This is a genomic window from Burkholderia sp. RF4-BP95 (assembly GCF_001521985.1).
GTDB classification, from domain to species: domain Bacteria; phylum Pseudomonadota; class Gammaproteobacteria; order Burkholderiales; family Burkholderiaceae; genus Burkholderia; species Burkholderia diffusa.
The window spans coordinates 56925-112418 of the sequence record NZ_LOSX01000074.1 but is presented as its reverse complement, the minus strand read 5'-3'; the positions used below and the strand labels follow the sequence as shown (position 1 = coordinate 112418).

54 protein-coding genes, 1 other RNA gene and 1 riboswitch (2 of these 56 running past the window's edge) are annotated in these 55494 nt (G+C 68.7%); of the genes, 26 read left to right on the top strand and 29 right to left on the bottom strand.

From position 1 onward, the window contains the following. Positions 1-409, top strand: partial view of a helix-turn-helix transcriptional regulator gene (locus tag WS46_RS26350; RefSeq protein WP_059468225.1) — the 3' portion only. Its footprint begins 401 nt before the window's first position; 409 of the gene's 810 nt are visible here — the last part of the coding sequence; the start codon falls outside the window, past its left edge; the stop codon is at positions 407-409. A 6-nt stretch (positions 410-415) separates the two neighbouring features. Here WS46_RS26350 and WS46_RS26345 read toward each other — a convergent pair whose 3' ends face one another. Continuing rightward, the gene (locus tag WS46_RS26345; RefSeq protein WP_059692254.1) at positions 416-1411 is read right to left on the bottom strand and encodes a spore coat U domain-containing protein; all 996 of its coding nucleotides are present in this window, start codon (positions 1409-1411) and stop codon (positions 416-418) included. 299 nt (positions 1412-1710) lie between these two features. On the opposite strand from WS46_RS26345, the gene WS46_RS26340 reads away from it, so the two are divergent. The 5 genes from WS46_RS26340 to WS46_RS26320 all read left to right on the top strand — a co-directional run bounded on the left by WS46_RS26340 (position 1711) and on the right by WS46_RS26320 (position 7669). Beyond that, positions 1711-2247: a spore coat U domain-containing protein gene (locus tag WS46_RS26340; RefSeq protein WP_059692253.1), complete on the top strand. Its 537-nt coding sequence runs from the start codon at positions 1711-1713 to the stop codon at positions 2245-2247. A 6-nt stretch (positions 2248-2253) separates the two neighbouring features. Next, entirely contained in the window at positions 2254-2967 is a 714-nt protein-coding gene (locus WS46_RS26335) for a molecular chaperone (protein ID WP_059527540.1), read from the top strand. Between the two features lie 24 nt (positions 2968-2991). After that, entirely contained in the window at positions 2992-5370 is a 2379-nt protein-coding gene (locus WS46_RS26330) for a fimbria/pilus outer membrane usher protein (RefSeq protein WP_082725400.1), read from the top strand. 111 nt (positions 5371-5481) lie between these two features. After that, positions 5482-6891, top strand: coding sequence for an argininosuccinate lyase (argH, locus tag WS46_RS26325; protein WP_059527543.1), 1410 nt, complete (start codon positions 5482-5484; stop codon positions 6889-6891). A gap of 94 nt (positions 6892-6985) precedes the next feature. Then, positions 6986-7669: an HAD family phosphatase gene (locus WS46_RS26320; protein ID WP_059692251.1), complete on the top strand. Its 684-nt coding sequence runs from the start codon at positions 6986-6988 to the stop codon at positions 7667-7669. A 90-nt stretch (positions 7670-7759) separates the two neighbouring features. Here the strand turns inward: WS46_RS26320 and WS46_RS26315 are convergent, their stop codons facing one another. The 5 genes from WS46_RS26315 to apbC all read right to left on the bottom strand — a co-directional run bounded on the left by WS46_RS26315 (position 7760) and on the right by apbC (position 13391). Next, positions 7760-8587, bottom strand: coding sequence for a lysozyme inhibitor LprI family protein (locus tag WS46_RS26315; protein ID WP_059527548.1), 828 nt, complete (start codon positions 8585-8587; stop codon positions 7760-7762). Then, positions 8587-10866, bottom strand: a complete 2280-nt coding sequence (locus WS46_RS26310) for an arginine/lysine/ornithine decarboxylase (RefSeq protein WP_059527551.1) — start codon at positions 10864-10866, stop codon at positions 8587-8589. The genes WS46_RS26315 and WS46_RS26310 overlap by 1 nt, the downstream gene beginning before the upstream one ends. Positions 10867-10947: 81 nt before the next feature. Beyond that, positions 10948-11517, bottom strand: coding sequence for a dCTP deaminase (gene dcd / locus WS46_RS26305; protein WP_006398615.1), 570 nt, complete (start codon positions 11515-11517; stop codon positions 10948-10950). A 112-nt stretch (positions 11518-11629) separates the two neighbouring features. Next, complete coding sequence (sodC, locus tag WS46_RS26300; protein ID WP_059527554.1) at positions 11630-12166, bottom strand: superoxide dismutase [Cu-Zn]; 537 nt, start codon at positions 12164-12166, stop codon at positions 11630-11632. 133 nt (positions 12167-12299) lie between these two features. Next, complete coding sequence (gene apbC, locus WS46_RS26295; protein WP_059692250.1) at positions 12300-13391, bottom strand: iron-sulfur cluster carrier protein ApbC; 1092 nt, start codon at positions 13389-13391, stop codon at positions 12300-12302. 350 nt (positions 13392-13741) lie between these two features. On the opposite strand from apbC, the gene WS46_RS26290 reads away from it, so the two are divergent. Both WS46_RS26290 and metG read left to right on the top strand, forming a co-directional pair. Beyond that, on the top strand, positions 13742-14383 hold the full coding sequence (locus tag WS46_RS26290) for an OmpA family protein (RefSeq protein ID WP_059527561.1): 642 nt from the start codon (positions 13742-13744) through the stop codon (positions 14381-14383). A 369-nt stretch (positions 14384-14752) separates the two neighbouring features. After that, positions 14753-16909, top strand: a complete 2157-nt coding sequence (gene metG, locus WS46_RS26285; protein ID WP_059692249.1) for a methionine--tRNA ligase — start codon at positions 14753-14755, stop codon at positions 16907-16909. 112 nt (positions 16910-17021) lie between these two features. On the opposite strand, the gene WS46_RS26280 is transcribed toward metG, so the two are convergent. Continuing rightward, positions 17022-21077 carry a translocation/assembly module TamB domain-containing protein gene (locus WS46_RS26280; RefSeq protein WP_059692248.1) on the bottom strand — a complete coding sequence of 1352 codons (4056 nt, stop codon included), beginning with the start codon at positions 21075-21077 and terminating at the stop codon, positions 17022-17024. 28 nt (positions 21078-21105) lie between these two features. Then, entirely contained in the window at positions 21106-22932 is a 1827-nt protein-coding gene (locus WS46_RS26275; RefSeq protein WP_059527570.1) for an autotransporter assembly complex family protein, read from the bottom strand. Positions 22933-23185: 253 nt separating this feature from the next. Between WS46_RS26275 and WS46_RS26270 the strand changes: the two genes are divergently transcribed. The 4 genes from WS46_RS26270 (at position 23186) to panD (ending at position 25778) form a co-directional block, all read left to right on the top strand. Then, entirely contained in the window at positions 23186-23374 is a 189-nt protein-coding gene (locus WS46_RS26270; protein WP_044849219.1) for a DUF3460 family protein, read from the top strand. 4 nt (positions 23375-23378) lie between these two features. Next, a complete protein-coding gene (locus WS46_RS26265; RefSeq protein ID WP_059527573.1) occupies positions 23379-24251 on the top strand; it encodes a ScpA family protein in 873 nt (290 codons plus the stop codon). 259 nt (positions 24252-24510) lie between these two features. Continuing rightward, entirely contained in the window at positions 24511-25350 is an 840-nt protein-coding gene (gene panC, locus WS46_RS26260; RefSeq protein ID WP_059692247.1) for a pantoate--beta-alanine ligase, read from the top strand. Positions 25351-25391: 41 nt separating this feature from the next. Further along, entirely contained in the window at positions 25392-25778 is a 387-nt protein-coding gene (panD, locus tag WS46_RS26255; protein ID WP_006484038.1) for an aspartate 1-decarboxylase, read from the top strand. Positions 25779-25904: 126 nt separating this feature from the next. Here the strand turns inward: panD and WS46_RS26250 are convergent, their stop codons facing one another. The 4 genes from WS46_RS26250 to WS46_RS26240 form a co-directional block, all read right to left on the bottom strand. Continuing rightward, positions 25905-26564 (bottom strand): ParA family protein, encoded by a 660-nt coding sequence (locus tag WS46_RS26250; RefSeq protein WP_059527575.1) that lies wholly within the window; start codon positions 26562-26564, stop codon positions 25905-25907. Between the two features lie 128 nt (positions 26565-26692). Beyond that, entirely contained in the window at positions 26693-27106 is a 414-nt protein-coding gene (locus WS46_RS26245; RefSeq protein ID WP_059692271.1) for a DoxX family protein, read from the bottom strand. Positions 27107-27270: 164 nt separating this feature from the next. Continuing rightward, positions 27271-27411 (bottom strand): hypothetical protein, encoded by a 141-nt coding sequence (locus WS46_RS36160; RefSeq protein WP_179949187.1) that lies wholly within the window; start codon positions 27409-27411, stop codon positions 27271-27273. A gap of 82 nt (positions 27412-27493) precedes the next feature. After that, on the bottom strand, positions 27494-28996 hold the full coding sequence (locus WS46_RS26240) for a cobyric acid synthase (RefSeq protein ID WP_059692246.1): 1503 nt from the start codon (positions 28994-28996) through the stop codon (positions 27494-27496). Between the two features lie 75 nt (positions 28997-29071). Between WS46_RS26240 and cobU the strand changes: the two genes are divergently transcribed. Genes cobU through WS46_RS26220 form a run of 4 tightly spaced genes read left to right on the top strand, consistent with a single transcriptional unit; the run spans position 29072 to position 32496 of the window. Further along, on the top strand, positions 29072-29632 hold the full coding sequence (gene cobU, locus WS46_RS26235) for a bifunctional adenosylcobinamide kinase/adenosylcobinamide-phosphate guanylyltransferase (protein WP_059692270.1): 561 nt from the start codon (positions 29072-29074) through the stop codon (positions 29630-29632). Beyond that, the gene (gene cbiB, locus WS46_RS26230; protein ID WP_059692245.1) at positions 29626-30570 is read left to right on the top strand and encodes an adenosylcobinamide-phosphate synthase CbiB; all 945 of its coding nucleotides are present in this window, start codon (positions 29626-29628) and stop codon (positions 30568-30570) included. The genes cobU and cbiB overlap by 7 nt, the downstream gene beginning before the upstream one ends. After that, positions 30563-31582: a threonine-phosphate decarboxylase CobD gene (gene cobD, locus WS46_RS26225; RefSeq protein ID WP_059692244.1), complete on the top strand. Its 1020-nt coding sequence runs from the start codon at positions 30563-30565 to the stop codon at positions 31580-31582. Before cbiB ends, cobD begins: the two co-directional genes overlap by 8 nt. Beyond that, complete coding sequence (locus WS46_RS26220) at positions 31579-32496, top strand: cobalamin-binding protein (protein WP_059692243.1); 918 nt, start codon at positions 31579-31581, stop codon at positions 32494-32496. Before cobD ends, WS46_RS26220 begins: the two co-directional genes overlap by 4 nt. Positions 32497-32543: 47 nt before the next feature. Here the strand turns inward: WS46_RS26220 and cobC are convergent, their stop codons facing one another. The 6 genes from cobC to WS46_RS35635 are packed head-to-tail and all read right to left on the bottom strand — an operon-like array spanning position 32544 to position 37480. Then, a complete protein-coding gene (cobC, locus tag WS46_RS26215) occupies positions 32544-33128 on the bottom strand; it encodes an alpha-ribazole phosphatase (RefSeq protein ID WP_059692242.1) in 585 nt (194 codons plus the stop codon). Further along, the gene (locus WS46_RS26210; RefSeq protein ID WP_059692241.1) at positions 33113-33889 is read right to left on the bottom strand and encodes an adenosylcobinamide-GDP ribazoletransferase; all 777 of its coding nucleotides are present in this window, start codon (positions 33887-33889) and stop codon (positions 33113-33115) included. The genes cobC and WS46_RS26210 overlap by 16 nt, the downstream gene beginning before the upstream one ends. Continuing rightward, positions 33879-34934 carry a nicotinate-nucleotide--dimethylbenzimidazole phosphoribosyltransferase gene (gene cobT / locus WS46_RS26205; protein ID WP_059692240.1) on the bottom strand — a complete coding sequence of 352 codons (1056 nt, stop codon included), beginning with the start codon at positions 34932-34934 and terminating at the stop codon, positions 33879-33881. Before cobT ends, WS46_RS26210 begins: the two co-directional genes overlap by 11 nt. A 52-nt stretch (positions 34935-34986) precedes the next feature. Continuing rightward, on the bottom strand, positions 34987-35799 hold the full coding sequence (locus WS46_RS26200) for an ABC transporter ATP-binding protein (protein WP_059692239.1): 813 nt from the start codon (positions 35797-35799) through the stop codon (positions 34987-34989). Then, a complete protein-coding gene (locus WS46_RS26195; protein ID WP_059528307.1) occupies positions 35796-36794 on the bottom strand; it encodes an iron ABC transporter permease in 999 nt (332 codons plus the stop codon). The genes WS46_RS26200 and WS46_RS26195 overlap by 4 nt, the downstream gene beginning before the upstream one ends. Continuing rightward, positions 36791-37480 carry a hypothetical protein gene (locus WS46_RS35635; protein WP_156443188.1) on the bottom strand — a complete coding sequence of 230 codons (690 nt, stop codon included), beginning with the start codon at positions 37478-37480 and terminating at the stop codon, positions 36791-36793. Before WS46_RS35635 ends, WS46_RS26195 begins: the two co-directional genes overlap by 4 nt. 6 nt (positions 37481-37486) lie before the next feature. Further along, positions 37487-37740, bottom strand: a riboswitch (cobalamin riboswitch). Positions 37741-37916: 176 nt separating this feature from the next. Between WS46_RS35635 and WS46_RS26190 the strand changes: the two genes are divergently transcribed. The 5 genes from WS46_RS26190 (at position 37917) to WS46_RS26170 (ending at position 40369) form a co-directional block, all read left to right on the top strand. Beyond that, positions 37917-38267: a hypothetical protein gene (locus tag WS46_RS26190; RefSeq protein WP_059692238.1), complete on the top strand. Its 351-nt coding sequence runs from the start codon at positions 37917-37919 to the stop codon at positions 38265-38267. After that, complete coding sequence (locus WS46_RS26185; RefSeq protein WP_011885730.1) at positions 38264-38578, top strand: cell division protein ZapA; 315 nt, start codon at positions 38264-38266, stop codon at positions 38576-38578. Before WS46_RS26190 ends, WS46_RS26185 begins: the two co-directional genes overlap by 4 nt. A gap of 80 nt (positions 38579-38658) precedes the next feature. Further along, positions 38659-38840, top strand: a non-coding RNA gene (ssrS, locus tag WS46_RS26180) — 6S RNA. Positions 38841-38948: 108 nt separating this feature from the next. After that, the gene (locus WS46_RS26175) at positions 38949-39410 is read left to right on the top strand and encodes an EVE domain-containing protein (protein WP_059527611.1); all 462 of its coding nucleotides are present in this window, start codon (positions 38949-38951) and stop codon (positions 39408-39410) included. 218 nt (positions 39411-39628) lie between these two features. Then, a complete protein-coding gene (locus WS46_RS26170) occupies positions 39629-40369 on the top strand; it encodes an SIMPL domain-containing protein (protein ID WP_059692237.1) in 741 nt (246 codons plus the stop codon). A 168-nt stretch (positions 40370-40537) separates the two neighbouring features. Here the strand turns inward: WS46_RS26170 and lgt are convergent, their stop codons facing one another. Further along, entirely contained in the window at positions 40538-41428 is an 891-nt protein-coding gene (lgt, locus tag WS46_RS26165) for a prolipoprotein diacylglyceryl transferase (protein WP_059527617.1), read from the bottom strand. An 89-nt stretch (positions 41429-41517) separates the two neighbouring features. Continuing rightward, positions 41518-42435 (bottom strand): LysR substrate-binding domain-containing protein, encoded by a 918-nt coding sequence (locus WS46_RS26160; RefSeq protein WP_059692236.1) that lies wholly within the window; start codon positions 42433-42435, stop codon positions 41518-41520. A gap of 135 nt (positions 42436-42570) precedes the next feature. Between WS46_RS26160 and ilvD the strand changes: the two genes are divergently transcribed. Both ilvD and WS46_RS26150 read left to right on the top strand, forming a co-directional pair. Next, the gene (gene ilvD / locus WS46_RS26155) at positions 42571-44244 is read left to right on the top strand and encodes a dihydroxy-acid dehydratase (protein ID WP_059692235.1); all 1674 of its coding nucleotides are present in this window, start codon (positions 42571-42573) and stop codon (positions 44242-44244) included. Positions 44245-44369: 125 nt separating this feature from the next. Continuing rightward, positions 44370-44699, top strand: a complete 330-nt coding sequence (locus WS46_RS26150) for a c-type cytochrome (RefSeq protein WP_059692234.1) — start codon at positions 44370-44372, stop codon at positions 44697-44699. Between the two features lie 115 nt (positions 44700-44814). Here WS46_RS26150 and WS46_RS26145 read toward each other — a convergent pair whose 3' ends face one another. From WS46_RS26145 to WS46_RS26135, 3 genes are read right to left on the bottom strand one after another with little or no spacing between them, the layout of a single operon-like run. Further along, a complete protein-coding gene (locus WS46_RS26145) occupies positions 44815-45504 on the bottom strand; it encodes a DUF2486 family protein (RefSeq protein WP_059692233.1) in 690 nt (229 codons plus the stop codon). 25 nt (positions 45505-45529) lie between these two features. Further along, complete coding sequence (locus WS46_RS26140) at positions 45530-45946, bottom strand: DNA polymerase III subunit chi (RefSeq protein WP_059527631.1); 417 nt, start codon at positions 45944-45946, stop codon at positions 45530-45532. 34 nt (positions 45947-45980) lie between these two features. Next, positions 45981-47492, bottom strand: a complete 1512-nt coding sequence (locus WS46_RS26135; RefSeq protein WP_059527635.1) for a leucyl aminopeptidase — start codon at positions 47490-47492, stop codon at positions 45981-45983. A gap of 122 nt (positions 47493-47614) precedes the next feature. Here WS46_RS26135 and lptF point away from each other — a divergent pair, with 122 nt between their 5' ends. From lptF to WS46_RS26120, 3 genes are read left to right on the top strand one after another with little or no spacing between them, the layout of a single operon-like run. Then, positions 47615-48706, top strand: a complete 1092-nt coding sequence (lptF, locus tag WS46_RS26130; RefSeq protein WP_059527638.1) for an LPS export ABC transporter permease LptF — start codon at positions 47615-47617, stop codon at positions 48704-48706. Between the two features lie 3 nt (positions 48707-48709). After that, the gene (gene lptG, locus WS46_RS26125; protein ID WP_059527640.1) at positions 48710-49858 is read left to right on the top strand and encodes an LPS export ABC transporter permease LptG; all 1149 of its coding nucleotides are present in this window, start codon (positions 48710-48712) and stop codon (positions 49856-49858) included. 25 nt (positions 49859-49883) lie between these two features. Continuing rightward, complete coding sequence (locus tag WS46_RS26120) at positions 49884-50267, top strand: sirohydrochlorin chelatase (protein ID WP_059692232.1); 384 nt, start codon at positions 49884-49886, stop codon at positions 50265-50267. An 80-nt stretch (positions 50268-50347) separates the two neighbouring features. Here WS46_RS26120 and cobA read toward each other — a convergent pair whose 3' ends face one another. From cobA to WS46_RS26090, 6 genes are all read right to left on the bottom strand, one after another. After that, the gene (cobA, locus tag WS46_RS26115; RefSeq protein WP_059527647.1) at positions 50348-51097 is read right to left on the bottom strand and encodes a uroporphyrinogen-III C-methyltransferase; all 750 of its coding nucleotides are present in this window, start codon (positions 51095-51097) and stop codon (positions 50348-50350) included. A 75-nt stretch (positions 51098-51172) separates the two neighbouring features. After that, positions 51173-52489, bottom strand: a complete 1317-nt coding sequence (locus WS46_RS26110; protein WP_059692231.1) for a sulfate adenylyltransferase subunit 1 — start codon at positions 52487-52489, stop codon at positions 51173-51175. A 22-nt stretch (positions 52490-52511) separates the two neighbouring features. Continuing rightward, positions 52512-53474: a sulfate adenylyltransferase subunit CysD gene (gene cysD, locus WS46_RS26105; RefSeq protein WP_059527653.1), complete on the bottom strand. Its 963-nt coding sequence runs from the start codon at positions 53472-53474 to the stop codon at positions 52512-52514. A 75-nt stretch (positions 53475-53549) separates the two neighbouring features. Then, entirely contained in the window at positions 53550-54293 is a 744-nt protein-coding gene (locus WS46_RS26100) for a phosphoadenylyl-sulfate reductase (RefSeq protein WP_059692230.1), read from the bottom strand. Further along, positions 54290-54832 (bottom strand): DUF934 domain-containing protein, encoded by a 543-nt coding sequence (locus WS46_RS26095; RefSeq protein WP_059527659.1) that lies wholly within the window; start codon positions 54830-54832, stop codon positions 54290-54292. Before WS46_RS26095 ends, WS46_RS26100 begins: the two co-directional genes overlap by 4 nt. A gap of 25 nt (positions 54833-54857) precedes the next feature. Next, positions 54858-55494, bottom strand: the final stretch of a protein-coding gene (locus tag WS46_RS26090; RefSeq protein WP_059527662.1) for a nitrite/sulfite reductase. Its footprint extends 1043 nt past the window's final position; only the last 637 of its 1680 coding nucleotides appear in the window; the start codon falls outside the window, past its right edge; its stop codon occupies positions 54858-54860.

Below are 55494 nucleotides of genomic sequence, written 5' to 3'. Positions count from 1 at the left end.
GCTCGACCGGCAATGGAACGCGCTCGCATGGAATGCACCGGCCGCCGCGCTGTTCACGGGCTGGCTCGACGGCGAACACGACCGCAACCTGCTGCGCTTCACGTTCATGGCGCCGGCCGCGCGCACGCTGATCGTCGACTGGGAAACCCGCGCGCGGCGACTCGCGGCCGAATTCCGCGCCGACTCGATCCGCCACCTCGCCGATGCGCCGACCCGCGCGCTGATCGACGCACTGATGGCCGGCAGCGATGCCTTCGCACAGTATTGGGCGTCGCAGGACGTGTTCGAGCGCGAAGGCGGCCTGCGCGAATTCGACCATCCGGCCGACGGCCGCCTCGTGTATCAGCAGATCACGCTGAAGCCCGCGCATCGCGAAGACCTGAAGCTGGTCGTGCTCGTGCGCGATTGACGCGGCTCAGAAGCTGATCGTCGCGGTAATGGTGTCGCTGTAGTTGCCGGGCGCCGGTGTCGTCTGCGCGGGTACGCGGCCGTATATCGTGATCGCCTGCGCGAACCCGCTCCCGGTTCCGGTCGCCATCGTCGTGCCGCCGGTGCCGTCGCCCCACGGTTGCGTGAAGGCGCTGTCCTGGTAGAGCTGATAGCTGACCGAGCCGCCGCCCGTGCGTCGCATCGTGCGTGCAGTGACACTGCCGCTGGCGCCGCCGTTCAACGCAATCTGGAATGCATCGCCGTTCGTGCATCGCGCACTGATCGAGCCGCTCGCGGTCAGCGCCGACGCCAGCACGCCCGACGCCGGAAACGCAACGCCGGTCGCGCTGATGATGCAGTTGTTGATGACGGTGGCGGTGGCGGTAAAACTCATCGTGCCCGCCGTCGCCTGCGATGCGCACGGCGTCGGCAGCACGCCGAGCAGCGAAAAACTGTAGCTGTAGGCGGCCTGGTTGCCGCTGAAGCTCTGCGTATAGACCGTGCTGGCATTGTTCACGGTCGGCACGGTGGGCTGGTTCGCCGCGATGCGGCCGTAGATGGTCACGTTCGTACTCGCGGACGTGCCGAGCCCCGGTTTCGTCAACGAGACGGATATCGGCGTCGTGCCGGTGCTGACGGCGCCCCAAGGCTGCGAATAGCCCGAGTCCTGATACAGGTCGTACTGCATCTGGTTCGCCCCGTTGGTCAGGTAGCGCGGGCTCGTGCCGGCGAGGTTCACGCAAACGAGCACACCAGTGTTCAGGCTCAGTGTGTCCCACGTGCAACTCACGGTCATCGTGCTGTTCGTCGTATAGGCCTGCTGCGTGATCGGACTGACCGAGCCGAAGCTCGGCACCGGCGGCGTCACCGAACACGAATCCGCGCGGGCCGACATCCACGGCAAGCCGAGCAGCACGACCAGCAACAGGCACGATAGCGCGCGCAACCAGCGGCGCGCCGTGCGGAATCCGTGATCCGCCATGCATTCCCCCGAAAATGCCCGTCCGTTCGACCCGGCTCCCGGCCCGGGCAGCGCCCTCATGGTATCCGTCCGCGCACCGATCATTCGCACTGTTACTTGATCCATGTCAAAACCGCCGATGGCCATCGATCTCGAACCCCTGACAATGCGCTCCGAGTCGGCGTTTTCTCGATTGCGCGCGACCGAATCCGTGGAGTAGTCTTCCACCAACGACAGAGCGGTTACGGCGACCGGCAACAGACCACGCGGCAGGCACTCCGCGGCCGGGCGACCCCATTGAACGGCAGGAGATAATCATAATGAACGCTTCCCGACGTCGTATTCTTTCGGCCACGCTCGCGGCCATCTTCGCATTCGCGCCCGCGCTGCAGCCCGTCACCGTTGCCGCAGTCTATTCGAACGGCACGGCCACCGCCCAGTTCAACGTCACGCTCACGATCCAGGCAAACTGCGCGATCGCCGCGAATCCGCTTGCATTCGGCTCGTCCGGCGTGCTCACGGCGGCGATCAACCAGCAGACCACGGTCTCCGTCACCTGCTCGAACTCGACGCCGTACAACATCGGACTCGATGCCGGCTCGGTCAGCGGCTCGACGGTCTCCAGCCGGCTGATGGCCGGGACGACGAGCGGCAATACCGGCACGACGGTCGGCTACCAGCTCTACCAGGACTCGGGCCACACGACGGTCTGGGGCAACACGCAAGGCACCGACACGGTCGGCGGCACCGGCACCGGCTCCGCGCAGGTGCTGAACGTGTACGGCCAGGTGCCGACGCAAGCGACGCCGAAGCCGGACACCTACCAGGCCGCCGTCACCGCCACCGTGTACTTCTGACGCGCCGTGGCATCGATCCCGCGCGCCCTGGCCGCGCTGTGCGTCGCGTCGGCGTCCGCGGCCACGTGCGCCGCCACACTGCAGATCACGCCCGTGACGATCGAGCTGCCGCCGTCGGCGGCCGCGGCGAGCATGACGCTCAGCAATCCGGGCGGGCAGCCGATCTACGGCCAGGTTCGCGCCTATCGCTGGACGCAGGAAAACGGCGACGACGTGATGACGCCGACCGATGCGCTCGCCGCCTCGCCGCCGCTGCTACAGATCGGCGCGAACGCCGAGCAGTTGATCCGGCTCGTACGCACGGGACGCGGCGCGCCGGCCGCCGAGGAAAGCTATCGCGTGCTGATCGACGAACTGCCCGCGCCCGGCACGCCGGCCGAGAACGGCATCACGATCCGGCTGCGCTATTCCGTGCCGATCTTCGTCGAGCCCGCCGGCACACCGCAAACGCCACGCCTCGACTGGCGCGTCGAGCGCGACGGATCCGGCACGCGGCTCGCGGTCGACAACCGCGGCGGACGTCGTGCGCAGATTTCCGCGGTGCGTCTCGTCGACGCGCGCGGCACCGTGCACGACGTCACGCGCGGGCTGCTCGGCTATGCGCTCGCGGGCAGCACGCGACGCTGGCCGCTCAAGCTGGACGCGGGCGCGGCCGGGTTCGTCAGGATCCAGGCGACCGTCAACGCGCAGCCGGTCGAAGCCCGGCTGGCACCGCCCTGATCCACGCCGGAGGATCGCACGACGTTGCCCGTTCCGACAACGAGCACGGCCCTCCGGGCTGCCTGCCCCGCCCGATACGCCCGGCCCGCCGCCGCGGTGCTGGCACTCGCGGCGGCGCTGGCACTGCATGCATGCGCCGTCCGCGCGCAGCCGGCGCCGGTGCCGATGCAGGCGGCAGCCGCAGCCGCGCCTGCACCCGACACACTGTTTCTCGACGTGTCGCTCAACGGTGAACCGACGCACCGCATCGCGCGCTTCCAGCGAATCGACGGCCGGCTGTACGCTGCGTCCGCCGACCTGAACGACCTGGGCATCGCGACCGGCGACCGGGCGACCGTGCCGTCGAACACGCTCGTCGCACTCGATACGCTCGCGGGGCTGCGCTACGACTACGACGCGGGCCGGCAGACGCTCGACCTGCGCGTGTCCGATGCGCTGCGCATCCCGCACACGTTCGATACGCGCGCACTCGCGGCCGCGCCGCCCGCCACCTCCGGCCGCGGCTTCGTGCTGAACTACGACGCCTACGCGCAGACCATCGCCCACGCCCCGCTCGCGGTCTGGAGCGAGGCGCGCTATTTCGATCCGGCCGGCGTGTTCAGCAGCACCGGCATCGCGTACCTGTACGACGACCGCCGGCGCTACGTGCGCTACGACACGTCGTGGAGCCACTCGAATCCCGGCACGCTCACGACGACCCAGATCGGCGACACGATTTCGTCGTCGTTGTCATGGACCCGCTCGCTGCGCCTCGGCGGCGTGCAGTGGCGCAGCAACTTCGGCCTGCGCCCCGACCTCGTCACGTTCCCGGTGCCGGCGCTGTCCGGCAGCGCGGTCGTGCCGACTTCCGTCGACCTGTACGTGAACAACGTGCGCCAGTTCAGCGGCGACGTGCCGAGCGGGCCGTTCGTGATCAACAGCGTGCCCGGAATCACCGGCGCGGGCAACGCGACGGTCGTCACGCGCGACGCGCTCGGCCGCTCGATCGCGACGACCATTCCGCTGTACGTCGACACGCGCCTGCTCGCGCCCGGCCTCGCCAGCTATTCGGCCGAAGCCGGGTTCCTGCGCCGCGCGTATGGCAATGATTCGTTCGACTATGCGCGCACGCCGGCGGCGAGCGGCTCGCTGCGCTACGGCATCAGCGAGCGGCTGACCGTCGAGGCGCATGCGGAAGCGACGGCCGGCGTCTACAACGCGGGCGCCGGCGCGCTCGCGCGCCTCGGCGAGCGTGGCGTGGCGAACGCATCGCTGGCGCTCAGCGCGCCGGGCCGCGCGGGCGTGCAGGCCGGCGTCGGCTACCAGTACGTGACGCCGCGCTTCTCGATCGATGCGCAGACGCTGCGCGCCTTCGGCGACTACGGCGACCTCGGCAGCCGCGAAGGCGTGCCGGTCTCGCGCGCCACCGACCGCGTCACGGTCTCGTTCCCGTTCCTGCGCGCGCAGACGCTGTCGTTCAGCTATCTCGGCCTCAAGTATCCGGGCGTCGCCCCGTCGCGGATCGGCTCGATCGCGTACCTCGTCAATCTCGGCGGGCTGAGCTCGATCACGTTCAGCGGCTTCCAGGATTTCCGGCAGCACGACGCACGCGGCTTCTTCGTGAGCCTGAGCATCGGGCTCGGCGGCAACACGTCCGTCTCGGCGAACGCCGGCCGGCAGAACGGCGACTCGACCTACACGCTGAACGCGACGAAGCCGCCCGATTACGGCGGCGGCGTCGGCTGGAACGTGCAGGCGGGCGCCAACGCGGGTATCCGCTACGCGCAGGGGCAGTTGCAGTATCTCGGCCGCGCCGGCCAGGTCACGCTGCTCGCGCAATCGTTCGACGGGCGCGGCAACGCGTCGGTCGACGTCACGGGTGCGTTCGTGCTGATGGACGGCCGGCTGATGACCGCGCGCCGCGTCGACGACGGTTTCGCGCTCGTCTCGACCGACACCGGGCGCGTCCCCGTGCTGCACCAGAACCGGCTGATCGGCGAGACGGACCGGGCCGGCTACCTGCTCGTGCCCGACCTGAATGCGTACCAGAGCAATCGCGTCGCGATCGACGGCACCGCGCTGCCCGCCGACGCGCGGATCGCCGACACGACGCTCGACGTCGTGCCGCAGGCGCGTTCCGGCGTGCTCGCGCACTTCGCGGTGACGCGCTACAGCGCCGCGTCGATCGCGCTGCGCGCGCCGGACGGCACCCCGCTGCCGCCCGGGCTCGAGGTTCGCCACGTCGAAAGCGGCCAGCGCACGATCGTCGGCTACGAAGGCCTGACCTTCGTCGACGGCCTCGGCGCGAACAATCATCTCGAAATCTCGGGCGGCGGCCGCGACTGCGCCGTCGAATTCGCGTACCGGCGCCCGGACGACGGCACGCTGCCGCGCATCGGGCCGCTGACCTGCGGCCCCCGGTAATCCGCGCCTTTTCGCGGCCGACGCGCACGCCGGCCGCCAGCCCCGCGAATGCTAGAATTGCGGGATTCCCTCGGCGGCGCACGCCGCCCAACTCCCCTTCGAAGAATCGCCATGACGTCCCAACTGCACAAAAAGGGCGAGGCCTGGTCGGCCCGCTTCTCGGAACCGATGTCGGAGCTGGTCAAGCGCTACACGTCGTCGGTGTTTTTCGACAAGCGCCTCGCGCTCGTCGACATCGCCGGCTCGCTCGCGCACGCGAGCATGCTCGCGGCGCAGAAGATCATCAGCGCCGACGACCTCGCCGCCATCGAACGCGGGATGACGCAAATCAAGGGCGAGATCGAGCGCGGCGAATTCGAATGGCAGCTGGATCTCGAGGACGTCCACCTGAACATCGAGGCGCGCCTGACCGCGCTGATCGGCGACGCCGGCAAGCGCCTGCACACGGGCCGCTCGCGCAACGACCAGGTCGCGACCGACATCCGTCTGTGGCTGCGCGGCGAGATCGACCGCATCGGCGGCCTCCTGAACGACCTGCGCGGCGCGCTGGTCGACCTCGCCGAACAGAACGCGGACACGATCATGCCGGGCTTCACGCACCTGCAGGTCGCGCAGCCGGTGACCTTCGGCCACCACCTGCTCGCGTACGTCGAGATGTTCACGCGCGACGCCGAGCGCATGCGCGACTGCCGCACCCGCGTGAACCGCCTGCCGCTCGGTGCGGCCGCGCTCGCCGGCACCAGCTATCCGATCGACCGTCACGCCGTGGCGAAGACGCTCGGCTTCGACGGCATCTGCGCGAACTCGCTCGACGCGGTGTCGGATCGCGACTTCGCGATCGAATTCACGGCGGCCTCCGCGCTCGTGATGACGCACGTGTCGCGTTTCTCCGAAGAACTCGTGCTGTGGATGAGCCCGCGCGTCGGCTTCATCGACATCGCCGACCGCTTCTGCACCGGCAGCTCGATCATGCCGCAGAAGAAGAACCCGGACGTGCCCGAGCTCGCGCGCGGCAAGACGGGCCGCGTGAACGGCCACCTGATGGCGCTCCTCACGCTGATGAAGGGCCAGCCGCTCGCGTACAACAAGGACAACCAGGAAGACAAGGAACCGCTGTTCGACACGGTCGACACCGTCGCCGACACGCTGCGGATCTTCGCCGAAATGGTCGCCGGCATCACGGTGAAGCCGGACGCAATGCGCGCGGCCGCGCTGCAGGGCTTCTCGACCGCGACCGACCTCGCCGACTATCTCGTGAAGCGCGGGCTGCCGTTCCGCGATGCGCACGAAGCCGTCGCGCACGCGGTGCGGATCTGCGACGATCGCGGGATCGACCTCGCCGACCTGACGCTCGACGAAATGAAGCAGGAACTGCCGAACGTCGCGCACCTGATCGGCGACGACGTGTTCGGCTACCTGACGCTCGAAGGTTCGGTCGCAAGCCGCAACCACCCGGGCGGCACCGCGCCCGATCAAGTGCGTGCGGCGGTCAAGGCCGCTCGCGCCGCGCTCGGCAAGTAAGCCGGCCGGCACGGACCGGCGCCTTCGGCGTCGGTCTTTCGCTCGGGCGGCCGCCGCGCCGCCCGACGCCCTTCCCGCTTCCCGGATACCGCCGATGACCTTCTCCGCCGCGCTCTTCGACATGGACGGCCTGCTCGTCGATTCCGAGCGGACCATCATGAACACGTGGATCGACGTGTCGACCGCACACGGCGTCGTGCTGACCGAGATCGACTACCTGCAGATCGTCGGCCGCTCGTTCGCCGAGGGCCAGGTCATTCTCGCGAGGCTGATCGGCGACACCGACACGTTCGACGCCGTGCGCACCCTCGTGCGCGAACGGCTCGCCGCGCCCGAACCTCATCCGAAATTTCCGCTGAAGTCGGGCGCACTGGCGCTGCTCGAGACGCTCGCGCAGGCCGGCATTCCGTGCGCGGTCGCATCGTCGTCCGCGCGCGACGTGATCCGTGCGCGGCTCGATGCGGTCGGCGTGCTGCCGTTCTTCCGCGCGATCGCGGGCGGCGACGAAGTCGCGCGCGGCAAGCCCGACCCCGCCGTGTACCGGCTCGCGGCCGAACGCCTCGGCGTGCCGGCGCACGCGTGCGTCGCGTTCGAGGACAGCGACTTCGGCGCGCAATCGGCCGCCGGCGCGGGCGCATCGGTCGTCACCGTGCCCGACCTGAAGGCGCCGACACCTGAAATCGTCGCGCTGAGCCTGCACGTGCTCGCGTCGCTCGACGATGCGGTCGCGCTCGTGCCGTCGTGGTTCGGCCGTCTGGACACGCAGCAGCCCGCGTAGGCGCCGCGCGCGGCACGCCACATGCAAAACGGGCACCCTCGGGTGCCCGTTTTCCGTTTCCGCGCCGAATGACCGGCGTCGCGGCGATCGTCAGTCGTTGCCGGCCGTCTCCGACAGACGCTTCATCGTCGCGATGCGCGCGCCGATCAGGTCGACGCGTCCGTCCTCGCCGACGAGCGGCGCCGTCGCATCGCTGAACGCGACCCACGCGCGCTGCGCACGCACGAGCGTCGCGGCCGAATGCGCGGGCATCTTGCGACGCAGCTTCTGGTAATAGCGGTTCAAATCGAACAGCGCGTGCTCGCACGCGGCATCCTGCACGCACGGCCGCACGCGGCGTATTGCCGGTTCGCGCGGCGCGTTCGCCGGCTTGCCGGTGGCCGCCGCGGCAGTGCCCGCACCGCCCCGGGTGTCGCCTTGCGCACCGCTCGTGGCCGCCACCGGCACGGCGGCAGGCGGCGCATAGCGGTCGGCCGCCGCGCGCAGCGCCAATGCGCGATCGCGCACCGGCTGCAACTGCATGTCGGCGCTCGACATCGCGTACGCGGTGCCGCGCGTCGTGTCGTACACGGCCTTCAGCAGATGAACTTCATCCTTGCGCCACGTGACCCAGCGGCGCTGGCTGTCCTGCCAGCCGCGCTTCGCGTCGGCCGGCGCGTCGTTCGACAGGCGCTGGTACGCACCGTCCATCACCGCCTGCCACTGCTGCTGCGCTTCGCCCATGCACTGGATCTGGCCGGCCGTCGACGACCGGTCGCGCCGCGCGAGACACTGCCGCATCGCGACGTCGATCGGGTCGGCCGCCGCCACTTCCGCATGCGCGACGCTCAGCCCCGCCGGCCCTGCCGACCAGCCTGCCCAGACGACGAGCGCGGCCAGCGCCGCACGCATCGTCCGGATTCGTCCCTGCGCCGCCATCAGTCGCGCACGCAATCGACGAAGTACTCGACGCGGCCGTTCACCTCTTCCGCGACGAGGCCGTGGATGTCGGTGTGGAAGCCCGGGAAGCGCTCGTTGAAGTCGCGCGCGAACCGCAGGTAGTTCACGATCGTCTTGTTGAAGCGCTCGCCCGGAATCAGCAGCGGGATGCCCGGCGGGTACGGCGTGAGCAGGATGCTCGTCACGCGGCCTTCGAGCTCGTCGAGCGGCACGCGGTCGATCTTGCGGTGCGCGAGCTTCGCGAACGCGTCCGACGGCTTCATCGCCGGTTCCATGTCCGACAGGTACATCTCCGTCGTCAGGCGCGCGATGTCGTTCGCGCGATACACGTCGTGGATCTGCGTGCACAGGTCGCGCAGGCCGACGCGCTCGTAGCGCGGATGCTGCGCGACGAATTCCGGCAGCACGCGCCACAGCGGCTGGTTGTTGTCGTAGTCGTCCTTGAACTGCTGCAGCTCGGTGACCATCGAGTTCCAGCGGCCCTTCGTGATGCCGATCGTGAACATGATGAAGAACGAGTACAGGCCCGTCTTCTCGACGATGATCCCGTGCTCCGCCAGGTACTTCGTGACGATCGCGGCCGGAATGCCCGTCTCGCCGAACTCGCCGTCGACGTCGAGCCCCGGCGTGATGATCGTCGCCTTGATCGGGTCGAGCATGTTGAAGCCTTCCGCCAGCGGGCCGAAGCCGTGCCAGTGGTCGTTCGGCTTCAGCATCCAGTCCTCGCGCGAGCCGATGCCTTCTTCCGACAGGTCGTCCGGACCCCACACGCTGAAGAACCAGTCGTCGCCGTATTCGGCGTCGACCTTGCGCATCGCGCGACGGAAGTCGATCGCCTCGGCGATCGATTCCTCGACGAGCGCGGTGCCGCCCGGCGGCTCCATCATCGCGGCCGCGACGTCGCACGACGCGATGATCGCGTACTGCGGGCTCGTCGACGTGTGCATCAGGTACGCCTCGTTGAAGCGGTGCTTGTCGAACGTGCGGTTCTCCGAATCCTGCACGACGATCTGCGACGCCTGCGAGATGCCCGCGAGCAGCTTGTGCGTCGAGTGCGTCGCGAACACGAGCGCGCCCGTGCGCGGACGGCCGTCGCCGATCGCGTGCATGTCGCGGTAGAAATCGTGGAAGGTCGCATGCGGCAGCCACGCTTCGTCGAAGTGCAGCGTGTCGAGCAGGTCGCCGAGCAGGTCCTTGATCATCTCGACGTTGTAGACGACGCCGTCGTACGTGCTCTGCGTGATCGTCAGGATCCGCGGCTTCATGTCCGGGTTCTCGCGCAGCGCCTCGCGCGCGAACGGGTTCGCCTCGATCTTCTTGCGGATGTTCTCCGGCTTGAATTCGTCGCGCGGGATCGGGCCGATGATGCCGAAGTGATTGCGCGTCGGCGTGAGGAACACCGGAATCGCGCCCGTCATCGTGATCGCGTGCAGGATCGACTTGTGGCAGTTGCGGTCGACCAGCACGATGTCGCCCGGCGCCACCGTCGCATGCCAGACGATCTTGTTCGACGTCGACGTGCCGTTGGTCACGAAGAACAGGTGGTCCGCGCTGAAGATGCGCGCCGCGTTGCGCTCGGACGCCGCGACCGGGCCCGTGTGATCGAGCAGCTGGCCGAGTTCGTCGACCGCGTTGCAGACGTCGGCGCGCAGCATGTTCTCGCCGAAGAACTGGTGGAACATCTGGCCGAGCGGGTTCTTCAGGAACGCGACGCCGCCCGAGTGGCCCGGGCAGTGCCACGAGTACGAGCCTTCGTCCGCGTACTTCACCAGCTCCTTGAAGAACGGCGGCGCGAGCGAGTCGAGATAGACCTTCGCCTCGCGGATGATGTGGCGCGCGACGAACTCCGGCGTGTCCTCGAACATGTGGATGAAGCCGTGCAGTTCGCGCAGGATGTCGTTCGGCAAGTGGCGCGACGTGCGCGTTTCGCCGTACAGGAAGATCGGGATGTCCGCGTTGCGGCGGCGCACTTCGGTGACGAACGCGCGCAGCTCGATGATCGCGGTCGCGAGTTCGGGCAGCTCGCCGTCCGGGCCCGTTTCGCCGAGCATGAGTTCGTCGTCGTCGATCGACAGGATGAAGCACGACGCGCGGCTCGACTGCTGCGCGAACGACGTCAGATCGCCGTAGCTCGTGAGGCCGAGGACTTCGACGCCCTCCTTCTCGATCGCTTCGGCCAACGCCCGGATGCCGGAGCCCGAGATGTTCTCGGAGCGGAAATCTTCGTCGATGATGACGACGGGGAAACGAAACTTCATGGGCGATTCTCCAAAAAGAACGACCGCGGCGCGTCACGCGCAGCGGTCACCCGGAAACTGGTGAGACGTTATGCAACCAGATCAGGTTTTCGGCAGCGTGACACCGCGCTGACCCTGATACTTGCCGCCGCGATCGGCGTACGACACGTCGCACACTTCGTCGCTTTCGAAGAACAACACCTGCGCGACACCTTCGTTCGCGTAGATCTTCGCGGGCAGCGGCGTGGTATTCGAGAATTCCAGCGTGACGTAGCCTTCCCACTCGGGTTCGAACGGCGTCACGTTGACGATGATCCCGCAGCGCGCGTACGTCGACTTGCCGAGGCAGACGGTGAGCACGGTGCGCGGGATGCGGAAATATTCGACGGTGCGGGCCAGCGCGAACGAGTTCGGCGGGATGATGCACACGTCGCCCTTGAAATCGACAAACGAACCCTCGTCGAAGTTCTTCGGATCGACGATCGTCGAGTTGATGTTCGTGAAGATCTTGAATTCGTCCGCGCAGCGGATGTCGTAGCCGTAGCTCGACGTGCCGTAGCTGACGATCCTGCGACCGTCCTCGGACGCGCGAACCTGATCGGGCACGAACGGCTCGATCATCTTGTGTTCTTCGGCCATGCGCCGAATCCACTTGTCGGACTTGATGCTCATAACGGGGCGCCAGGAAACGCTGCGTGACGGTAAACGACGGCCGCCGGTTCAAGGCGGCGGCCGGGGAAGGCGGACATTTTACGCGATCATCGGCGCGCGCACGCGGCGGCCATCAACGGATCACGCCGCAAGCGAGCGCGGGGCCCGCCGCATGCTGCGGAAACGCCGGGTCGCTCGGTTCGCGGTGCACCAGCGCCGCGCGATTCAGCGCGGAGCGCACACCGTCGAGGGCCAGATCGGGCGCGACGATGAAACCGGCCGCGACGCCGTTCGCATCCGCATGGATGTTGCCGAGATCGCCGGCGACGCGCGCGCCCGCGCGCAACCGGTCGGCGGCCGGCGCGAACACCTGGCCGGCGCTCGAGCCGTCGCCCGCGTTGCAGTCGCCGCGCTCGTGCACCTGCAGCGCGTGATCGCTGTTCGGCGGCAGGCCGGCCAGGTTGTACGTGACCTGGACGCCGTCCGGGCGTTCGACGAACGTCACCGCGCCGCGCGTCTGCGAGCCGACGGTCGGCTGCAGTTGCGCGTCGGCGCGCTTCTCGTGCGACGAGGAAAAAGAGGTACAGCCGGCCAGCAGGCCCAGCGCGGCGGCGGCCAGCAGCGCGCGCCGCGCGCGGCCGGCGTACACGCCGTGATGTCGTTGGTTCATTCGATCCTCATGCCGGCTGGCGGCCGTTCGATACGGCGGCCATGCCGGGCGGGTAAAGGGACCCGGGAAAAGTCGCCATGATACCGCGCCTCGCGGCGCCGTAAACAGCGTGAGGCCCCGCCCCGCAAGGGTTTTACGTATTTTGAACAACGATCGACGGGAACTTCGACGTCATGTCGCGCGCGCGCTCGGCGATCGCCAGCGCGACCCCGCGCGCGATGTCGCGATAGCGCCGCGCCAGCGCGCCGTCCGGCTCGGCCGCGACCGTCGGCGTGCCGCTGTCGGCGCGCTCGCGGATCGCGATGTCGAGCGGCAGGCTGCCGAGCACGTTCACGCCGTAATCCTTGGCCATCCGCTCGGCGCCGCCCGCGCCGAAGATGTGCTCTTCGTGGCCGCAGTTCGAGCAGATGTGGATGCTCATGTTCTCGACGATGCCGAGGATCGGAATCCCGACCTTCTCGAACATCTTCAGGCCCTTCTTCGCGTCGAGCAGCGCGATGTCCTGCGGCGTCGTCACGATCACGGCGCCCGTCACCGGCACGCGCTGCGCGAGCGTGAGCTGGATGTCGCCCGTGCCCGGCGGCATGTCGACGATCAGGTAGTCGAGCTCGCGCCAGTTGGTCTGCCGCAGCAGCTGCTCGAGCGCCGACGTCGCCATCGGGCCGCGCCACACCATCGGGTTGTCTTCCTCGATCAGGAAGCCGATCGAGTTCGCCTGCAGTCCATGGCCGACCAGCGGATTCATCGACTGGTTGTCCGGCGACTCGGGGCGCTGGCCGTGAATGCCGAGCATGGTCGGCAGCGACGGACCGTAGATGTCGGCGTCGAGAATGCCGACCGACGCGCCTTCCGCGGCGAGCGCGAGCGCGAGGTTCACGGCCGTCGTGCTCTTGCCGACGCCGCCCTTGCCCGATGCGACCGCGACGATGTTCTTCACGTTCGGCAGCAGCTTCACGCCGCGCTGCACCGTATGCGCGACGATCTCCTGCGACACGGCGACGCGTGTGTCGCGCACGCCCGGCACGGCCTTCAGCGCGTCTTCAATGCGCACGCGCACGTCGTCGTGCTGGCTGCGCGCGGGATAGCCGAGCACCACGTCGACCGCCACGGCGTCGCCGTCGATCGCGACGTTGCGCACGCCCTTGTTCGCCGCGTACGGACGGCCGGTATTGGGGTCGACGACAGCCGCCAATGCGGCGTCGACTTGTGCCCGGTCAATGCTCATCGAAACTCCGTGAAAACGTTTTTCTCTCGCGCGAACGTCAAAAAATATCAAATAACGCTGCGAAAATCGGGAAAAGTGAAAGAATCTGTTGCACGCCATTGCGCGAACGCGCGCGTCGGAGCAATCTTCGCGTGCGGCATGCTATGGGGCCAAATCGGCCGCCCACCGCCTATATTGTAGAGGCTGATGCGTCGCCCTGTCCGGAACAGCCCCGCTGGCGAACAGGGCATGCAGCCGCCTCGGCGGCTGCCGCGAGCACGGGCCTGCCCTTCCTTTTTCGGGCGTCCGTGCAGGGAGCCGTAACTGTTGTTTGTCGTTGTCGACTCGTTCAACCAAGAGAGGAATCCAAGATGAACATGAAAATCGCGACTCGCCTGTCCGTCTTCGCACTCGCCGGCGCGCTGCTGGCAGGCTGCGCCACGCAGCAAGGCAACAATACGGCCGTCGGCACCGGCACGGGTGCGGCGCTGGGCGCGGGCATCGGCGCGCTGGCCGGCGGCGGCAAGGGCGCGGCGATCGGCGCGGGCGTCGGCGCACTGGTCGGCGGCGTGACGGGTTACAACTGGCAAGCGATCAAGAACAAGCTCGCGCCGTCGGCAGCCAAGACGGGCACGCAGGTGACCGAGCAGCCGGACGGCTCGCTGAAGCTGAACGTGCCGAGCTCGGTGACGTTCGCGACGAACCAGTACGCGATCACGCCGGCCTTCACGCCGCTGCTGAACGACCTGGCGACGACGCTGAACCAGAACCCGCAAGTGACGGCATCGATCGTCGGCTACACGGACAGCACGGGCTCGGCACAGCTGAACCAGACGCTGTCGCAGAACCGTGCGCAGAGCGTCGTGAACGCGCTGGTGCAGCGCGGCGTCGCCGGCGGCCGCCTGTCGGCACAAGGCATGGGCCCGTCGAACCCGATCGCGGACAACGCGACCGAAGCCGGCCGTGCGCAAAACCGCCGCGTCGAGATCTACCTGCGCGCAGCACAGCAGTAAGCATCGCCGCGAGAGGAGGAAACGGGGGCGCGCGCCCCCGCCGCACAAGGCTTCCCGCGGGGCCCGTAACAAATCGAAAAAAATTTCGAACTTCTGTCTTGGCCCGCGGTCTGTCTTTACGGTACGCGGCTGGCGCAGCCGGCGCGTCACCATTCTCCTCTTGTCGTTGTTGCTCCGGGGCCGTATCCGCCCCGGTTTTTTTTGCCCGGAATTTTCATGCTGCGCCGCAGCATCGCGCCGCCGGGCACGCCGCCACGGCGGCCCCGCCCTCTCCGGCGCCCGGTCCATGGCGCCCGCGCCGGCTGACCTGCCCGCGCCCCTGCTAGAATCGCAGTTTCCGTCGTTTCCCGCCGTTCTTCTACAGACCCTATGTCCGCATCCGACCTCACTTCCGTGCAGGCCGCGGCGCCGCAAGGCAGCCGCCAGATCCTCGTTACGTCCGCACTGCCCTATGCCAACGGCCAGATTCATATCGGCCATCTGGTCGAGTACATCCAGACCGACATCTGGGTGCGGACGCTGCGAATGCACGGCCATGAGGTCTACTACATCGGCGCCGACGACACGCACGGCACGCCGGTCATGTTGCGCGCGGAGAAGGAAGGCCTCACGCCGAAGCAGCTGATCGACCGCGTGTGGACCGAGCACAAGCGCGATTTCGACAGCTTCGGCGTGTCGTTCGACAACTTCTACTCGACCGACTCGGACGAGAACCGCGTGCTGAGCGAGAAGATCTACCTCGCGCTGAAGGACAACGACCTGATCGCCGAGCGCGAGATCGAGCAGGCGTACGACCCGGTCAAGGAAATGTTCCTGCCGGACCGCTTCATCAAGGGCGAATGCCCGAAGTGCCACGCGAAGGACCAGTACGGCGACAACTGCGAAGTGTGCGGTTCGACCTACCTGCCGACCGAACTGCTGAACCCGTATTCGGTCGTGTCCGGTGCGACGCCGGTGCGCAAGACGTCGACGCACTACTTCTTCCGCCTGTCGGACCCGCGCTGCGAGTCGTTCCTGCGCGAATGGGTCAGCGGCCTCGCGCAGCCCGAAGCCACCAACAAGATGCGCGAATGGCTCGGCGACGCCGGCGAAGCCCGCCTCGCCGACTGGGACATCTCGCGCGACGCGCCGTACTTCGGCTTCGAGATCCCGGGCGCGCCCGGCAAGTACTTCTACGTGTGGCTCGATGCGCCGGTCGGTTATTACGCGAGCTTCAAGAACCTGTGCGACCGCAAGGGCATCGACTTCGACGCGTGGATCCGGTCGGGCTCGACCGCCGAGCAGTACCACTTCATCGGCAAGGACATCCTGTATTTCCACACGCTGTTCTGGCCGGCGATGCTCGAGTTCTCGGGCCATCGCACGCCGACCAACGTGTTCGCGCATGGCTTCCTGACGGTCGACGGCGCGAAGATGTCGAAGTCGCGCGGCACGTTCATCACCGCGCAGAGCTACATCGACACCGGCCTGAACCCGGAATGGCTGCGCTACTACTTCGCCGCGAAGCTGAACGCGACGATGGAAGACATCGACCTGAACCTCGACGACTTCCAGGCGCGCGTGAACAGCGATCTCGTCGGCAAGTACGTCAACATCGCGAGCCGCGCGGCCGGCTTCCTGCTCAAGCGCTTCGACGGCCGCGTGCAGGACAGCGCGATGAACCATCCGCTCGTCGCGAAGCTGCGCGATGCGATTCCCGCGATCGCCGCGCACTACGAAGCACGCGAGTACAGTCGTGCGCTGCGCCAGACGATGGAACTCGCCGACGAAGTGAACGCATACGTCGACGGCGCGAAGCCGTGGGAACTCGCGAAGGATCCGGCCAATGCGGTCGCCCTCCACGAAACCTGCAGCGTGAGCCTCGAGGCGTTCCGCCTGCTGTCGCTCGCGCTGAAGCCGGTGATGCCGCGCGTGGCCGAAGCCGTCGAGGCCTTTTTCGGGATCGCGCCGCTCACGTGGGCCGACGCCGCGAAGCCGCTGTCGTCCACGCAGCCGATCAAGGCGTACCAGCACCTGATGACGCGGGTCGATCCGAAGCAGATCGACGCGCTGCTCGCCGCGAACCGCGATTCGCTGCAGGCGGAGGCCTCCGGCGCCGCTGCCGCGGCCACGGCCAACGCCGCGAAGGAAGGCAAGAACGCCAAGGCGAACGCGAAGGCGGCCGCCGCGAGCGACGCCGACGACGGTCCGATCTCGATCGACGATTTCGCGAAGGTCGACCTGCGTATCGCGAAGATCGTCGCGTGCCAGGCCGTCGAAGGCTCGGACAAGCTGCTGCAGCTCACGCTCGACATCGGCGAGGAAAAGACCCGCAACGTGTTCTCGGGCATCAAGTCCGCGTACCAGCCCGAGCAGCTCGTCGGCAAGCTGACGGTGATGGTCGCGAACCTCGCGCCGCGCAAGATGAAGTTCGGGCTGTCCGAAGGGATGGTGCTCGCCGCGTCGGCTGCCGACGAGAAGGCCGAGCCGGGCCTCTACATCCTCGAGCCGCACAGCGGCGCGAAGCCCGGCATGCGCGTGAAGTAAGCCGCACGCACGGCCGCTTGAACGAGAAAGCCCCGCACCGATGCGTGCGGGGCTTTTTTTATGTTCGCAACGGGGACCGCGCGACGGCGATGCGAGCCGGCGCGCGGCATCGTCACCGCTGGCCGAACCAGCGATCGAAGCGCCGCGTGTAGTTCAGGTCGACGCCCTGGAACGTGCCGCCATACGCGGACACCGACCAGAAGCGCGTCAGGTTGATCGTCGCCTTGAACGCGTTGCTCGCCGATTGCAGCCCTTGCTCGTAACCGAGCACGAAACGCTCGTTGATCGCCTTCGAGATCTGCACGACCTGTGCGTCGGTGAGGCCGACATCGCTGCGGCCGATCGAGAACTCGTCGAGACCGATGCTCTGCGCGACGCGCCTGCCGGTCGCGCTGCCAAGCAGCCCGAGCGCGGCGGTCATCGCATTCTGCTGGCCGACGTTGTTGCCTTGATCGGTGCCGTGTCCGAACAGCAGCCACGACAGCTTTTCGTTGTCCGTGACGTTCGGCTCGGACACGAGCTTGACCGTCGGCGACTGAATCGTGCCGACGACCTGCACCCCGGCCTCGACCTCCTGGTTGCGCCGCATCGCGAGAATGTTCACGCCCGGATTCGACACGGGGCCGTTGAACGTGAAGAAGCCGTTCTCGACCGCGAGCTTGCGGCCGAACGACGTATACGTCGACCCTTCCGTCACGCGCACGTTGCCGACCGCGCGCAGCGGCACGCCCGGCGCGCTCATCACGGTGATCGTGCCGCGCAGCCCGAGATCCGCGCCGTGCCCCTTGAAGCGGAAGTTGTTGCCGAGGCCGATGTCGATGTTCGCGCGCGGCGCGAGCGACGGCGCCGGCTTGTCCTCGACCTTCTGCGGCTTCGCGACCGCCGTGCCGGTCGGCGTCTCGCCGCGCACCGTCCCGTCCGGCCGCACCACGACGACATCGTCGGACAAGTGCGGCGCCGCGTCTTCCGGCAGGTCGAACAACGCACGGTCGACGACGAACTTGCCGTCGATCGACAGCGCGCCGCGCGGCCCGTCGTTCGCGACGGTCGCCTTGCCCGACAGCGACAGCTTGCGGTCCGGCGCCGCGAACAGCTCGAGCTTGTCCGCGACGATGCTCGCGGTCAGGTCCGGCGCCTCGCCGTCGAGACGCACGCGGCCGATCGCGCGCAGCGTGCCGTCGCCGCCGTGGAACTCGACCTGCTGGAATTCGACGAGGTTCTCCGCGAGCTTCACGCGCACGATGCCGTCCTTCAGCTGCACGCCCTGGTCGACGAGCGTCGCGGACAGATCGTCGCCCGTCAGCATGCCCGACACGTTCGGCTTCACCGGCGTGCCCGCGATCGTCAGCTTCAGCGCCGCGCGCCCGCCGAGCAGGTAGCTCGGCCCGAACAGGTTGCCGGTCGACTTCAGCGACGGGATGTCGGCGTCGATGCGGCCCGCCAGCGGGCCGTCGTCGACGACGCCGAACACGCCGTCGCGCAGCGCGAACGGCACGGTGACGTTCGCGTCGAGCGTGCCGACCCGGTTCGCCTTCGCGAGCGCCACCACGTTGAGCCGGTTGCCCGGTGCAAAGCTCGCGCGCGCCGACAGGTCGGTCAGCCCGAGCGACGCGATGCCGCGCCCGGTCTCGATCGTCACGTCGCCGCCGCGCCGCTTCACCTGCACGTAGCCCGTCGCGTTCGCGCCGAGCGAGAAATCCCAGTCGGCATCGAGCACGACGTCGGTGCGCACCGGCGGCCGCTGACCCGTCAGCTCCTGGCGGATCTCGAGGAAGCGCGCGACCGACGCGCCGCGCACGGCGCCGGCCGAGCGCATCTGCCCGTGATCGAACACGAACGACTTCAGGTCGATCGCCGCGCCTTCGAGCGTGAGCCGCGTCGCGCCGAGCGTCACGCGGCCAGCGCCGGCCGACACGGCAAGCGGCGCCTGCAGCGCCACCGACGGCGTGCCGCGGTTCGCGAGGCGCGTGACGGTGCCGTCCCAGCGCATCCCGTCGCGATTCTCGACCACGCCGCCGTTCGCCGCGAGCGTCAGGTCGATCACGCGGCCGCCGGCGGTCCCGATCGCCGACGCGTCGAGCGTGTGCTTCGCGCGCGTGCCGTCGAGGTTCGCGCGCAGCGATTTCAATTGCAGCGAGCCGAGCGCGATGTCGGTCGCGTCGGCCGTGAACACGAGCGCGCCGTGCGCGCCGTCGCGGATGTCGGCGCGCCCCTGCGCCGCACCGATCCGGTTCGAGCCGACCACGACGTGCTGGGCCTTGTAGGTGCCCGTCACGTTCGGGTGCGCGAAGCTGCCGGTCAGCTCGCCCTGCGCCTGCACGAGCCCCTGCACGCCGAAGCCGAGCCGGTCGAGCTCGGGCGCGTCGACGACGAAGCGCAGCCGATCGCCCGGCGCGCCGAAACTGCCGCGCAGATCGACGTGGTTGCCCGCGATCGACAGGGTCGCGTTGCTCGGCAGGATCCGCGCGCCGACGAGCTGCACGACGCCCGCGCCGGTCAGCGGCACGCCGTCGTAGAGGCTGTCGCCGAGCTTGAAGGTCGCCTTCGTCGACACCTGCGGCGCGAACGCGCCGGAGGCCGTCAGCGTGCCCGATACGCGCGTCTCGCCGCGCCTGGCCGGCGCCTTCGCGGTTGCCTTCGCCGCTTTGGCGGCCGGTTTGCCGCCGCCCGCGCCCGGCGCGCGCATCGCGGCGAGCAGCAGCGGATCGAACGCGGTCAGCGTCGCCTTCGCGTCGTAGCTCGAATGCGCGTCGTGACGGAACACGCCGGTCAGGTCGATACGGCCCTTGCCCGCCGTCACGCGCGCATCGGTCAGCACCGTCTGCTGCTGCGTCAGCGCGACCTTCGCGCGCGCGCCGAGCGCGAGCTTCGGATCGTTCAGGTTGAAGTCGACGGTCGTCACGTCGCCTGCGAGCGTCACGCCGAGCGGGCCGCCGAGGCGCATTGGCCGCAACTCGGCGACGAATGCATTGAGGTCGAGGTTCGCGACCTTCAGGTCGAAGCGGCCCTTGCCGCCGGTCAGCGCGCCGTTTCCGGTCACGCTGCCGTCGCGGATCAGTTTCAGCGCGAGGCCGTCGATCCGCTGCGCGTGTGCGTCGAGATTGACGGTCGCATGTGCGTCGACGACGGGCAGCAGGTGCTCGCCCAGCGTGCCGGGCTTCGCGTTCACGATCGACACCGGGCCGGTCACCGCGAAACCCTTCGCCGCTGTGGCGCCCGCCGGCGCGGTCACGGGCGCCAGCTCCGCGCGCACCGCGAGATCGGCGGCCGGCGCGCCCGGCGCGAGCGCCTGCGGGTTCACGTGATCGAACACGAGCGACGCGCGCGTGAGCGGCACCGCGCCGAACGGCGCGGCCTCGACGTGCGCGCGCCCGTTCAGCTTCATCCCGCTCGCGGCGACGTCGGCGACGAGCGCTTCGAGCGACCCCGACACGTTCGCGCTCGCGTTGACCGGTTCGTTCGAGAGCTTGCCCACGTAAGTCGCGTTGCCCGTCAGCGCGAACGGCTTCACGCCGTCGAGCTTCACGCGTGCGGTCAGCGCGCCGTACGGCGTGTCGACGCCGTCGAGCGCAAGTTCATGGTGGCGGCCGTCGCTGCGGCCGTTCAGCGCGAGATGGTCGAGCTGCGTCGTCGACCCGCCGTCGTGAATCGCCAGGTGATCGACGCGCAGATCGTCGATCCGCAACTGCAGCGGCAGGCTCAGGTCCTGCGGCGTCGTGCTCGGCGTCGACGGCCCCGGCGCGATCCGCACGTCGATCGTGCCCGCGCGAAGGTAGTCGACGGACAGCCGCCACGGCGCGCGGGTCAGCGCCCAGCGACCGTCGAGCCGGTCGATCCGCACTTCCGTGCCGGCGCCGCCGGGGCTCGTCCACGCGAAGCCGCGCAACCGCACGCCCGTCGCGAGCGCGCCGCCTTCCAGCGTGCCCGCCAGCCGGCCGCCCAGCACGCGCACGGCCGTCTGCCACGCGAGCCGCGTGCCGCGCTCGGTCGTCGCCGCGGCCAGCACGAGCCCGGCCGCCAGCACGGCGAGCAGCACGACCGTGACGAGCGTCCACGCGACGATCCGGCCCGGACGCACGCGGCGCGGCGCGCGCGGCGGCGCGTCGGGCGCGCGCTCGGGCGAGTCCGGATCGTGAGGCGGCGGCGTGTCGTTCGGATCCTTCGTCATGCGGTTCGTCGTGGCTCGTGCAACAAGGTCAGAAAGCGATGCCGAGCGTCAGGTACGGGCGCACGCTGTGGTTGCGCAGTCCGTAAGCGACGTCGACGTTGATCGGGCCGACGGGGCTGCGCCAGCGCGCGCCGATGCCGACGCCCGGGTAGAACACCTTCTCGCCCCACGCATCGGTCGCGGTGCCGATGTCGAAGAAGGTCGCGGCGCCCCAGTCGCGGTTGAACCAGTGCTGGTATTCGGCGGTGCCCGTCATCAGGTACTTGGTCGGCAGCACCGAGCCGTCGACGCTGTTGCCGATGCTCTGGTAGCCGTAGCCGCGCACCGAATTCGAGCCGCCCGCGCGAAACAGCAGCGACGCCGGCACACCGGCCGAGCTGCCGCTCGTGAACACGCCGCCGAGCTCCGCGCGGAACACGAACAGGTCGCGCTTGCCGATCGGCACGTACTGCTGGCCGCGCGCGTAACCGCGGATGAAGGTCTGGTCGGTCAGCACGCCCTTGATCGCGAAGCCGGCCTCCGCGTGGATCAGGTTGCCCGAGCGCGGGAACAGCGGATCGTCGACGTTGCGGCGCGTCCATGCCCACTGCGGCACCAGCGCGCGGCTGGTGGTCGGGCCGGCGCCGTTCTGGTCGAGCCGGTCCTGGTAGAACATCAGCGAATACGCGTAGTCGATGAACTGACCGGTGCGGGTGCGCTGCGCACCGATCCGCGCGCTGTAGATCCGCGTGTCCGACACGTTGGTGTTCGTGTACGACGCGAGCACGCTGTTGGTCCAGCCTTTCTCGCCGGGCGGCATCGACAGCTGGACCTGGCCGTACTGCTGGATCTGGTCGAGCCGGCCCGACACGGTGAGCGGCCACGCGGCGCCGAACGTGTCGAGATACGTGTAGGAGCCCTGCACATGCGGGCCCGTATCGGTCGCGTAGCCGACGCCGCCGCGAATGTTGTTGTACGGAAACTCGCTGACCTTCACGTGCACGGGCGTGCGCTCGGGCTTCGCCGTATCGTCGCCGACGTCGATCGCGACGCTCGCGTAGTACGGCGTGTTCTGCAGCTGCCGCTGCAGCTCGGTGATCCGCTGCACGTCGTAGATCTCGCCTTCCGACAGCGGATTGACGTTCGTGACGATTTTTTCCGGATAGCGGCGCACGCCGTCGACGTCGACCTTGCCGATCGTAAACGTCGGGCCGCTGTCGAACGTGACGGCCAGCGTCGCGCGCTGCGTGCGCGGATCGACGCGCGCTTCCGACGACGCGATCTTCGCGCCGAGATAGCGGCGCGACTGCAGTTGCTTGAGCGCCGCCCCTTTCGCGCCGTCCCAGTCGGACTGCGTGAACGGGTCGCCCGGCTTCAGCGAGAACGCGAAGCGGGTCGCGGCCTCCTGCTTCGGATCCTCAGTCTCGACCGGGCCCTTGAACGCCAGGTCGACCGTCGACACGACGGTCTGCGGCCCCGGATCGACGGCGACGCGCACGTCGCGCTTGCCGTCGCGCGTGCGCACGTCCGTGCGCACGACCGGCGAGAAATAGCCGGCCGTCGCGGTCAGGTCGCGCACCTGCTGCGGCGTGGCGGTCACGAGGAAGTCGAACTGGTCGTCGCTGATGTCGTCGCGCTTGGCGAAGCGCGCGATGTCGAGATGGGCCTCGAGGAGCTTGCGGATCGCGCGCGGCGAGTCGATCTCGACGTCGTACTTCGCATACGCCGGCAGCACGAAGCACGCGGCGAGACAGCCCGCGAGGGCCGCCCGGGCCGCCGCACCGGCGCCGCGCCGCGCGCGACGACCGCGGTGACGCGCCGCGCGCGGGCTCGCCTCATGCGCCGTATGTGCCTGCTGGTTCACCTGACCCGCCAAATATGACCTCGTCCTCGGTTGGTGATTTTGCGGAAAACCCCGTATTTGACCACAGGGCGGCGGCGCTGCCCGCACGGGCGCCGCTTTGACGCCTGGACGCAACGCGACGCGCGCGGGGGCGGCCGGACGCGCCGCGGGTGTCGCGCCAGCGGATTCGACGCGCGATTGCCGCCGGCTGTTCCCCGCTATGCGGTAAAATCCCGCCATCGCGAACCCGGCGCATCGTGCGCCGCCCGAAACGGAAAGCCAAGCCATGCCGTATCAGTCCGACGTCACGCAATTCCTGAACCAGCTCAAGCAACAGAAGCCGACGCTCGAAGAAGAGCAGCGCAAGGGCCGCTCGCTGCTGTGGGACAAGCAGCCGATCGACCTCGACGAGCGCGCCGAGCAGCAGGAATCGCGCGTGAAGCAAACGTCCTACGTCTACTACCAGAACTTCTGACGACGTGAGCGCCGCCGACGAGGCCAGCGCCGCCCGGCAGGACGACGCGATCGCCGCGCCCGCGGGCGCCGATTCGACGCCCGACACGGTCGACGGTGTCGCGGCGTTCGCACGCCTGTACGGCGAGCCGCTCTTCAAGCTGCCGCAGGATCTCTACATCCCGCCCGATGCGCTCGAGGTGTTCCTCGAGACGTTCGAAGGCCCGCTCGACTTGCTGCTGTACCTGATCCGCAAGCAGAACTTCAACGTGCTCGACATCCCGATGGCGCAGGTCACTGCACAATATCTGGGCTACGTCGACCAGATCCGCACGTCGAACCTCGAGCTGGCGGCCGAATACCTGCTGATGGCCGCGATGCTGATCGAGATCAAGTCGCGGATGCTGCTGCCGGTCAAGAAGGCCGATACCGGCGAGGAAGCCGAGGATCCGCGCGCGGAACTCGTGCGCCGCCTGCTCGAATACGAGCAGATGAAGCTCGCCGCGCAACGCCTCGACCAGCTGCCGCAGCTCGGCCGCGACTTCCTGCGCGCCGAGGTCTACATCGAGCAGAGCATCACGCCGCGCTTCCCGGACGTCGATTCGGACGACCTGCGCGCCGCGTGGGCCGACGTGCTCAAGCGCGCAAAGCTCGTCCAGCACCACAAGATCTCCCGCGAGGAGCTGTCGGTGCGCGAACACATGAGCCTGATCCTGCGACGGCTGCAGAACGCACGCTTCATGGAGTTCGCCGATCTGTTCGACACGTCGCGCGGCGTGCCGGTCGTCGTGGTGAACTTCATCGCGATGCTCGAACTCGCGCGCGAATCGCTCGTCGAAATCACGCAGGCCGAACCGTTCGCGCCGATCTACGTGCGCCTCGCGTACCTGCCCGCGTAACGCGCGCCGCCGCGCCCGCATCACCCCCGCACACCGAAACACACCGCATCCCGCCGCCGGGCCCGCCCGCGCGGCTCGCTCGCGGTGCGCCCGGCTAAAAAGTGAACGATCGTACTTTTTTCGATGCGTCCGGCGGCCAAATCCTCTACAATCCGCCGACGCCCGATGCGCCGCCCGCGCGCCGGCGTTCTCCGCTTCGACCCCGACGCCGCTGTTGCGGCGCCAACGCGCGCCTGCGCGAGGAACCCGCTACCCGATCATGAAAGTCATCAGCTCGATCCAGGAACTGCGCGACCAGTTGCGCGGCCAGAACCGCACGGCGTTCGTGCCGACGATGGGCAACCTGCACGAAGGTCACCTGTCGTTGATGCGCCTCGCGCGCCAGCACGGCGACCCGGTCGTGGCGAGCATCTTCGTCAACCGGCTGCAGTTCGGCCCGAACGAGGATTTCGACAAATATCCGCGCACGCTCCAGGACGACATCGAGAAGCTGCAGAAGGAAAACGTCTACGTGCTGTTCGCGCCGACCGAGCGCGACATGTATCCGGAGCCGCAGGAGTACCGCGTGCTGCCGCCCGACGACCTCGGCGGGATCCTCGAGGGCGAGTTCCGCCCGGGCTTCTTCACCGGCGTGTGCACGGTCGTCGCGAAGCTGATGTCCTGCGTGCAGCCGCGCGTCGCGGTGTTCGGCAAGAAGGATTACCAGCAGCTGATGATCGTGCGCCGGATGTGTCAGCAGCTCGCGCTGCCGGTCGAGATCATCGCGGCCGAGACGGTGCGCGACGAGGACGGCCTCGCGCTGTCGTCGCGCAACCGCTATCTGACGACCGACGAGCGCAAGGAGGCGCCCGAACTCGCGAAGACGCTGCAGCGCGTGCGCGACAGCGTGCTCGGCGGCGAACGCGACCTCGGCAAGCTCGAGCAGACCGCGCGCACGCACCTGGCCGACCGCGGCTGGGCGCCTGACTACATCTCGATCCGCCGCCGCGCGAACCTGATCGCGCCGAGCGCCGCCGAACTCGAAGCCGGCGAGCCGCTCGTCGTGCTCGCGGCCGCGAAACTCGGCGCGACGCGCCTGATCGACAACCTGGAAATCTGACGGGCCGCCCGCCCTCGCCTCTCACGCATCACGGAGATACCATGCAGCGCCATATGCTCAAATCGAAGATCCACCGCGCGGCCGTCACGCACTGCGAGCTGCATTACGAAGGCTCGTGCGCGATCGACGAAGACCTGCTCGAAGCGGCGGGCCTCATCGAAAACGAACGGATCGACATCTGGAACATCAACAACGGCGAGCGCTTCTCGACGTACGCGATCAAGGGCGAGCGCGGCAGCGGGATGATTTCGCTGAACGGCTCGGCGGCGCGCCGCGCGCAACTCGGCGACCTCGTGATCATCGCGGCGTTCGCGATGGTCGATGAAGCCGAGCTGCAGGCCGGCTGGAAGCCGAAGCTCGTGTTCATCGACGAAGGCAACAAGATCAAGGGCCACCGCGATCACGTGCCGACGCAGAACTGGACCTGATTCACGCGGCGGCCGGCGCCGCGCAGCCGCCGATGCGGGAAGGGCCTGATCCGTCATGATGCCGGATCAGGCCCTTCTTCATTCGCCCTGCTGTAATTGGCCTCGCCGGCACCCGGCCCTCGACGATCAAGACGCCTTGGCGACCTTCTCCGCTTTCGGCGCGCGCCGCTCGGCCCATTCGACGATCGGCCGCCACTGTTCGAGATCCTTCTCGACGCGGCTTTTCGCGACGTCCCACAGCGTCAGGCCGTGCGCGGCGATCTGCACGTAGTTCTGCGTGTCGCGCACGTAGCCGAGCACCGGCAGCCCGAGCCCTTCGACGAAACGGTGCAGCTGGTCGGACGAGCGCGTGCGCGCGTCGACCCGCATCCCGACGATCCCGACCTCCACGCTGCCCTTGCGCACCGCCTTCTCGCCGGCGAGGCGCTCCAGAAACTGCTGGGTCGCGAGAATATCGAACATCGACGGCTGCAGCGGCACGATCACCTTGTCGGCGAGCTGCAGCGCGACGTTGAGCCGGTTGCCGTGCAGGCCGGCCGGCGTGTCGATCACCGCGTATTCGAGGCCGCGCGGCGGCTTCGACGGCGCGTCCGGATCGAGATCCCACGCCTCGATCGCCGGCAGGCCGGCCGGCCGCAGGTCGAGCCACGCATGCGCGGACTGCTGCCGGTCCAGATCGGCGAGCGCGACCCATGCGCCCTGCGCCGCGAAATAGCCGGCAAGATTGGTGGACAGCGTGCTTTTCCCCACGCCGCCCTTCGGATTCGCCACCACGATGACCGTCATGAATTCCCCCGAAAAAGCCACGCGGCGCCTGCCGCCCTGGCAAGCGCCGCTCGATTGCGGATACAGGGAGCGATGATATCGGCAAACGGGGTGTCACCGGAACGGGTTGCGCCGATGCCCGCCCTCTTTTATGCGGTTCGCGTCGCGGCGCGCGGTGCGCTGAGCGCGAACGCGCCGCCGCCCAGCAGCGCCTGCACGGCCAGCGTGACGGCCCAGAACGCCGGATATTCCCAGCCGCCGTTCGGCGACGCGAAGCTCCAGCCGTTGGGCAGATGCGCGGACACCGCGCCGAGCATGAACGGCAGCAGCACCAGCGCGGCGATCCGCACGCGGAAGCCCGCGAGCAGCGCAAGGCCGCCGGCCAGCTCGACGAACGTCGTCACATACGCGAGCCAGCCCGGCAGGCCGATCGACGCGAAGAACTGCGCGGTGCCGGGCAGCGTGAAGACGAACACCTTCTGCGCGACGTGCGCGAGGTACAGCACGCCGAGTGCGACGCGCAGCAGCGTCGCGCCGAGATCGTTGAGGCGTTGGGGGTTCATGGCGAATTCCTTCATGAGTGGATGAGAATGGATCGCACTCTATTCGAATCGATTCGACCAATAAACCCGCGATATGGCTTTAACTGATTCCCAAAAAGAACGAATCGGGTCGTAAAAAAGGGCATGACCGATCATGCCCCGCTGCCCGTACCCGGCTACGGATCTCAGCCCCCGCTTTTGCCTTGCGTGGCGTCACCCGAACCGGCCGGCCCGCCGCCCGGCGCGTACGAGTCACATGCGTACGCCGCCGCCGACGCGCCCAGCAGCGCCGCGAGCAGCACGCCCAACCACCATCGAGCCTTCATCGTCGCGCTCCTTCGGGCGGACCTCCGCCCATCTGAGTTGTACGCGATCCGCCGCAAAATGCCAGGCCGGGCACGCCCTGCGTCAGCGGAACTCGGCGTACAGCGCGCGCAGGTCGAGATGTTCGGCGAACGAATCGGCCAGCCGCTCCAGCGACGCCTCGCGCAGCGCCGGGTAGTCGATGCGCTCCGCGCCGTCGAGCCCCGCCCACGCGAGCAGTGCCGCGCACGCGTCGGGCGCGTCGAACAGCCCGTGCACGTAGGTCGCGAGGATCTGGCCGTCGGCCGACCGCGCGCCGTCCGCGCGCACGCCGCCCGCTGCGTCGCCCGCCGCCAGTTCCAGCGCGGGCGTCGCGAGCGCGGGCCCGCGCGTGTCGCCCATGTGGATCTCGTAGCCGTGCACGGCGGCCGCGCCGGGCAGCGCGAGGTGCCCGGTCACGTTCTTCAGCGTCTTGTCCGGCTGCAGCGTCGTGTCGAAATCGAGCAGCCCGAGCCCCGGCACGCTGCCGGGCACGCCTTCGAGGCCGAGCGGATCGTCCAGCGTGCGGCCAAGCATCTGCATCCCGCCGCAGATGCCGATCACCTTGCCGCCATAGCGTAGGTGCCGGCGGATTACCGCGTCCCAGCCCGTGTCGCGCAACCACGCGAGATCGCGCTGCACGCTCTTCGAGCCGGGCAGGATCAGCAGGTCGGCATCCGGCACCGGCCCGCTCTTCCAGTACGTGAACTCGACTTGCGGATGCGCGCGCAGCGGATCGAAATCGGTATGGTTGCTGATCCGCGGCAGCGCGGGCACCACCACGCGCAACACGCCGGCGTCGCCGCGCAAGGCGGCGCTGCGCGCCTGCGACGGCAGCATGTCCTCGGCATCGAGCGTCAACCCGTGCAGGTACGGCAGCACGCCGAACACCGGCTTGCCCGTCTGCGCGCGCAGCCAGTCGAGGCCCGGTTCGAGCAGCTTGATATCGCCGCGAAAGCGGTTGATCACGAAGCCGCGCACGCGCGCGCGCTCGCTGTCCGACAGGCACGCGAGCGTGCCGACCAGATGCGCGAACACGCCGCCGCGGTCGATATCGGCCACCAGCACGACCGGGCAGTCCACGCGTTCCGCGAAGCCCATGTTCGCGATGTCGCCTTCGCGCAGGTTGATTTCGGCCGGGCTGCCCGCGCCTTCGACGAGCACCGTGTCGTAGCCGGCACGCAGCCGCGCGTACGATTCGAGCACCGCGTCGAACGCGACCGGCTTGTAGTCGTGGTACGCACGCGCGTCGAGGTTCATGCGCGCCTTGCCGTGGATGATCACCTGCGCGCCGCGATCGCTCGTCGGCTTCAGCAGCACCGGGTTGAAATCGGTATGCGGCGCGACACCCGCGGCGAGCGCCTGCAACGCCTGCGCGCGGCCGATCTCGCCGCCATCGGCCGTCACCGCGCTGTTCAGCGCCATGTTCTGCGGCTTGAACGGCGCGACGCGCGCGCCCGCGCGACGCGCGAGGCGGCACAGGCCCGCGACGAGCGTGCTCTTGCCCGCGTCGGACGTCGTGCCCTGGATCATCAACGTGCCGCGCGGCTGCGGTTCGGGTGCATTCATCGTATGCAAGGTCGTGGCGAAGCAAAGGCCGCATTATCGCCCGCGCCGCCACGCGTGCGCCGTTACAATCACGCGATGATTCCGCACGACCTCACTTTCGTCCTCGGCGGCGCGCGCTCGGGCAAGAGCGCGCACGCCGAGCGGCTCGCCGCCGACAGCGGCCGCCCCGTCACCTATATCGCGACCGCGGCCGCGACGGCCGCCGATGCCGAATTCGAACGGCGCATCGCGCATCACCGCGCGCGCCGGCCGGCCGACTGGGGCTTCGCCGATGCGCCCGTCGACCTCGCCGGCACGCTCGCGCGGCTCGACGATCCGCGCGCGTGCCTGCTCGTCGACTGCCTGACGCTCTGGCTCACGAACCTGCTGTGCCCGCTCGACGGCGACGCGCTCGACGACGCGCAGTATGCGGCGCAGGTCGAGCGGCTCGAGCACGCGTTGCGCGGTGCGCGCGCGAAGGTGATCGTCGTCAGCAACGAAATCGGGCTCGGCGTCGTGCCGCTCGGGTCGGTCACGCGCCGCTACGTCGACGAACTCGGGCGACTGAACCAGCGTATCGCCGCGCTCGCGACGCGCGTGACGCTGCTGGTCGCCGGGCTGCCGCTCGAACTCAAGGCCGGAGCGCCGTCATGCTGATGCTGTCGCTGCCGGTCGTCGCGATGCTCGCGGTCGCGGCCGCGATCGTCGATCGCATCGTCGGCGAACCGGCCGGCTGGCATCCGCTCGTCGCGTTCGGCCGGCTCGCCGCGCGCATCGAAGGCGCGCTGAACACGGGGCGGCGCGGCCGCATGGTCGGCGTCGCCGCCTGGCTCGTGGCGGTGGCGCCGCCGGTGGCCGTCGCCGCGTGGCTCGCGGCCGTGCTGCCCTGGCCGATCGCGGCCGCGCTGCACGTCGCGCTGCTGTGGTTCGCGCTCGGCGCGAAAAGCCTCGCCGACCACGTCGCCCCGATCGCCGCCGCGCTGCTGCGGCACGACCTCGACGCCGCGCGCGCGCTGACCGCGCGTATCGTATCGCGCGACACCAGCGAAGCCGACGAAGGCGCGCTGTCGCGCGCCGCCGTCGAATCGGCGCTCGAGAACGGCAACGACGCGATCTTCGGCGCGCTCTTCTGGTTCGTCGTCGCGGGCGGCCCCGGCGCGCTGCTGTTTCGGCTCGCGAACACGCTCGACGCGATGTGGGGCTACCGCACGCCGCGCTTCCTGACGTTCGGCTGGGCCGCCGCGCGCCTCGACGACGCGCTCAACTGGATTCCCGCCCGCCTCACCGCCGTGAGCTACGCGCTGCTCGGCGACACGGCCGCAGCATGGCGCTGCTGGCGCACGCAGGCGCGCCACTGGGACAGCCCGAACGCGGGCCCCGTGATGGCCTCGGGCGCCGGCAGCCTGAACGTGCAGCTCGGCGGCCCGGCCGTCTATCACGGCGAAATCGAAGACCGTCCCGCGCTCGGCACCGGCGCGCCGGCGACGGCCGTGCACGTCCTCGCCGCGCTGTCGCTCGTCACGCGCACGCTCGCGCTGTGGCTCGCGCTGCTCGTCGCGAGCGGCGCACTCATCCTCGCTACCCATCATGTCTGACGCACGCATCCCGCACGGCGGCAACCTGCACGAAGCCGCGCGCCGCCACGGCATTCCGTACGACGCGTGGCTCGACCTGTCGACCGGCATCAATCCGGTCGGCTATCCGGTGCCGCCGGTCCCGGCCGACGCATGGCGCCGGCTGCCCGACGACGACGATACGCTCGCCGCATGCGCGTCCGGCTACTACCACGCCCCCGATGCCGCGCACGTGCTGCCGGTCGCCGGCAGCCAGGCCGCGATCCGCGCGTTGCCCGCGCTGCTGCCGACCGGCGACGCCGGTGTCGCCGCGCTCGCGTATGGCGAATACGCACCTGCGTTCGCGCGCCACGGCCATCGCGTCGTCGCACTCGACATCGGTGCGGACGTGCTGCCCGCGTCGCTGCGTCACGTCATCGTCGGGAATCCGAATAATCCGACCGCGGAATTCGTCCCGGCCGACCGGCTGCTCGGCTGGCATGTGCAGTTGTCGGCACGCGGCGGTACGCTGATCGTCGACGAGGCATTCGCGGATACGGGCACCACGCCGTCGCTCGCGCAGTTCACCGATCGTCCGGGCCTCGTCGTGCTGCGCTCGGTCGGCAAGTTCTTCGGACTCGCCGGCATTCGAGCCGGCTTCGTGCTCGCCCGTCCCGAGCTGGTCGCCGCGCTGCGCGACATGCTCGGCGCGTGGACCGTCAGCGGCCCCGCGCGTCACGCGGTCGCCGCCGCATTCGCCGACCATGCATGGCAGGCCGCCGCGCGCATGCGGCTTGCGGCCGACGGCGAGCGCCTCGCCGCGCTGCTGCGCACGCACGGCTTCGCGGTACACGCGACGCCGCTGTTCAGCTGGACCGACGACCCGCGCGCCGCCGCACTGCACGCGGCGCTCGCCGCACACGGGATCTGGACGCGATACTTTGCACGACCGTCGAGCGTGCGCGTCGGCCTGCCGGGCAACGAAGCCGAATGGCGGCGCTTCGCCGACGCACTCTCGCAGTGTGTCCCGACGCTGCCACAGGCAGCCGCATGACCGCCTGCCTGCTCCGCCGGCTGCCGGCTCTCGCGTCGCTGATCGCGCTCGCGCACGCGTCCTTCGCTCACGCCGACGTGACGACCCGCGACGATGCCGGCAATACCGTCACGCTGCCCGCACCGGCGCAACGCGTGATCAGCCTCGCGCCGCATGCGACCGAGCTGGTCTACGCGGCCGGCGGCGGTGCGAAACTGGTCGGCACGGTCACGTACAGCGACTACCCGCCCGCCGCGCAGGCCGTGCCGCGTGTCGGCGACAACAAGGCGCTCGACCTCGAGCGAATCGCCGCGCTGAAGCCCGACCTGATCGTCGTCTGGCGGCACGGCAACGCCGAGCGGCAAACCGATGCGCTGCGTGCGCTGCACATTCCGCTGTTCTTCAGTGAACCGAAACATCTCGACGACGTGGCCACGTCGCTGCGCCGGCTCGGCACGCTGCTCGGCACCGAGCCGGTCGCCGACGCGGCAGCGGTATCGTTCTCGCGCGACATCGCGGCGCTGCGCGCGCGTTACGCGGCACGCCCGCCGGTCACGATGTTCTTCCAGGTATGGGACCGCCCGTTGACGACGCTCAACGGCACGCATCTGTTCAACGAAGTCATCTCGCTGTGCGGCGGCCGCAACGTGTTCGCGGCGCTGAAGCCGCTCGCGCCGACCGTCACCGACGAGGCCGTGCTCGCGGCGAATCCGGAAGCGATCGTGACGACGAGTGCCGGCGCGACACGTTCGGACGCACCGCTGCCGAGCCTCGCGCGCTGGCGTGCGTGGCCCGCGCTGACGGCCGTGGCGCGCAACAACCTGTTCGCGATCGACGGCGATCTGCTGACCCGGCCATCGCCGCGGATCGCGCAAGGCGCGGCCGCGCTGTGCGAGGATCTCGACGCCGCGCGGGCGCGGCGGCCGGTGCGCTGATTTCGGGCTTCGATGCCCTTCCGCACGTCAGGCGAGCAAGCGGTCGCCTAAGCGTCCCAGTGGACGACGTCCCATGTGCGGGCGGCATCCTCCGTCCGCAACCAGACGACGCCGCCCGTCGGCACCGGTCGCGACAGCAGCGTATCGAGCGGCACGCGCAACGCATGCGACGCGAATGCGCGAATCACGCCTGCGTGCGTGAGCGCCCATTGCGGCGCATCGGTCCGCGCGACCGCGTCCGCGATCCGCGCGACGCGCGCGGCGAACCGTGCGACGCTTTCGCCGCCATGGGCGCACGCATGCATCAGGTCGGCCGCCCACGCATCGAGCGCCGCGCGGTCGATATCGTCCCAGCGACGCAGCTCCCACGCGCCGAAGTCCATTTCCTGCCAGCCCGCATCACGCCGCAGCGGCACGTCGAACGCCTGCGCGAGCCGCTTGGCGACCGACGCGCAACGCGTCAGCGGGCTCGTCCAGACCTGCCCGGGCAGCGGCGCCCCGAGCGCCGCCAGACGCTCATGCACGGCCCGCGCCCCCGCCTCGGCCGATGCGGCGAGCGGCACGTCGCTGCGTCCGTAGCAAACGCCCGGTTCGACATCGACGGCCGGATGGCGAATCAGGACGAGATCCATCCGAGCACCACGAGATAGATCGCCAGTTCGCTCAACTGCTGCGCGAAACCGAGGCAGTCGCCTGTATACCCGCCGATCCGCTTCACGAAATAGCGGGCCGCCCATGCGCGCACGAGCGCGAGCGCGACGAGCGCCGCGAGGCCCGCGCGCCAGTCCGGCCAGAACAGCCACGGCAGCCCGAATGCGGCCGCGATCCAGGCCGCGCGTGCGCCCATGCGTTGCGCGACCGGCTTCGCCTTGCCTTCCGGCCGGACATAGTCGAGCGACATCAGCAAGCTCACGGCCCCCGCGCGGCTCGCCGCATGCGCGGCGATCATCGTCCACGCGGCGCGCAGCGGCGGCATGGCCGCGAGCGCCTGCCATTTCAGGCCGAGCGCGATCACGAGCGCGACCGCGCCGAACGTGCCGATTCGCGAATCGTGCATGATGCGCAACACGTCGTCTCGCGCGTAGCCGCCGCCGAACGCATCGCAGCTGTCGGCCAGGCCATCCTCGTGGAACGCGCCGGTCGCGAGCAGCGTCGCGGCCATCGACAGGCCGACCGCGATCGACGCGGGCAACACGCGCAGTGCCGCGAGATAGACGAGCGCGCCCCACGCGCCGACGCACGCACCGACCAGCGGGAAGTAACGTGCGGCCTGGTCGAGATCGCCGGCGGCGTAGCCGATCGCGCGCGGCACCGGCACGCGCGTGAAATAGCCGAGCGCGACGAAGAAATAGCGCAGTTCGGCGCGTATACCGTTCGCGCGCTCAGGCGTCACGATTGTCGACGCCTGCGGATTCGAAGCTCGCCATCTCGGTAAGGAACGCGACCGCCGCTCGCACCAGCGGCAGCGCAAGCGCGGCGCCCGTGCCTTCGCCGAGGCGCAGGTCGAGCGCGAGCAGCGGCTTCGCGCCGAAATGCTCGAGCATGCGCCGGTGCCCGGCCTCGTGCGACGCATGCGAGAACACGCAGTAGTCGCGCACACCGGGCGCGACGCGCTCGGCGACCAGCAGCGCGGCCGTGGCGATGAAGCCGTCGACGAGGATCGTCATCCGCTCGCTCGCGGCCGCGAGATACGCGCCCGTCATCATCGCGATCTCGAAACCGCCGAACGTCGCGAGCACGTCGAGCGGCGCGATCGCATGCGAATGCCGGACGAGCGCGCGGCCGAGCACCGCGCGCTTGTGCGCGAGCCCCTGGTCGTCGAGGCCCGTGCCGCGCCCGACGCACGCGTCGATCGGCACGTCGAGCAGCCGGCTCATCAGGCACGCGGCCGACGACGTGTTCGCAATCCCCATTTCGCCGAAGCCGATCACGTTCGTGCCGAGCGAGGCGTGCAGGCGCACGCGCGCCGCACCGGCGGCGAGCGCCGTGTGCGCCTCGTCGGGCGTCATCGCCGGTTCGGCCGCGAAGTTGCGCGTGCCGCGCGCGACCGGCAGCGACACGAGCCGGTCGGACACCGGCAGCGGCGACGCGACGCCCGCATCGACGATCTCGAGCACGCTCTGCGCGACGCCCGAGAACGCGTTGATCGCCGCGCCGCCGGCCAGGAAGTTGGCGACCATCTGCGCGGTGACCGCCTGCGGATACGGGCTCACGCCCTCGGCCGCGATCCCGTGGTCGCCCGCGAACACGATCGTCACCGGACGCTGTACGTGCGGCGTCTCGGTGCGCTGGATCAGGCCGACCTGCAGCGCGAGCGCCTCGAGCTGGCCGAGACTGCCGGGCGGCTTGGTCTTGTGATCGATCACATGCTGCAGGCGCTTGCGCAGCGTCTCGTCGAGCGGCGCGATCGCGGGCGGGAAGTCGGTCGGATTCGTCATCGGAAGGTTGCCTCGTTGGCGCGGCCGGTGCCGCGCATCGAAAGAAGGAAGTTCATCGTCGCTCGGGCCATGCGGGCAGCAGCGCGTCGCGGCCGTTCTCGCGGATCAGCACGAGCGGATAGCCGAACGCGTCGCTCGCACGCGCCGGCGTCAGCACGTCGTGCACGGGGCCCGCCCACGCATGGCCGCGGCCGTCGAGCAACAGCGCATGCGTCGCGTAACGCCGCGCGAGATTCAGGTCGTGGCACGAGAACAGCACCGTGCGCGGGCCCGCATCGAGCCATGCGCTCAGCGCGGTCAGGCCATCGATCTGGTGATGCAGGTCAAGGTGGGCGAGCGGTTCGTCGAGCAGCATCAGCGGCGCGTCCTGGCACAGCGTCGCGGCCAGCGCGACGCGCTGTCGCTCGCCGCCCGACAGCGACAGCACGTCGCGCGACGCGAGTGCGGTCAGCCCGAACGTCGCGAGCGCGTCGCGCGCGGCCGCGCGGTCGCCGTCGCGCTCCCAGCCCCAGCCGCCGAGATACGGAAAGCGGTTGAGCAGCACCGTGTCGAATACCGTCGCGCTGAACGCGTCGTGCAATTGCTGCGGCATCAGTGCGCGACGCCGGGCGAGCTGTTCGGGCGGCCATGCGGCGAGCGGCCGGCCGTCGATCTCGACGTGGCCGCGGGCCGGTCGCTGCAGGCCCGCGAGCGTCGCGAGCAGTGTCGTCTTGCCCGCGCCGTTCGGCCCCGCGATGCACCAGATCTCGCCGGGACGGAACGCCTGCGTGAAGCCGTCGAGCAGCGTCCGTTCGCCGGCCGTCAGCGTGAGATCGATCGCCGCATAGGTCATTTCGCCGGCAGTGCGCGGTGCGGCGTGCGTCATCGCATCGGTCTCCTCAGCAACATCCACAGGAACACCGGCACGCCGATCAACGCGGTCATCACGCCGACCGGCAATTGCGCGGGCGCGATCGCGGTGCGCGCGAGCAGGTCGGCGGCCATCACGCCGCCGCCGCCCGCGAGCATCGCGGCCGGCAGCAGCATGCGCTGGTCGTTGCCGAATGCGAGCCGCAGCGCGTGCGGCACGACGAGGCCAACGAAACCGATCGTGCCGGCCGTCGTCACCGCGGCCGCGGCGGCCAGCGACGCGACGAGGTAGATCCGCACGCGAACGCGCGCGACCGGCACGCCGAGCGCGAGTGCGGTCGCGTCGCCGCGCAGCAGCACGTTGAGCTGCGGCGCGGCCGGCAGCGCGACGCATGCGGCCACCAGCAGCGCCCCCCATGCGAACCACGGCGCCGTCACGCCGTTCAGGTCGCCCGTCAGCCAGAAGATGATGCCGCGCAGTCGCGCATCGGGTGCGAGCGACAGCAGCAGCGTGACGAGCGCGCCCCACCCGGCCGCGATCACGACACCCGTGAGGAGCAGCCGCGGCGACGCGTCGCGCGAGTCGCCGCGCCACAGCTCGCGGCGAGCAAGGCCGAGCACGAGCGCGACCGATACGAGCGCGCCGGCGAATGCGGATGCATCGACGAGCCACCACGCGCCGCCCGCGATCATCGCGACGAGCGCGAAGCCGGCCGCGCCGCCGGACACGCCGAGCACATACGGCTCCGCGAGCGGATTGCGCAACAGCACCTGCAGCAGTGCGCCGGCCAGCGCAAGCAACGCGCCGCACGCGAACCCCGCGAGCGCACGCGGCAGCCGCAGCGTGCGCACGATGTCGGCGAACAATGCGTCGCCGCCGTGCGGCACGAGCGACGCGAGCGCCTGCCACGGCGACATCGGCACGCTGCCGATCGACAGCGATGCGACGAACAGCAACGCGACCACGGCCGCGAGCGCGGCCCAGATCGCGGCGGCACGCGCGGCGCTCATGCGCGGTACGGCGTCGCGCACGACGCATGACGCTTCCGCTGACCGTCGTGGCCGGCCGGGCGCGGCACCGGCGTCGCGCTCCGGCGTGTGGCAGGTATACGCAAGCTCGTCATCCTCGTCGAACAGGTTGTTGATGCATGCACGGGCGAACCGCGACCCGGTGATGTCGTCGCGCGCACGGTGCGAATGCCGTGCCCGTGTGCGGCAAAGCCAGCGATGCGCGGCCGATGGCGCACAATAGCGCGCGCCACGAACGGCACCCCGATTCCCGCGATTCGCCGATCGCATCCCGCAAGCGATCGGCAGGCCGAACGTCGGTCGCACCGGCGTGACACGACCACGACCCATCGAGCCGCACCTGCGTGCGGCCGACATTCTGCGCAATATAGTGGAAGCCGCCGCATCAGGTCGATCGGCATCGCGGTTGCGTCGCCGTCAGGCATGATCGGCGCGGCGACCGCGACTTCCGGCGGCAGCGGTGCATCGGCGCGCGGCGCGACGGGTCCCGGCGCCGCAACGACCTGCGTCGTCGATCCGGGCGAACCAGCCGCCGCCGCGATGCGCACGACGGCGGGATGCGGCACGCCGCGGCGTGCGCCGAAGGCCGTGCGGACGATTGGGGTCAGCATCGAAGACAAGTCCCGTGAAGCACTGCGCGCCCCGCTTCCCCGCAGGTCGCGCGTCATGAAGCCGTGCAGGCTCCTCGCCTGGGCCGGTATCCGGGCTGGCGGCGTACCGGCTCGCCTTCCCGCGCGAATCACGCGCAGTGGCCCGCGCCCGCGTGCGACCTGCACGCGAAACGCGCCCGAGCCGGCCTGCGTCGTCCGACGCGGCCGCTTACCGTTGCGGGGGCAGCGCAGGTTGGCGATCTCCATGCGGAGCGCGCGCCCTGCTTCCCGTTTAACCGCGCGACGCACGCGCGAGCACCGAGGCGGCGCCAGTTTAGGAGCGGGTCGCGCGAGCGTCAAGAAAGCGGCCGAACGTATGCCGGGAGCGCGCGGCGAACGCGCTGCAGCCGCGTATTCGCGGCAAGAAGCCGGGGTGTTACGACTGGAAACGTTACAGATGTCGGAATGCGCGTTATTCCGCGCTAAAATGCTGGGTCTTTAGAGGACGCAGCAAATGCTCAACGAACTCGAAACCTTATCTCAAAATATTGGCCGTCTGATCTCGCTGAACAAGCGCTATCACTCGGAACGGCTCGCGCTCGAGGAGCAAGTCGCGCAAATGCGCGCGGAAGCGGACACGGTCCGCGCGGAACTCGCGCATCTGCGCGACGAACGCAATGCGCTCGCGGCCGAGCGCGACACGCTGTCGGCAAAGATCGATGACGCCCAGGTCAAACTGAACGCAATTCTCGAAAAACTGCCGCGTACGAAGAGCGCGGAGCAAACCGACAACCAGCTCGACCTGCTGGATGCGCAGGCGCGCACGGATGGCGATGACGCGGCCAGCCACGGAGAACATGCATGAGCACCAAGCAGATCGAAGTCTCGATTCTCGGTCAGCCCTATCGGCTCGCCTGTTCGGCCGAGACCGAAGCGGCGCTGCTCGAGGCCGTCGCACGCGTCGACGCCGAAATGTCGAAGATCCGCGCGAACAGTTCGGTGCGCGGCACCGACCGTATCGCGGTGATGGCGGCCCTGTCGCTCGCATCCGAATTGCTGCGACTGCAAACGAGCGTGCGTCACGGTGAAGCATTTCCGGCGGAAGAAATCCGTCGTACAATGCACCAGATGAACGAACAGCTCGGCGCGGTGCTCGCACAGCACGAGACGCAGTAACGTTTGATCGATGCGTCGATTCCCCTTGATCTCGGCGATCAACGGTGGTCAAATTGGCGCAACGAAACACAGTTCAGTCAGCTTCCCTGCCTGGTTCGCCAAGGTCATATATTCCTTGAACCAATGCCATGTGCACGGTTGCGGAAATTTGTAGCACGGGCGCGCGCGTCACTCTGTCTGATGTACCCGAAGTGCTGCTAACTGCGACCAATTCTGAACCTCAGGTTCAGGATGCCGGCCTAGCGGCCAAGGCGGGGGCCTATCCAACGGCATCGGGGTCCCCGATGCCGTTTCCTTTTTCAGGGTCTGTTTGCATGCGAAGCGCGCATGCAAACAGACCTTCATGCCCTTTCTGCGTCGATTACGATCCATGCAATACTGGCTCATGAAGTCCGAACCGGACGAAGCAAGCATTGACGATCTCGCGCACGCGCCGCAGCACTCGCTGCCGTGGACCGGTGTGCGCAATTATCAGGCGCGCAATTTCATGCGCGACACGATGAAGATCGGCGACGGCGTGCTGTTCTATCACTCGAGCTGCCCTGAGCCGGGCATCGCGGGCCTCGCCGAAGTCTCGTCGACGCCCTACCCCGACCCCACCCAGTTCGATCCGAAAAGCCCGTATTACGATCCGAAGTCGACGCAGGAATCGCCGCGCTGGCTGCTCGTCGACGTGCGCTTCGTGAAGAAGTCGCCGCTCGTGCCGCTCGCCGCGCTGCGCGAGCATGACGAACTCGCCGACATGCGCGTGCTCGCGCGCGGCAACCGGCTGTCGATCACGCCCGTCACGCGCGCCGAGTGGCGCTTCATCACCGAAAAGCTGATGAAGTAGGCGCACACAGTCGGCGCACGCGTCAGTCCAAGCAACAGACACACGCCAAAGGTCAAATCCGGTCAATACGCGCCGCCACCACGGAACTCGCGGCGCGTTCGTGCAGCCTAAGCAACCGCTGTCGCCCGATCGGGTCGACGGCCGTTTTTTCGTCGCGCGGTACGCCCGCGTCGCGCACGCGTGATCCGCATGCGCGCCCTCGCACAAGGAGTCCAACAATGACCAAGAAATCCGCACTCGCGCTGTCGCTCGCCCTCGCCGCCGCCGTGCCCGTCGCGCTGACGCTCGCATCGCCGGCCGCGCACGCGCAAACCGCGAACTCGCACTTTCCGGAACCGGCGGGCGTGCTGTCGCTGTCGTCGCAGGCCAGCGCCGACGTGCCGCAAGACATCATCCACATCACGCTGTTCTACGAACAGCAGGCGAAGGACCCGGGCAGCCTGACGTCCGCGCTCAACCAGCGCGCCGACGCGGCGCTCGCGCAGGCGAAGGGCGTATCGGGCGTCACCGCGCACACCGGCGCGTTCTCCGTGTATCCGAGCACCGATCGCGACGGCAAGATCTCCGCATGGCGCGGCCGTACGGAAGTCGTGCTCGAATCGCGCGATTTCGCGGCGGCGTCGAAGCTCGCGGGCCAGTTGTCGAACCAGATGCAGATCGCGAACGTCGAGTTCTCGCTGTCGCCCGAAGCGCAACGCGCGGCCGAGCAGAAGCTCACGACCGAAGCGATCAAGTCGTTCCGCGCGCGCGCGGACGAAGCCGCGAAGGCCTTCGGCTACAACAGCTACTCGATCCGCGACGTGAACGTCGGCGGCAGCCGCAACGTGCAGCCGTACCCGCGCATGATGGCGATGGCCGCGGCACCGATGGACAGTGCGAAGATGAGCGCGCCGATCGCGGTCGAAGGCGGCAAGGCGACCGTGTCGGTCACGGTCAACGGCTCCGTGCAGATGAAGTAACGCACGTCGCGCAACGCGCGGCAGATGTGAAAACGCCGGCCTTCGGGCCGGCGTTTTTCGTTCGGGATCCTGCGATCGATGCGCACGCCGATCGTACGCATCCGCATCGCATCACGCGTCATGCGTCACACAGCTCGCGCATGACGCAACCGCATGACGCATGCAACATCACGCCGCCACGCTCGCCGCGCGGCGACGATACGCCCACACCAGCAGCGCGATGCCCGCGAGAATCATCGGCAACGACAGCCACTGCCCCATCGACAGCCCGAGGGCGAGCAGGCCGAGGAAGTCGTCCGGTTCGCGCGCGAATTCGACCGTGAAGCGCGCGAGCCCGTAGCCGATCAGGAACAGCGCCGATATCGCGCCCATCGGCCGCGGCTTGCGCGAGAAGAAGAACAGCACGAAGAACAGCGCAATGCCTTCGAGCGCGATTTCGTAGAGCTGCGAAGGATGGCGCGGCAGCATCTGGTACTGCATGAACACGTCGGCAAGGTGCCACTGCTCGACGAGCGCCGGATGCTTCGGCAGCCATGCCGCGTCGTCGCGCATCGCGCCCGGGAACAACATCGCCCACGGCGCGTTCGGATCGGTCACGCGGCCCCACAGCTCGCCGTTGATGAAGTTGCCGAGCCGCCCGGCCGCGAGCCCCGTCGGCACCATCGGCGCGACGAAGTCGGTGACCTGCAGCCAGTGGCGCTTGCGCTGCCACGCGAACAGCGCCATCGCGAGCGTCACGCCGAGAAAGCCGCCGTGGAACGACATCCCGCCTTCCCACACCTTGAACACGTCGAGCGGATGCGAGAAGTAGAAGTCGGCCTTGTAGAACAGCACGTAGCCGAGCCGGCCGCCGAGCACGGTGCCGAGCACGCCGTAGAACATCATGTCGTCGATGTCCTTGGCGGTCCAGCCCTGCGCCGCGACGTGCGGCAGCTTCAGACGGATCCGGCCGACGACGATCGCCGCGATGAAGCCGACGAGATACATGAGGCCGTACCAGCGCACGGCCAGCGGCCCGAGATGGATCGCTACGGGGTCGAAATTCGGGTGAATGATCATGGGTTAGCGATGAAGTTTTCGAATGCGGTACGGCGCGCCCACCGGCGCCGCACCGCGCATTGGACGGCGCCGGCGCGCCATCGTTCGCATCATGCGGCGAGACCGTGCGCGCGCACGACGTCGATGAAGCCGGCGAGCACGGGGCTGACATCGCCCGTGCGCCACACGAGGCCCGTCTCGACGACCGGCGCGTCGCCGGCGAGCGGCCGGTAGACCACGCCGGTGCGCCGCAGGTTACGCAACGACTGCGGCACCAGTGCGACGCCCATGCCGGCCGACACGAGGCTGACGATCGTCTGCATCTGGATCGCCTCCTGGCCGATGCGCGGGGTTTCCCCCGCCGCGCCGTAGCAGCCCGTAATGATGTCATAAAAGCCGGGCGCCAAACGACGCGGGAAGATGACGAGCGGCAGCGCGGCCAGCTCGGCCAGATGCACGGGTTCGTCTTCGGGCACGCCGGACGCCGCGGCCGCCGGCATCGCGACCACCAGCGGCTCGCGCACGACCGGCAGGTACGACAGCCCGGCCGCGTGGCGCGGCGGCACCGGCGGAATCACGAGCCCCGCGTCGATGCGGCCCGCGACGAGTTCGTCGATCTGCACGTCGCTCGTCGCCTCCGCGAGTTGCAGCCGCACCTGCGGATAGCGTGCGCCGAACGCGCGCAGCAGCGACGGCAACAGCCCGTAATCGGCGGTCGACACGAACGCGAGCGACAGCGAGCCGGCTTCGCCGCGCGCGAGACGCCGCGCGAGCGGCGGCAGCGCGTCGGCCGACGCGAGCAGCCGGCGGACGTCGGGCAGCAGCGCCGCACCGACCGCCGTCAGCGCGACCGAGCGCTTGGTACGCGCGAACAGCGCGACGCCGAGCGCGTCCTCCAGCGCCCGAATCGCTTGCGACAGCGGCGGCTGCGTCATCGACAGGCGCTCGGCCGCACGGCCGAAATGGCGCTCGTCGGCAACGGTCACGAAATAGCGCCACTGGCGCAGATCGGGCGTCGGGTCAGCCATATTTCACTCATTCGCAAAACGACTTAATAAGCGACAAATAATATATTGGACATCCCAAACCGGAAACTCCATTCTTGATTGATCCGAACCGGCGCGCCGTTCGCGGGCGTCGCCAATACAACGATGGAGTCCCCCATGCCGTACAACCGTCGCTCGAAGCACATCACGCAAGGCGTGGCCCGTTCGCCGAACCGCTCGATGTATTACGCCCTCGGCTACCGGAAGGACGATTTCGACAAGCCGATGATCGGCATCGCGAACGGCCACTCGACGATCACGCCGTGCAACTCGGGCCTGCAGCGGCTGTCGGACGCGGCCGTCGCGGCGGTGAAGGCGGCCGATGCGAACCCGCAGATCTTCGGCACGCCGACGATCTCGGACGGCATGTCGATGGGCACCGAGGGCATGAAGTACTCGCTCGTGTCGCGCGAAGTGATCGCCGACTGCATCGAGACCTGCGTGCAGGGCCAGTGGATGGACGGCGTGGTGGTGGTCGGCGGCTGCGACAAGAACATGCCCGGCGGGATGATCGCGCTCGCGCGCCTGAACGTGCCGGGCATCTACGTGTACGGCGGCACGATCCGCCCCGGCCACTGGAAGGGCCGCGACCTGACGATCGTGTCGTCGTTCGAGGCGGTCGGCGAGTTCACCGCGGGCCGGATGTCGCAGGAAGATTTCGAAGGGGTTGAGCAGAACGCGTGCCCGACGTCGGGGTCGTGCGGCGGGATGTACACCGCGAACACGATGAGCTCGTCGTTCGAGGCGCTCGGCATGTCGCTGATGTACTCGTCGACGATGGCGAACCCCGATCAGGAGAAGGTCGACTCGGCCGCCGAATCGGCGCGCGTGCTGGTCGAGGCCGTGAAACGCGACCTGAAGCCGCGCGACATCATCACGAAGGCGTCGATCGAGAACGCGGTGTCGCTGATCATGGCGACCGGCGGCTCGACCAACGCGGTGCTGCACTATCTCGCGATCGCGCACGCGGCCGAGGTCGACTGGACGATCGACGACTTCGAACGCATCCGCAAGCGCGTGCCGGTGATCTGCGACCTGAAGCCGTCCGGCCAGTACGTCGCGACCGACCTGCACCAGGCCGGCGGCATCCCGCAGGTGCTGCGGATCCTGCTCGATGCTGGGCTGCTGCACGGCGACTGCATCACGATCACCGGCCGCACGATCGCCGAGGAGCTGAAGGATGTGCCGGGCGTGCCGCGCGCGGACCAGAAGGTGATCTTCCCGATCGATCGCGCGCTGTACAAGGAAGGGCATCTCGCGATCCTGAAGGGCAACCTCGCGGAAGACGGCGCGGTCGCGAAGATCACCGGCCTGAAGAACCGGGTGATCACGGGCCCGGCGCGCGTGTTCGACGACGAGCAAAGCGCGATGGACGCGATCCTCGGCGACCGGATCCGCGCGGGCGACGTGCTGGTGCTGCGCTATCTCGGCCCGCAAGGCGGCCCCGGCATGCCGGAAATGCTCGCGCCGACGTCGGCGATCATCGGCAAGGGGCTCGGCGAATCGGTCGGCTTCATCACCGACGGCCGCTTCTCGGGCGGCACCTGGGGGATGGTGGTCGGGCACGTCGCGCCCGAGGCCTTCGTCGGCGGCACGATCGCGCTCGTGCAGGAAGGCGACTCGATCACGATCGATGCGCACCGGCTGGTGCTGCAGCTGAACGTCGACGACGCCGAGCTCGCGCGCCGGCGCGCTGCGTGGAAGCAGCCGGCGCCGCGCTACACGCGCGGCGTGCTCGCCAAGTACGCGGCCCTCGCGCGCCCGGCGAACAAGGGTGCCGTCACCGGCTAATGCGGCACGCAGGTCATGCGACCCCATTGCGGACGGCCGCGGGTGAAACGCGCAAAACGCGCTTTCCCTTTGCTTTTATAATGCGCGGACCGTGAAGCCGGCCGTTCCCGCCGGCGGAGAACCGCATGAAACAGACGATATCGCGTGCGCTGCTCGTGGCGCTGCTGACCGGCAGCGCGGCGGCGGCACACGCCGACCAGGCCGGCGACGGACTCGTGCTCGCGCAGCGCAAGAACTGCATGGCCTGCCATGCGGTCGGCAAGCCGCTGATGGGCCCGTCGTTCCACGACATCGCCGGCAAGTACACCGCACGTGCCGACGCCGTCGATTACCTCGCGCAATCGATCGTGAAGGGCAGCGTCGGGGTGTGGGGCGGCGTGCCGATGCCCGCCAATACGCAGCTGACGAGCGGCGAAGCGCACACGCTCGCGCAATGGGTGCTGTCGCTGCGCTGAACCGGATGACCGGGCGCGCGCACGTGCGCCGCGCTTTACGCCCGGCACCGCGCCATGCTTCTCGTTGCGACAGGAGCCGCGCCCGCGGCACCCGCGCACGAAACGCGCCGGACGCTCAGTCTGAACGTCCGGTCCGGCGCCGAGCGATCTCTTCGTCGACCGCGTCGCGAACCCATTCCATCACTTCGGTTTCGAGCGCCAGCGCCACTTCGCGCGTGATCTGGCCGACCAGCCAGGCCGTATGGTCGTGCAGCGCGTCGCGGCAGCGTGCCTCGATGGCCTCGCGCCCTTCTCCGGTCAGATAATTCGTCAGCCGATTACGCAGACGCTCGGCGATATGTTGCGCGTCCTCCGGCGTCAGCGCGGCAGCCGCATGCGACTCCGGGTGCACTGCGCGAGCCAGATGATCGGTGGCCGGTTCGTCGACAGTCGGTGCGGCCGCGTGAGACGGCATCGCTTCGCCAGCGTCGCGCGGCATCGCGGCGACACCGGCCTGCTGGCCTTCGTCGTCGGCCAGCGCGGAGCGCAACGGCGCCTGTGCCGCAGCCGACTCCTCGGCGACGACGTGCCCGGCGGCACCGGGTTGCGCCGGTGCATCGCTGTCGCCCGGCAGTTCGACGGCCGGGACATCCGGCGTCGGCACCGGCTCGATCACCACGAATTCGGGGTCGATTCCCGCGTGTTCCGGCACGGCGGCATCGTCGCGCGGCGGCGCATCGGTCGCGGACGAACGCGCCGGCATCGGCTTGCCCGGCACCAGCACGTCGGTCAGCGTCGGGATCGAAGAGGATTCGGCTTGTGTCACGGGGACGCTCCGTCGACGGTTTCGGCTAGCTGCCTTGCTTGTAGTTGTTCAGCGCGTATCCGCGATCGCGGTAGAAGCGATAGCGGTCGCGGCCCGCGGCCAGCTCGTCCGGCGCATTGCCGACCACCTCGAGCAGGCGCTCGAAGCGGGCGAACTGCGCGGGCACGGCCGCGCCGAGGTTCAGCAGCACGTGGTGATGCGGCGCCTGGTCGAGATCAGCGGTCAGCACGATCGGCGTGCCGGCCGCGTGCGCGCTGTCGACGCCGCAATGCGGAATGAAATCGAGCGGCGAGAACGTCCAGAGCCGCTCGTCGAGCGCGCGCAGGCGCGCGGGTTCCGCGAGCACGACGACCGGCTGCCCGGCCAGGTAGGCCTTGCGCAGCAGCCGGCATGCGTACGCGAGCGAATCGCCGACGTTCGAATGGAAATCGATTCGCGTCATTGCCCGCGCACCCGCATCGTCGTGAGACCCGCCATCACTGGCCGGCGCGGTCGATCAGGAACTGCGCGAGCAGCGGCACCGGACGGCCGGTCGCGCCCTTCGCCGCGCCGCCCTTCCACGCCGTGCCGGCGATGTCCAGGTGCGCCCACGGATAGCTGTCGGTGAAGCGCGACAGGAAGCACGCCGCCGTCACGGCGCCGGCCGGACGTCCGCCGATGTTCGCGATGTCCGCGAAATTCGACTTCAGCTGTTCCTGGTATTCGTCGTCGAGCGGCATGCGCCACGCCGGATCGTTCGCTTCGCGCGAGGCGTCGAGCAGCTCGCCCGCGAGCGCATCGTCCTTCGAGAACAGGCCGCTGTTGTGGCCGCCGAGCGCGATCACGCAAGCGCCCGTCAGCGTCGCCACGTCGATCACGGCGGCCGGCTTGAAGCGTTCCGCATAAGTGAGCGCGTCGCACAGGATCAGGCGGCCCTCGGCGTCGGTGTTGAGCACCTCGATCGTCAGCCCCTTCATGCTGGTGACGATGTCGCCCGGCTTCGTCGCGTTGCCGCCCGGCATGTTCTCGCAGGTCGGCACGATCGCGACGACGTTGATCTTCAGGCCCATTTCGGCGACCGCACGCATCGTGCCGAGCACCGAGCCCGCGCCGCACATGTCGTACTTCATCTCGTCCATGCCCTCGCCCGGCTTCAGCGAGATGCCGCCCGTGTCGAACGTGATGCCCTTGCCGACCAGCACGACCGGCGCGGCCTTCGCGGCGGCGCCCTGGTAATGCAGCACGATGAACTGCGGCGGCTCGACCGACGCGCGCGCCACCGACAGGAACGAGCCCATCTTGAGCGCCTGGATCTGCTTCAGGCCGAGCACCTCGACCTTCAGACCCCAATCCTTCGCGATCTTCTTCGCGGTGTTGCCGAGATAGGTCGGCGTGCACACGTTGCCGGGCAGGTTGCCCAGGTCGCGCGTGAGGTCCATCCCGTTCGCCAGCGCGACGGCCTGCTTGGCCGCCAGCTTCGCCGCCTTTTCATCGGCCGGATCGACGCTGAACACGACGCGCTTGAGCGTATGCGACGCCGGTTCCGGCTTGCTCTTCATCTGCGTGAAGCGGTAGGTCTCGTTGCGCAGCGCGAGAATCGCCGCACGCACGCCCCAGTCGGAGCCGCGCTCGTCGACCGGCAGCTGAGCGAGCGAGAACGTGACCTGGACGACCTTGGTCGCCAGCAGCGCGCGCCATGCGGCCGTCGCCGCGTCGTTGTAGGCTTTCTGATTGAAAGCATCCTGCTTGCCGAGGCCGACGAGCAGCACGCGCGATGCACCGATGCCCGAAACCTCGTGCAGGAACAGCGTCTTGCCGCGCTTGCCGTCCATGTCGCCGGCCTTCACCACGCGTGAGATCAGCCCCTTGGTGGCCGTGTCGATGTCGAGCGCCGCGCCCGAGAGAGTCTGCGCCTCGAAGATGCCGAGCACGATGCAGTCGGACTTCCCGGTCAGGAACCCCTTGGCCTCGCCTTTGCTCCAATCACAGCCTTTTATGCTAAAGTCCATCGCGCTTGTCCTCGGATAAAATCTGGGCTAAGGATGAAAGCCGCAATTATCCGCTATTTTTCCCGTGGCGGCGCGAGCGCTCCACCACGCGTGCGCAGCCTCCCGCCCTCTTCTCATCAAGAATGATCTTCGAACGCTCCCTCCAGCGCGAGCTTGCGTATACGGCTGGCGCCGTGTTCATGGTGCTGCTCACGATCATGCTCACGACGATGATGATCCGCATCGTCGGCTATGCCGCGTCCGGCGAAATCGATCCGCGCGACGTGCTCGTGCTGATCGGCCTGACCGTGATCGGCTATCTCGCCGTGATGCTCGTCGTCACGCTGTTCGTGTCGATCCTGTTCGTGCTGACCCGGTGGTACCGGGACTCCGAAATGGTCGTCTGGCTCGCGTCGGGCGTGAGCCTCACGCGCCTGATCAAGCCGATCGGCGTGTTCGCCACGCCGATCGTCCTGCTGATCGCGTTCTTCGCGTTCGTCGGCTGGCCGTGGTCTAACCAGCAGAGCAAGATGATCAAGGCGCGCTTCCAGCAGCGCGACGAAATCTCGCTGCTCGCGCCCGGCCAGTTCCGCGAATCGGCGTCGAACCATCGCGTGTTCTTCATCGAGAAGATGTCGCCGGACCAGAGCAAGGTGCAGAACGTGTTCGTCACGTCGACCGAGAACGGCAAGGTCAACGTCGTGGTCTCGCACACGGGCCACACGGAAACGAAGGACGGCGATCGCTTCGTCGTGCTGGAGGACGGCCGCCGCTACGACGGCACGCCCGGCCAGCCGAACTTCAAGATCATGGAGTTCCAGCGCTACGGCGTGAAGATCACGAGCACGCCGGTCACCAACGTGCAGACCACCAACAGCACGCCGACACCCGACCTGCTGCGCAACCCGACGCGCGACAACCTCGCGGAATTCGCGTGGCGCGCGGGGCTGCCGCTGATCGCCATCAACCTGATGGTGCTCGGCATTCCGCTGTCGTACCAGAACCCGCGCCGCAGCCGCACGATCAACCTCGTGATGGCCGTGCTGATCTACCTCACGTATTCGAACCTGCTGAACGTCGTGCAGGCGCAGATCGAACAGGGCAAGATGTCGTTCGGCGTCGGTCTCGTCGGCCTGCACCTGGTGGTCGCGGCGATCGTCGCGTTCATCTTCTGGTTGCGCGTGCGCAATCGTCCGCTGTTTACACGCGCGCTGTTCGGCCGCTCGGGAGCATGATCGATGCGGCTCTATGAAAAATACTTCGCGCGGCAGATCTACGTCACGTTCATCTTCATCCTGTTCGCGTTCTCGGGCCTGTTCTTCTTCTTCGACCTGATCAGCGAACTGAACTCGGTCGGGCACGGCAACTACAAGTTCGGCTACGCGGTGCTGCGCGTCGCGCTGCAGACCCCGTCGCGCTTCTACGAGATCATCCCGGTCGCCGCGCTGATCAGCGCGATCTACGTGTTCGCGCAAATGGCCGCGAACTCGGAATTCACGATCTTCCGCGTGTCGGGCCTCGCGACCAACCAGGCGCTGCGCTCGCTGCTGAAGATCGGCATTCCGCTCGTGATCATCACCTACCTGATCGGCGAATTCGTCGGCCCGTACGCCGACCAGCTGTCCGAACGCGTGCGGCTGCAGGCGCTCGGCGCGTCGGTGTCGTCGAACTTCCAGTCGGGCGTGTGGGTGAAGGACACGCTCGCGGCCCGCGAGAACGGCGAGCAAGTCACGCGCTTCGTCAACGTCGGCAGCCTGTCGCCCGATTCGACGATCAGCAACGTGCGCATCTACGAATTCGACTCGAAATTCCAGCTGCAGAACGTGCGGATCGCGCAGACGGGCCGCTACGAACCGCCCGGCCACTGGCTGCTCACGGGCGTGACGGAAACCGAACTGACGCCGATCAAGCCGATCAGCGGCGAACCGGCCGACGCGCTGAACCCCGTGTACCGGTCGCAGCAGGTGACGCTGCCCGAATACCGGCTGCGCTCGGACCTGACGCCGCAGATCCTGTCGGTGCTGCTCGTGTCGCCGGAACGGATGTCGCTCATCAACCTGTTCCGCTACATCCAGCACTTGCGCGAAAACCAGCAGGACACGCAGCGCTACGACATCGCGCTGTGGCGCAAGCTGCTCTACCCGTTCGCGGTGTTCGTGATGCTCGTGCTGTCGCTGCCGTTCGCGTACCTGCATACGCGTGCCGGCGTGGTCGGCGTGAAGGTGTTCGGCGGCATCATGCTCGGCATGAGCTTCCAGCTGCTCAACACGCTGTTCTCGCACATCGGTACGCTGAACACGTGGCCCGCGCCGCTGACCGCGGCGACACCGGGCCTGATCTATCTCGCGCTCGGCCTGTTCGCGCTCAAGTGGGTCGACCGGCACTGAGCGCCGTCACGACGGAGGCTTCGACATGAGTTCGCACGGCATCGTCCTGTTCGGCCACGGCGCACGCGATCCGCGCTGGGCCGAGCCGTTCGAGCGGCTCGCCGCACGGCTGCGCGCGGCCGGCTCCCCTGCCCCGCACGTGTCGCTCGCGTTTCTCGAACTGATGACGCCGTCGCTCGATACGGCCGTTGCCGCGCAGGTCGCGGCCGGCTGCACACGCATCACCGTGGTGCCCGTGTTCTTTGGCCAGGGCGGCCATGTGCGCCGCGACCTGCCGCAGCTCGTCGACGCGTGCCGCGCCGTGCATCCGGGCATCGAGATCCGCTGCGCGACGGCCGTCGGTGAAGACGACGGCGTGCTCGATGCGATCGCACGCTACTGCATCGACCAGGCCGACCGCGACGCGTAAGCGAATCGGCGAGCCCAAACAAAAAAGCGCTGGCTTCGGAAGCCAGCGCTTTTTTTATGCCTGCGAACCACGCGCTCGACTCAGGCGGCGTCCTGCAGCGCATCGCCCTCTTTCACGCGCCGCACGCGTTCGGCGAACGCATCGCCGATCATCAGCAGGCTCGGCTCCGCCGGGTCGAGCCACGCCTGTGCGTCGCCCGCCGCCATCTGCGCAAGCGTGAGCGTCAGCGTACGTTCGCGCGCGGTGCTGCACGCCTCGACGATCGCGACCGGCGTCGCGGGCGCACGTCCCGCGTCGATCAGTTCGCGGGCGATGCCCGGCGCGCTGTCGCGGCCCATGTAGTAGACGATCGAATCGGCGCGCGCGGCCTCGCGAATCTCGTCGCTGCCCGGTGCGCGGCTGTGCGTCGCGAACGCGACGCTGCGCGACACGCCGCGCAACGTCAGCGAGCGCTTCAGCGTCGCCGCGCCGGCCAGCGCCGCGGTGATGCCCGGCACGACCTCGTAATCGATGCCGGCCGCCTCGAGCGCGCGCATTTCCTCTTCGGCGCGCCCGAACAGCATCGGATCGCCGCCCTTCAGGCGCACGACGCACGCATGCTCGCGCGCCGCGTCGACGATCTGCTTGTTGATGAAGTGCTGCGCGGTCGAACGCTGCCCGCAGCGCTTGCCGACCGCGATTTTCCGCGCGTTCGGCGCATAGTCGAGCATCGCCGGCTCGACGAGCGCGTCGTGCAGCACGACGTCGGCTTGCTCGAGCAGCCGCGCGCCACGCACCGTGATGAGGTCCGCCGCGCCCGGCCCTGCTCCGATCAGATACACCTTGCCCATGTTTGTCGCTTCGCTTGTCCTGCCCGTGAACGGCGACCGGCGCGCGCCGCCCGCACGGGCGGCGCTAAACGCCGGTTACGCCGAGAACGCCCGGATCATGCCGGCGGCGACCGTATGATGCGTCGCCTCGTCGATCAGCACGAACGCGCCCGTGCCCGGATGCGCGTCGTACGTGTCGCAGACGATCGGCTTCTGCAGCGTCAGCGCCACGCGGCCGATGTCGTTCATCTTCAGTTCCTGGCGGTCGGTCGCGTGCGACAGCGTATGCACGTCGAGCACTTCCTTGACCGCACCGATCTTCGCGAACACCGTGCTCGTGGTCTGCTTCAGCAGGTATTTGCGCTGCGGCGACAGCGGCGTCTCGTCGAACCAGCACAGGTCCGCCTCGAGCTTCTTCGCCGGCGCGACCGTCTCGGCGGTCGTGACGAACATGTCGCCGCGCGACACGTCGACGTCCTGTTCGAGGCGAATCGTCACCGTCTGGCCCGCGAATGCGTGCGCAACCGACGCGGTGCCGCCCGGCACCGGCGCGACGATCTCGGCGATCGTCGCGGTGCGATTCGACGGGAGCACGACGATCTCGTCGCCGATCTTCACCTCGCCCGATTCGATCCGGCCCATGTAGCCGCGGAAATCGTCGGCCGAGCTGCCGTCCTGACGTGCGACCCACTGCACCGGGAAGCGCAGCGCGTCATGCGCCTGCGTCTCGACCGGCAGCGATTCGAGCACGTCGAGCAGCGGCTCGCCCGCGTACCACGGCATGCGCTCGCTCGCGCCGACGATGTTGTCGCCCTTCAGCGCCGACACCGGCACGAAACGCACGTCCTTCAGGCCGAGCTGCTTCGCGAGCGCGACGTACGCATCGCGGATCTCGTTGAAGCGCGCTTCGCTGTAGTCGACGAGGTCCATCTTGTTGATCGCGACGATCACATGCTGCAGCGCGAGCAGCTTCACGATCGCGCTGTGGCGCTTCGTTTGCGGCAGCAGTTCCGCAACGCCGTTCTCGACCGTCACGCGCGTCGCGTCGACCAGGATGATCGCCGCATGCGCGGTCGATGCGCCCGTCACCATGTTGCGCGTGTACTGCTCGTGGCCCGGCGTGTCGGCGATGATGAACTTGCGCTTCGCGGTCGCGAAGTAGCGGTATGCAACGTCGATCGTGATGCCCTGCTCGCGCTCGGCTTCGAGCCCGTCCGTCAGCAGCGCGAGGTCGATCTCGTCGCCGACCGTGCGCTTGTTCTTCGCGCGCGACAGCGCGGACAGCTGGTCGGACAGCACGGCCTTGCTGTCGTACAGCAGGCGGCCGATCAGCGTGCTCTTGCCGTCGTCGACGCTGCCCGCGGTGATGAAGCGCAACACGCCGAGGTCTTCGGTGTTCTCGATGATGCTCATGATGTGAATGTCCTCGTGTGCTTCAGAAATAACCTTGCTTCTTGCGCTGTTCCATCGCGGCTTCGGATGCCTGATCGTCCATCCGGGTCGCGCCGCGTTCGGTGATCTCGGTCACCGCCGTCTCGGCGATGATCTTCTCGACGTCGTCCGCGTCGCTCTCGACCGGGCACGTGCAGCTGATGTCGCCGACCGTGCGGAAGCGCACCTGCGCGAGTTCGCTCGTCTCGCCGTCACGCATCGGCGTGAGCGGCGTGACCGGCACGAGCAGACCGTTGCGGCGCACGATCTCGCGCTGGTGCGCGTAGTAGATCGACGGCAGTTCGAGATTCTCGCGCGCGATGTATTGCCACACGTCGAGCTCGGTCCAGTTCGAGATCGGGAACACGCGCAGGTGCTCGCCCTTGTGCAGGCGCGCGTTGAACAGGCTCCACAGTTCCGGGCGCTGCGCCTTCGGATCCCACTGGCCGAATTCGTCGCGGAACGAGAAGATCCGCTCCTTCGCGCGCGCCTTCTCTTCGTCGCGGCGCGCGCCGCCGATCAGCGCCGTATAGCCGTGCTGTTCGATCGTCTCGAGCAGCGTGACGGCCTGCGCGGCGTTGCGCGAATCGGTTTCGCGGCGCAGCACGACCGTGCCGCGCTTGATCGAATCCTCGACGTGGCCGACCACCAGTTCGGCGCCGAGCTCTTGCGCACGGCGGTCGCGGAAGTCGATCACTTCCTCGTAGTTGTGGCCCGTATCGATGTGCACGAGCGGGAACGGCAGCGTCGTCTTGCGGTTCGCGCCAAGGCCGAACGCCTTCAGCGCGAGGTGCAGCACGACGACCGAGTCCTTGCCGCCCGAGAACAACAGCGCCGGCTTGCTGCATTCGGCAACGAGTTCGCGCAGGATGTGGATCGACTCGGCTTCGAGCCAGTCGAGGTGGCCCATGCGGTCGTCGGCGCCGGTGGGCGGGGCAAAGGCGGATTGCTCGAGCGTCGTGCTCATGATTTCAGTCCTTCTCTTCTGGGTTCGTGCCGCCCGCTGTCGCGGGCGGCGCAATATTCGGTTTCTTGTCGGCTTTCAGTGCGCGGCGCCGGCTTCGGCGTTCGCGGGAATCGGCGTGATCGTGATGTGCAGCCCGCATTCCTTCGTGTCGCGCGACTCCCACCACCAGCGGCCCGCCCGGCTGTCCTCGCCGGGGCGGATCGCGCGCGTACACGGCTCGCAGCCGATGCTCGGGTAGCCGCGCGCATGCAGCGGGTTGACCGGCACGTCGAACGCCTTCAGGTACGCCCACACGTCCGCTTCCGTCCAGTCTGCGAGCGGGTTGTACTTCGCGATCCCGCGCGCTTCGTCCTGTTCTTCCTCGTGCAGTTCCGCACGCGTGACCGACTGCTCGCGGCGCTGGCCCGTGACCCACGCGCCGACGTCGGCCAGCGCGCGGTTCAGCGGCTCGACCTTGCGGATGTGGCAGCACGACTTGCGCAGCTCGACGCTTTCGTAGAACGCGTTCAGGCCGTGCTCGGCGACGTACTGGTCGACCGCGTCCTGGCGCGGGTGAAACTGCTCGATCTCGTAGCCGTAGCGCTCGCGCACGCGGTCGATCATGCCCAGCGTTTCCGCGTGCAGGCGGCCGGTGTTCAGCGAGAAGATGCCGATCGACACGCCCTTCGACAGGATCGCGTGCGTGAGCAGCATGTCTTCCGCGGCGAGGCTGCTCGCGAACTTCACCTTCTCGTGGCGCGCGCCGATCTGCGCGAGCAGCGCGTCGAGGCGCTCGACCTTCGCGGCGAGTTCCGGCGTCAGTGCGGTCGCGGTGCTCATGCGCTCACCTTGGCGTCGGCCGCGGCATCGCGGCGGCGGAACAGCGGCGCCGGCTCGTCGAACGCGCCCTGGTAACGCTGCGTGAATTCGCCGAACGCGTTCAGCGCGTCGCGGATGTCCTTGTCGGCACGCACCGCGAACGCGTCGAAGCCGCAACGCGACATGTACAGCAGCTGGTCGCGCAGCACGTCGCCGATCGCGCGCAGCTCGCCGGTCCAGCCGTGGCGCTCGCGCAGCAGGCGCGCGATGCTGTAGCCGCGGCCGTCCGCGAAGCGCGGGAAATCGACGGCGATCAGCGAGATCGCACCGAAGTCGGCCACGAGATCGGCCGGCTCGCTGTCCGGCGCGAGCCACACGCCGAGTTCGTCCTTCGTCTTCGCGGCGACGAGCGCCGCGCGCTCGGCCTGCCACAGGGCGAACGGCACCAGCACCTTGCCGGCCGGCAACGCGTCGACCGCGGGCAGCGCACCGTCTTCCGCCGCGCGCACGACCTGCCATGCGTCGTCGATCACTGCGCGGTTCTTGATAATCGAAGCCATCTGCAAATTCCTTCTACCCGGTTGGTTACGCGTTCACTGCCTGGCGCGCCGCATACACGCGCTCCTTGAACGGTGCGATGCCGATGCGGTCGTACGTGTCGATGAAGCGCTCGCCGTCGATGCGCGCCTCGACGAACGTGTCGATCAGCTTCGCGATCACGTCTGGCACTTCCTCCGCGGAGAACGACGGCCCGATCACGCGGCCGAGGCGCGCGCCGTTGCGGCCCGTGCCCTGCTCGCCGCCGAGCGACACCTGGTACCACTCGGCGCCGTCCTTGTCGACGCCGAGGATGCCGATGTTGCCCACGTGATGATGACCGCACGAGTTCATGCAACCGGAAATGTTCAGCGACAGGTCGCCGAGGTCGTACACGTAGTCCAGATCGTCGAAACGCTGCTGGATCGCCAGCGCGATCGGGATCGACTTCGCGTTCGCGAGCGAGCAGAAGTCGCCGCCCGGGCACGCGATGATGTCGGTCAGCAGGCCGACGTTCGGCGTCGCGAAACCGGCCGCCTTCGCCTTTTCCCACACCGCGAACAGGTCGCGCTTCTTCACGTTCGCGAGAATCAGGTTCTGCTCGTGCGACACGCGCAGTTCGCCGAGCGAGTACGCGTCGGCCCAGTCGGCCACCAGGTCCATCTGCGCGTCGGTCGCGTCGCCC

What these genes read in the sequence shown, in the direction of transcription:
- WS46_RS26345 (WP_059692254.1), bottom strand. Translation starts at nt 1,411, where the DNA reads ATGGCGGATCACGGATTCCGCACGGCGCGCCGCTGGTTGCGCGCGCTA.
- WS46_RS26340 (WP_059692253.1), top strand. Translation starts at nt 1,711, where the DNA reads ATGAACGCTTCCCGACGTCGTATTCTTTCGGCCACGCTCGCGGCCATC.
- argH (WP_059527543.1), top strand. Translation starts at nt 5,482, where the DNA reads ATGACGTCCCAACTGCACAAAAAGGGCGAGGCCTGGTCGGCCCGCTTC.
- WS46_RS26320 (WP_059692251.1), top strand. Translation starts at nt 6,986, where the DNA reads ATGACCTTCTCCGCCGCGCTCTTCGACATGGACGGCCTGCTCGTCGAT.
- WS46_RS26315 (WP_059527548.1), bottom strand. Translation starts at nt 8,587, where the DNA reads ATGGCGGCGCAGGGACGAATCCGGACGATGCGTGCGGCGCTGGCCGCG.
- WS46_RS26310 (WP_059527551.1), bottom strand. Translation starts at nt 10,866, where the DNA reads ATGAAGTTTCGTTTCCCCGTCGTCATCATCGACGAAGATTTCCGCTCC.
- dcd (WP_006398615.1), bottom strand. Translation starts at nt 11,517, where the DNA reads ATGAGCATCAAGTCCGACAAGTGGATTCGGCGCATGGCCGAAGAACAC.
- sodC (WP_059527554.1), bottom strand. Translation starts at nt 12,166, where the DNA reads ATGAACCAACGACATCACGGCGTGTACGCCGGCCGCGCGCGGCGCGCG.
- apbC (WP_059692250.1), bottom strand. Translation starts at nt 13,391, where the DNA reads ATGAGCATTGACCGGGCACAAGTCGACGCCGCATTGGCGGCTGTCGTC.
- WS46_RS26290 (WP_059527561.1), top strand. Translation starts at nt 13,742, where the DNA reads ATGAACATGAAAATCGCGACTCGCCTGTCCGTCTTCGCACTCGCCGGC.
- metG (WP_059692249.1), top strand. Translation starts at nt 14,753, where the DNA reads ATGTCCGCATCCGACCTCACTTCCGTGCAGGCCGCGGCGCCGCAAGGC.
- WS46_RS26280 (WP_059692248.1), bottom strand. Translation starts at nt 21,077, where the DNA reads ATGACGAAGGATCCGAACGACACGCCGCCGCCTCACGATCCGGACTCG.
- WS46_RS26270 (WP_044849219.1), top strand. Translation starts at nt 23,186, where the DNA reads ATGCCGTATCAGTCCGACGTCACGCAATTCCTGAACCAGCTCAAGCAA.
- panC (WP_059692247.1), top strand. Translation starts at nt 24,511, where the DNA reads ATGAAAGTCATCAGCTCGATCCAGGAACTGCGCGACCAGTTGCGCGGC.
- panD (WP_006484038.1), top strand. Translation starts at nt 25,392, where the DNA reads ATGCAGCGCCATATGCTCAAATCGAAGATCCACCGCGCGGCCGTCACG.
- WS46_RS26250 (WP_059527575.1), bottom strand. Translation starts at nt 26,564, where the DNA reads ATGACGGTCATCGTGGTGGCGAATCCGAAGGGCGGCGTGGGGAAAAGC.
- WS46_RS26245 (WP_059692271.1), bottom strand. Translation starts at nt 27,106, where the DNA reads ATGAACCCCCAACGCCTCAACGATCTCGGCGCGACGCTGCTGCGCGTC.
- WS46_RS36160 (WP_179949187.1), bottom strand. Translation starts at nt 27,411, where the DNA reads ATGAAGGCTCGATGGTGGTTGGGCGTGCTGCTCGCGGCGCTGCTGGGC.
- WS46_RS26240 (WP_059692246.1), bottom strand. Translation starts at nt 28,996, where the DNA reads ATGAATGCACCCGAACCGCAGCCGCGCGGCACGTTGATGATCCAGGGC.
- cobU (WP_059692270.1), top strand. Translation starts at nt 29,072, where the DNA reads ATGATTCCGCACGACCTCACTTTCGTCCTCGGCGGCGCGCGCTCGGGC.
- cbiB (WP_059692245.1), top strand. Translation starts at nt 29,626, where the DNA reads ATGCTGATGCTGTCGCTGCCGGTCGTCGCGATGCTCGCGGTCGCGGCC.
- cobD (WP_059692244.1), top strand. Translation starts at nt 30,563, where the DNA reads ATGTCTGACGCACGCATCCCGCACGGCGGCAACCTGCACGAAGCCGCG.
- WS46_RS26220 (WP_059692243.1), top strand. Translation starts at nt 31,579, where the DNA reads ATGACCGCCTGCCTGCTCCGCCGGCTGCCGGCTCTCGCGTCGCTGATC.
- cobC (WP_059692242.1), bottom strand. Translation starts at nt 33,128, where the DNA reads ATGGATCTCGTCCTGATTCGCCATCCGGCCGTCGATGTCGAACCGGGC.
- cobT (WP_059692240.1), bottom strand. Translation starts at nt 34,934, where the DNA reads ATGACGAATCCGACCGACTTCCCGCCCGCGATCGCGCCGCTCGACGAG.
- WS46_RS26200 (WP_059692239.1), bottom strand. Translation starts at nt 35,799, where the DNA reads ATGACGCACGCCGCACCGCGCACTGCCGGCGAAATGACCTATGCGGCG.
- WS46_RS26195 (WP_059528307.1), bottom strand. Translation starts at nt 36,794, where the DNA reads ATGAGCGCCGCGCGTGCCGCCGCGATCTGGGCCGCGCTCGCGGCCGTG.
- WS46_RS35635 (WP_156443188.1), bottom strand. Translation starts at nt 37,480, where the DNA reads ATGACGCGCGACCTGCGGGGAAGCGGGGCGCGCAGTGCTTCACGGGAC.
- WS46_RS26190 (WP_059692238.1), top strand. Translation starts at nt 37,917, where the DNA reads ATGCTCAACGAACTCGAAACCTTATCTCAAAATATTGGCCGTCTGATC.
- WS46_RS26185 (WP_011885730.1), top strand. Translation starts at nt 38,264, where the DNA reads ATGAGCACCAAGCAGATCGAAGTCTCGATTCTCGGTCAGCCCTATCGG.
- WS46_RS26175 (WP_059527611.1), top strand. Translation starts at nt 38,949, where the DNA reads ATGCAATACTGGCTCATGAAGTCCGAACCGGACGAAGCAAGCATTGAC.
- WS46_RS26170 (WP_059692237.1), top strand. Translation starts at nt 39,629, where the DNA reads ATGACCAAGAAATCCGCACTCGCGCTGTCGCTCGCCCTCGCCGCCGCC.
- lgt (WP_059527617.1), bottom strand. Translation starts at nt 41,428, where the DNA reads ATGATCATTCACCCGAATTTCGACCCCGTAGCGATCCATCTCGGGCCG.
- WS46_RS26160 (WP_059692236.1), bottom strand. Translation starts at nt 42,435, where the DNA reads ATGGCTGACCCGACGCCCGATCTGCGCCAGTGGCGCTATTTCGTGACC.
- ilvD (WP_059692235.1), top strand. Translation starts at nt 42,571, where the DNA reads ATGCCGTACAACCGTCGCTCGAAGCACATCACGCAAGGCGTGGCCCGT.
- WS46_RS26150 (WP_059692234.1), top strand. Translation starts at nt 44,370, where the DNA reads ATGAAACAGACGATATCGCGTGCGCTGCTCGTGGCGCTGCTGACCGGC.
- WS46_RS26140 (WP_059527631.1), bottom strand. Translation starts at nt 45,946, where the DNA reads ATGACGCGAATCGATTTCCATTCGAACGTCGGCGATTCGCTCGCGTAC.
- WS46_RS26135 (WP_059527635.1), bottom strand. Translation starts at nt 47,492, where the DNA reads ATGGACTTTAGCATAAAAGGCTGTGATTGGAGCAAAGGCGAGGCCAAG.
- lptF (WP_059527638.1), top strand. Translation starts at nt 47,615, where the DNA reads ATGATCTTCGAACGCTCCCTCCAGCGCGAGCTTGCGTATACGGCTGGC.
- lptG (WP_059527640.1), top strand. Translation starts at nt 48,710, where the DNA reads ATGCGGCTCTATGAAAAATACTTCGCGCGGCAGATCTACGTCACGTTC.
- WS46_RS26120 (WP_059692232.1), top strand. Translation starts at nt 49,884, where the DNA reads ATGAGTTCGCACGGCATCGTCCTGTTCGGCCACGGCGCACGCGATCCG.
- cobA (WP_059527647.1), bottom strand. Translation starts at nt 51,097, where the DNA reads ATGGGCAAGGTGTATCTGATCGGAGCAGGGCCGGGCGCGGCGGACCTC.
- WS46_RS26110 (WP_059692231.1), bottom strand. Translation starts at nt 52,489, where the DNA reads ATGAGCATCATCGAGAACACCGAAGACCTCGGCGTGTTGCGCTTCATC.
- cysD (WP_059527653.1), bottom strand. Translation starts at nt 53,474, where the DNA reads ATGAGCACGACGCTCGAGCAATCCGCCTTTGCCCCGCCCACCGGCGCC.
- WS46_RS26100 (WP_059692230.1), bottom strand. Translation starts at nt 54,293, where the DNA reads ATGAGCACCGCGACCGCACTGACGCCGGAACTCGCCGCGAAGGTCGAG.
- WS46_RS26095 (WP_059527659.1), bottom strand. Translation starts at nt 54,832, where the DNA reads ATGGCTTCGATTATCAAGAACCGCGCAGTGATCGACGACGCATGGCAG.